At 56.7% G+C, this 57,671-nt stretch carries 45 protein-coding genes, 7 tRNA genes and 1 riboswitch (1 of these 53 running past the window's edge); of the genes, 39 read left to right on the forward strand and 13 right to left on the reverse strand.

The window, feature by feature from the left end:
• Window positions 1–10 precede the first annotated feature (10 nt).
• Window positions 11–433: a transposase gene (locus tag B088_RS02230; protein WP_425413755.1), complete on the forward strand. Its 423-nt coding sequence runs from the start codon at window positions 11–13 to the stop codon at window positions 431–433.
• 217 nt (window positions 434–650) lie between these two features.
• Here the strand turns inward: B088_RS02230 and B088_RS02235 are convergent, their stop codons facing one another.
• Genes B088_RS02235 through B088_RS02245 form a run of 3 tightly spaced genes read right to left on the reverse strand, consistent with a single transcriptional unit; the run spans window position 651 to window position 2,379 of the window.
• Window positions 651–1,130, reverse strand: a complete 480-nt coding sequence (locus tag B088_RS02235; RefSeq protein WP_018106784.1) for a DUF4293 domain-containing protein — start codon at window positions 1,128–1,130, stop codon at window positions 651–653.
• Window positions 1,131–1,139: 9 nt separating this feature from the next.
• Window positions 1,140–1,502, reverse strand: a complete 363-nt coding sequence (locus tag B088_RS02240; RefSeq protein WP_018106785.1) for a DNA-directed RNA polymerase subunit omega — start codon at window positions 1,500–1,502, stop codon at window positions 1,140–1,142.
• Window positions 1,503–1,551: 49 nt separating this feature from the next.
• Complete coding sequence (locus B088_RS02245; protein ID WP_018106786.1) at window positions 1,552–2,379, reverse strand: outer membrane protein assembly factor BamD; 828 nt, start codon at window positions 2,377–2,379, stop codon at window positions 1,552–1,554.
• Between the two features lie 306 nt (window positions 2,380–2,685).
• Between B088_RS02245 and B088_RS02250 the strand changes: the two genes are divergently transcribed.
• The 10 genes from B088_RS02250 (at window position 2,686) to B088_RS02295 (ending at window position 12,509) form a co-directional block, all read left to right on the forward strand.
• Window positions 2,686–2,768: transfer RNA gene (locus B088_RS02250), tRNA-Tyr, on the forward strand.
• Between the two features lie 209 nt (window positions 2,769–2,977).
• A complete protein-coding gene (gene rho, locus B088_RS02255; RefSeq protein ID WP_018106787.1) occupies window positions 2,978–4,795 on the forward strand; it encodes a transcription termination factor Rho in 1,818 nt (605 codons plus the stop codon).
• A gap of 5 nt (window positions 4,796–4,800) precedes the next feature.
• Entirely contained in the window at window positions 4,801–5,499 is a 699-nt protein-coding gene (locus B088_RS02260) for a M15 family metallopeptidase (RefSeq protein WP_018106788.1), read from the forward strand.
• A 4-nt stretch (window positions 5,500–5,503) separates the two neighbouring features.
• Window positions 5,504–6,220 (forward strand): SAM-dependent methyltransferase, encoded by a 717-nt coding sequence (locus B088_RS02265; RefSeq protein ID WP_018106789.1) that lies wholly within the window; start codon window positions 5,504–5,506, stop codon window positions 6,218–6,220.
• Window position 6,221: 1 nt separating this feature from the next.
• Window positions 6,222–6,842 carry an L-threonylcarbamoyladenylate synthase gene (locus B088_RS02270; protein WP_018106790.1) on the forward strand — a complete coding sequence of 207 codons (621 nt, stop codon included), beginning with the start codon at window positions 6,222–6,224 and terminating at the stop codon, window positions 6,840–6,842.
• 174 nt (window positions 6,843–7,016) lie between these two features.
• A tRNA-Leu gene (locus B088_RS02275) sits at window positions 7,017–7,098 on the forward strand.
• A gap of 295 nt (window positions 7,099–7,393) precedes the next feature.
• Window positions 7,394–9,043: a (E)-4-hydroxy-3-methylbut-2-enyl-diphosphate synthase gene (gene ispG / locus B088_RS02280; RefSeq protein WP_038973847.1), complete on the forward strand. Its 1,650-nt coding sequence runs from the start codon at window positions 7,394–7,396 to the stop codon at window positions 9,041–9,043.
• Window positions 9,044–9,069: 26 nt separating this feature from the next.
• On the forward strand, window positions 9,070–9,660 hold the full coding sequence (locus B088_RS02285) for a thymidine kinase (protein ID WP_026170438.1): 591 nt from the start codon (window positions 9,070–9,072) through the stop codon (window positions 9,658–9,660).
• Window positions 9,657–10,577, forward strand: coding sequence for an O-fucosyltransferase family protein (locus tag B088_RS02290; protein WP_018106793.1), 921 nt, complete (start codon window positions 9,657–9,659; stop codon window positions 10,575–10,577). Before B088_RS02285 ends, B088_RS02290 begins: the two co-directional genes overlap by 4 nt.
• A gap of 9 nt (window positions 10,578–10,586) precedes the next feature.
• On the forward strand, window positions 10,587–12,509 hold the full coding sequence (locus B088_RS02295; protein ID WP_018106794.1) for an ABC-F family ATP-binding cassette domain-containing protein: 1,923 nt from the start codon (window positions 10,587–10,589) through the stop codon (window positions 12,507–12,509).
• On the opposite strand, the gene B088_RS02300 is transcribed toward B088_RS02295, so the two are convergent.
• From B088_RS02300 to B088_RS02320, 5 genes are all read right to left on the reverse strand, one after another.
• Window positions 12,510–13,355: an MBL fold metallo-hydrolase gene (locus tag B088_RS02300; RefSeq protein ID WP_018106795.1), complete on the reverse strand. Its 846-nt coding sequence runs from the start codon at window positions 13,353–13,355 to the stop codon at window positions 12,510–12,512.
• Window positions 13,356–13,361: 6 nt separating this feature from the next.
• On the reverse strand, window positions 13,362–14,426 hold the full coding sequence (locus tag B088_RS02305; protein ID WP_018106796.1) for an asparaginase: 1,065 nt from the start codon (window positions 14,424–14,426) through the stop codon (window positions 13,362–13,364).
• Window positions 14,427–14,470: 44 nt separating this feature from the next.
• Window positions 14,471–14,932 carry a gliding motility lipoprotein GldH family protein gene (locus B088_RS02310; RefSeq protein ID WP_018106797.1) on the reverse strand — a complete coding sequence of 154 codons (462 nt, stop codon included), beginning with the start codon at window positions 14,930–14,932 and terminating at the stop codon, window positions 14,471–14,473.
• Window positions 14,933–14,951: 19 nt separating this feature from the next.
• A complete protein-coding gene (locus B088_RS02315) occupies window positions 14,952–16,073 on the reverse strand; it encodes a PSP1 domain-containing protein (protein WP_018106798.1) in 1,122 nt (373 codons plus the stop codon).
• Between the two features lie 312 nt (window positions 16,074–16,385).
• Window positions 16,386–17,591, reverse strand: coding sequence for a metallophosphoesterase family protein (locus B088_RS02320; RefSeq protein ID WP_018106799.1), 1,206 nt, complete (start codon window positions 17,589–17,591; stop codon window positions 16,386–16,388).
• 185 nt (window positions 17,592–17,776) lie between these two features.
• Between B088_RS02320 and B088_RS02325 the strand changes: the two genes are divergently transcribed.
• Window positions 17,777–19,915, forward strand: a complete 2,139-nt coding sequence (locus tag B088_RS02325; RefSeq protein ID WP_026170441.1) for a peptidylprolyl isomerase — start codon at window positions 17,777–17,779, stop codon at window positions 19,913–19,915.
• Between the two features lie 142 nt (window positions 19,916–20,057).
• Here the strand turns inward: B088_RS02325 and B088_RS02330 are convergent.
• Window positions 20,058–20,131, reverse strand: a tRNA-Arg gene (locus tag B088_RS02330).
• Between the two features lie 134 nt (window positions 20,132–20,265).
• Window positions 20,266–20,336: transfer RNA gene (locus B088_RS02335), tRNA-Gln, on the reverse strand.
• A 114-nt stretch (window positions 20,337–20,450) separates the two neighbouring features.
• Here B088_RS02335 and B088_RS02340 point away from each other — a divergent pair.
• The 17 genes from B088_RS02340 (at window position 20,451) to B088_RS02420 (ending at window position 43,483) form a co-directional block, all read left to right on the forward strand.
• Window positions 20,451–20,523: transfer RNA gene (locus B088_RS02340), tRNA-Lys, on the forward strand.
• 196 nt (window positions 20,524–20,719) lie between these two features.
• Complete coding sequence (locus B088_RS02345; protein ID WP_018106801.1) at window positions 20,720–23,827, forward strand: glycoside hydrolase family 2; 3,108 nt, start codon at window positions 20,720–20,722, stop codon at window positions 23,825–23,827.
• Window positions 23,828–23,950: 123 nt separating this feature from the next.
• Window positions 23,951–26,641, forward strand: coding sequence for a calcium-translocating P-type ATPase, PMCA-type (locus B088_RS02350; protein WP_026170442.1), 2,691 nt, complete (start codon window positions 23,951–23,953; stop codon window positions 26,639–26,641).
• A 587-nt stretch (window positions 26,642–27,228) separates the two neighbouring features.
• On the forward strand, window positions 27,229–28,260 hold the full coding sequence (locus B088_RS02355; RefSeq protein WP_018106803.1) for a YitT family protein: 1,032 nt from the start codon (window positions 27,229–27,231) through the stop codon (window positions 28,258–28,260).
• 6 nt (window positions 28,261–28,266) lie between these two features.
• Window positions 28,267–29,316 carry a hypothetical protein gene (locus tag B088_RS02360; RefSeq protein ID WP_018106804.1) on the forward strand — a complete coding sequence of 350 codons (1,050 nt, stop codon included), beginning with the start codon at window positions 28,267–28,269 and terminating at the stop codon, window positions 29,314–29,316.
• A gap of 93 nt (window positions 29,317–29,409) precedes the next feature.
• Window positions 29,410–30,831 (forward strand): TerB N-terminal domain-containing protein, encoded by a 1,422-nt coding sequence (locus tag B088_RS02365; RefSeq protein WP_025081869.1) that lies wholly within the window; start codon window positions 29,410–29,412, stop codon window positions 30,829–30,831.
• 160 nt (window positions 30,832–30,991) lie between these two features.
• Window positions 30,992–31,603 carry a cytochrome c nitrite reductase small subunit gene (gene nrfH, locus B088_RS02370; protein WP_018106805.1) on the forward strand — a complete coding sequence of 204 codons (612 nt, stop codon included), beginning with the start codon at window positions 30,992–30,994 and terminating at the stop codon, window positions 31,601–31,603.
• Window positions 31,604–31,636: 33 nt separating this feature from the next.
• The gene (gene nrfA / locus B088_RS02375; protein WP_018106806.1) at window positions 31,637–33,142 is read left to right on the forward strand and encodes an ammonia-forming cytochrome c nitrite reductase; all 1,506 of its coding nucleotides are present in this window, start codon (window positions 31,637–31,639) and stop codon (window positions 33,140–33,142) included.
• A 100-nt stretch (window positions 33,143–33,242) separates the two neighbouring features.
• Window positions 33,243–34,517, forward strand: coding sequence for a cytochrome c biogenesis ResB family protein (locus B088_RS02380; protein WP_018106807.1), 1,275 nt, complete (start codon window positions 33,243–33,245; stop codon window positions 34,515–34,517).
• Complete coding sequence (locus tag B088_RS02385) at window positions 34,517–35,329, forward strand: cytochrome c biogenesis protein (RefSeq protein WP_018106808.1); 813 nt, start codon at window positions 34,517–34,519, stop codon at window positions 35,327–35,329. The genes B088_RS02380 and B088_RS02385 overlap by 1 nt, the downstream gene beginning before the upstream one ends.
• Window positions 35,330–35,529: 200 nt before the next feature.
• A complete protein-coding gene (locus B088_RS02390) occupies window positions 35,530–36,000 on the forward strand; it encodes an Hsp20/alpha crystallin family protein (RefSeq protein WP_018106809.1) in 471 nt (156 codons plus the stop codon).
• A gap of 165 nt (window positions 36,001–36,165) precedes the next feature.
• Window positions 36,166–36,894 (forward strand): cell division ATP-binding protein FtsE, encoded by a 729-nt coding sequence (locus B088_RS02395; RefSeq protein ID WP_018106810.1) that lies wholly within the window; start codon window positions 36,166–36,168, stop codon window positions 36,892–36,894.
• Entirely contained in the window at window positions 36,891–38,240 is a 1,350-nt protein-coding gene (locus B088_RS02400) for an aspartate kinase (RefSeq protein ID WP_018106811.1), read from the forward strand. Before B088_RS02395 ends, B088_RS02400 begins: the two co-directional genes overlap by 4 nt.
• A complete protein-coding gene (gene menA, locus B088_RS02405; RefSeq protein WP_018106812.1) occupies window positions 38,233–39,117 on the forward strand; it encodes a 1,4-dihydroxy-2-naphthoate octaprenyltransferase in 885 nt (294 codons plus the stop codon). The genes B088_RS02400 and menA overlap by 8 nt, the downstream gene beginning before the upstream one ends.
• Window positions 39,118–39,267: 150 nt before the next feature.
• The gene (locus B088_RS08250; RefSeq protein WP_018106813.1) at window positions 39,268–39,783 is read left to right on the forward strand and encodes a copper resistance protein NlpE N-terminal domain-containing protein; all 516 of its coding nucleotides are present in this window, start codon (window positions 39,268–39,270) and stop codon (window positions 39,781–39,783) included.
• Window positions 39,784–40,016: 233 nt separating this feature from the next.
• A complete protein-coding gene (locus B088_RS02415; protein WP_025081873.1) occupies window positions 40,017–41,003 on the forward strand; it encodes a GSCFA domain-containing protein in 987 nt (328 codons plus the stop codon).
• Window positions 41,000–43,483 (forward strand): bifunctional UDP-N-acetylmuramoyl-tripeptide:D-alanyl-D-alanine ligase/alanine racemase, encoded by a 2,484-nt coding sequence (locus B088_RS02420; protein ID WP_025081874.1) that lies wholly within the window; start codon window positions 41,000–41,002, stop codon window positions 43,481–43,483. The genes B088_RS02415 and B088_RS02420 overlap by 4 nt, the downstream gene beginning before the upstream one ends.
• 83 nt (window positions 43,484–43,566) lie before the next feature.
• On the opposite strand, the gene B088_RS02425 is transcribed toward B088_RS02420, so the two are convergent.
• From B088_RS02425 to typA, 3 genes are all read right to left on the reverse strand, one after another.
• A tRNA-Leu gene (locus B088_RS02425) sits at window positions 43,567–43,653 on the reverse strand.
• A gap of 12 nt (window positions 43,654–43,665) precedes the next feature.
• A tRNA-Gly gene (locus tag B088_RS02430) sits at window positions 43,666–43,738 on the reverse strand.
• Between the two features lie 68 nt (window positions 43,739–43,806).
• On the reverse strand, window positions 43,807–45,609 hold the full coding sequence (gene typA / locus B088_RS02435) for a translational GTPase TypA (protein ID WP_018106816.1): 1,803 nt from the start codon (window positions 45,607–45,609) through the stop codon (window positions 43,807–43,809).
• Between the two features lie 228 nt (window positions 45,610–45,837).
• Here typA and B088_RS02440 point away from each other — a divergent pair, with 228 nt between their 5' ends.
• The 10 genes from B088_RS02440 to B088_RS08265 form a co-directional block, all read left to right on the forward strand.
• Entirely contained in the window at window positions 45,838–47,220 is a 1,383-nt protein-coding gene (locus tag B088_RS02440; protein ID WP_018106817.1) for a tetratricopeptide repeat protein, read from the forward strand.
• A gap of 328 nt (window positions 47,221–47,548) precedes the next feature.
• Entirely contained in the window at window positions 47,549–48,475 is a 927-nt protein-coding gene (locus B088_RS08255) for a GLPGLI family protein (RefSeq protein ID WP_050560110.1), read from the forward strand.
• Complete coding sequence (locus B088_RS02450) at window positions 48,436–51,141, forward strand: TonB-dependent receptor (protein ID WP_155802256.1); 2,706 nt, start codon at window positions 48,436–48,438, stop codon at window positions 51,139–51,141. The genes B088_RS08255 and B088_RS02450 overlap by 40 nt, the downstream gene beginning before the upstream one ends.
• Before the next feature lie 201 nt (window positions 51,142–51,342).
• Window positions 51,343–51,547: riboswitch (cobalamin riboswitch) on the forward strand.
• Window positions 51,548–51,794: 247 nt separating this feature from the next.
• Entirely contained in the window at window positions 51,795–53,165 is a 1,371-nt protein-coding gene (locus B088_RS02455; protein WP_018106820.1) for an alpha/beta hydrolase family protein, read from the forward strand.
• Between the two features lie 72 nt (window positions 53,166–53,237).
• The gene (locus tag B088_RS02460; protein ID WP_025081876.1) at window positions 53,238–53,855 is read left to right on the forward strand and encodes a riboflavin synthase; all 618 of its coding nucleotides are present in this window, start codon (window positions 53,238–53,240) and stop codon (window positions 53,853–53,855) included.
• 9 nt (window positions 53,856–53,864) lie between these two features.
• Complete coding sequence (locus B088_RS02465) at window positions 53,865–54,422, forward strand: nitroreductase family protein (protein ID WP_018106822.1); 558 nt, start codon at window positions 53,865–53,867, stop codon at window positions 54,420–54,422.
• Window positions 54,423–54,448: 26 nt separating this feature from the next.
• Window positions 54,449–55,810 (forward strand): histidine--tRNA ligase, encoded by a 1,362-nt coding sequence (hisS, locus tag B088_RS02470; protein WP_018106823.1) that lies wholly within the window; start codon window positions 54,449–54,451, stop codon window positions 55,808–55,810.
• A 4-nt stretch (window positions 55,811–55,814) separates the two neighbouring features.
• The gene (locus B088_RS08260; RefSeq protein ID WP_018106824.1) at window positions 55,815–56,249 is read left to right on the forward strand and encodes a single-stranded DNA-binding protein; all 435 of its coding nucleotides are present in this window, start codon (window positions 55,815–55,817) and stop codon (window positions 56,247–56,249) included.
• Window positions 56,250–56,280: 31 nt separating this feature from the next.
• A complete protein-coding gene (gene gldE / locus B088_RS02480) occupies window positions 56,281–57,660 on the forward strand; it encodes a gliding motility-associated protein GldE (protein WP_018106825.1) in 1,380 nt (459 codons plus the stop codon).
• Window positions 57,657–57,671, forward strand: the 5' end (the start) of a protein-coding gene (locus tag B088_RS08265) for a 4'-phosphopantetheinyl transferase family protein (RefSeq protein WP_018106826.1). It continues 573 nt past the right edge of the window; the window shows 15 of its 588 coding nt (coding positions 1–15); it begins with the start codon at window positions 57,657–57,659; its stop codon lies beyond the right edge, outside the window. The genes gldE and B088_RS08265 overlap by 4 nt, the downstream gene beginning before the upstream one ends.

The raw sequence follows: 57,671 nt of genomic DNA on the forward strand, positions 1-57,671 counted from the left end.
CAAGCAACTCCTGCACCGCTCGAGGGGTCTCCTTTTCAAGCGCAAAACGGAGTGGACCGACGACCAAAAGGAGCGCGCGAAGATACTCTTCAAGCAATTCCCNGAGATCGAAGAAGCCTACAAATACTGCCTGAGGATCCGGAAGTGGTACGAGCCGATACGACCGCGGTACAGCGATCGGAAGTACAAGATAAAGGAGACAGATCTTATGCTCATCACCAAAGAAGGGATGGAGAGCGAGGTGGAGGAGATACGCAACATCGCCAACTTCCTCCGGTCAAATTCCACCCACATTCTGAGGTACTTCTACCGCAGGGAGAGCAACGCCAAGGCGGAGGCTCTCAACCAAAACCTCCAGCGCTTCATCAGCGTCAACTACGGAGCTAGAAACACCGACTTCTTTCTCTACCGCATCGCCCTCCATTTCTCCTAAATCCCTCACATCAACAATGGTAATCTCTCACCCCTCCCATCCCAGCACATCAAAATGCGAATTAGCCTCTATTTTGCTCCCACCCCAGTCTAAGAAGAGATTGGAGTGATACTTGTCTCCTTCTATACCACCTGAGGAGCAGAAGAAAGACGAGGGGTATGCCGAAGTCTCTATTCTATCGGCACACCCCTCTGAAGCTTGTTATGAATGGGAAGTACTACTTTCTGTCTCGTAGACGATACATAGACCGGATGGTCATCTCATCTATGGCAATAGCCCTGTAGGCGAAGACGTCCAGCGTAATAGCTATCAGCGGGAGGATAGCAACGAGCCACTTCAGACGCCAGCCGGTATAGTCAGTTCCGAGCGTGGAGATGAAACTGTAGGTGGTGATCCCTGCCAGTACCATCAGTCCAATGGTCAGCAGGATATTGAATACGGTGAGACGCATCTGGAGTGTTCTCTTCTTATAGAGGAAGATAGTCACCAGGCTTACCAGGATCACAATAAAATTAAGGATCATCAGTGGCCACTCAAAGGTCACCAAGCCGGCATCACTGCCCAGCGAAGTAAAGCCTGTCGTATCTCCCTCGAAGATCATCTCCTGAGTGGTGATGACTACGTAAGGAAAGAAGAGCGGGAAGAGCAGCAACAGTGCTGAGATAAGTAGCCAGAGAGATTGCTTACGCTGTATCATGTCAGGCTATTACTTATCCTCGACTCCGTCCATCGGCTCGTCGTCCATCTTGTCGAGAGGGAGATGCCAGGTCAGCTCACCGTCCTCAAATTCCTTAATCGCCATAAGGAGAGGCTTCGGCTGCTTCTCGAAGTACTTGGAGAGCTCTGCCTGCTCGTTATTGATCTCCTCGACATCCTCACCCTCCTCAGTAGTAAAGGTGGAGAATTCCTTGACCTTATCATCAAACTCCTGCTTCATATCCGCAGCAATCTGATTGGCACGCTTAGCCATGATCAGTATCGAGTCGTAGATATTTCCGGTCGGCTCCACAAACGCATTGATATCACGCGTCACGAGAGTCTGAGGTACAGTTTTGCTCTTGTAGTCCATATCTGATTTCTGAATCCAGTAGTCGTGTTAGTATATTATATATGTGTGCTTACTCTACCTTGTCCTCTATAAGTCGGTAGGCGAAGTCGTAGTATCTGTCGGCATCCTTGCGATGCTTACCCTCCGGAAATTCGTTGACGAAAGCGAAGTACTCATCCCTAAGGGTGCGCACCCGCTCCTGCTTCTTCGACTCGACACTATTCTTAGCTATCTCATACAGTGAGGAGAGCACGTAGAAGTGGATGTCCTCCTTATACTTGCTATAGGGATAGTCCTTGAGCGCATTACGTCCGGTGATGATGGCGGACTCGTAGTTATTGAAGATATAATTCCCGAGATTATAGTAGAGCTCTACATTCAGGAGCTCCTTACGAGCAAGATTTTCCTGTAGGTCAAAGAGGAGCTGCGTCGCCTCCTCAGCCTTCTCGCTCTGTGGATAGAAGTCCAGGAAGAGCTGAAGCTCCTTGATCGCTCTGTAAGTCGGCTCCTGGTCTAGTCGGGGGTCGGGCATCTGCTGAGCGAGTCCGTAACCACTGTAGAAGCGTGCAAGCTCCGTATACTCCCCATTAGGATAAGAAGTGTAGTACTTCTCGAAGACATCAGCTGCCTCTCTATAATTCTTGTCAGCGTAGTAACTCCTCGCCAGCAGGTAGAGGGCATCCTCCCCCTCGCAGGTACCACGGAGGTACGGCACTACAGTCTCGAGGAGCTCCGCAGCCTGCTTGTATTTCTCAATATTATAGTATTTCTTAGCGTAGGAGTATCGCTCTGTCACATCCGTACTCTGCTGTACACGCATATATTCGCCGCAGGAGGAGGCGAAGAGCAGGAGGAGCGCACTGAGCAAGATACAGGTGGGATAATGTTTCCGGATCATTATTCTCTGAGTAATATAACGTGCAAATATACCGCTTTTCTTCGAGATGCATACGCACCGGAGTAACCTTCCTGTCCGGACCCCGGCAGCGAGGCTGAAGAGCGAGGTCTCGAGGCGGAGCGGACACGTACAAAACTAATACCGGTATTAGAGATACGTCTTATAATAGGGACAGCTTGGCGCCCCCTATCGTTACTGCCTGACGACCGCCACTGTCGTATTGTGCAATAGGAACCTTTTATCTACCTTTGCACCAAGTAGGGAGGGATCTAGTTGTGGTACGCTGTCACCACCTCCATCTATCAAGCGCAGATACCAAAGTGGCCAAATGGGGCTGACTGTAAATCAGCTGGTTTTCACCTTCGGTGGTTCGAATCCGCCTCTGCGCACTTCATTCATCATTACCCTTTACCCCATCCTCAGGTTCACGTCTTCTACCTAATGACGTGCCACACTGAGCGACTGGCGGATCGATGCTTCTAACCCCCGATCGGGGGTGTCGCTATGGGACAAGACCTCAGGACTACAAGTGAGATCCCCGACCATCGTATCCGAGTAAGCCGATGGGTCTAAAGTAAATTCATCCAAACAACATATCATGTACACCATCACTGAGCTCTCCAAGCTAAGCAAAGAAGATCTCGAAAAAGTGGCATCCGACCTCAAGGTCAAGACCTCTCCCGGATCAGAGAATAGGGAGATCATCTATGCCATACTCGATGCACAAGCCGTCCATGTAGCCACCAAGACTAAGGGTCAGTCCACCTCACGCTCCTCCGCAACCAAGAGCAATGCCTCCGGAGCCTCTAACAAGCGTGCCACCAACAGCCGCAGGAAGAGCAAGGAGGACGAGGAGGCAAAGAAAGAGGACAAGCCGACTACCCAGAAGGGTCGTGGTCGCACCAAGAAGACACAGCCTGCCACCAAGAAGGAGAACACCACTGAAAAGAAGACTCAACCGGCTAAGAAGGAGAGCAAGCCTACACCGGAGTCCTCTGCCAAGAAGAGCGAAGAGACTCAGACCGAGAAGAAAACCGTCTTTGTGAATAAAAACGCTACAGACACGGTACTCGATGACCTGATGGGCATGCTCGCCACCGGTCCTCGTCCTGCCCAGTCCTCCGGCAAGAACAACACACCCGCTGCTCCCAAAGCAGAAACGAGCAAGGAGCCTGCACCCTCCACGCAGCGTCCCTCATCGCCTGCAGAGCCCAAAAGACAAGAGGACAAAACTCCCCAAGAGACACCAAAAGCACCTCGTCCCTCCGTCCCCGGTTCTTACGACTTTGGGGATGCCCTCACCGCCACCGGAGTGCTGGAGGTGCTACCTGACGGCTATGGCTTCATCCGCTCCGCAGATTACAATTACCTCTCCTCTCCGGACGATGTCTACGTGGCACAGAGCCAGATCAAGAACTATGGTCTCAAGACCGGCGACGTGGTAGAGGCGGTCATCTCAGCCCCTAAGAGCCAGGATAAGTTCTTCCCCATGAAGAAGCTTATCCGCCTCAATGGCTGTGAGCCCAAGGAGGTACGCGACAGGGTCCCCTTTGACCACCTACTCCCGGTCTTCCCGACAGAGAAGTTCAAGCTCGAGGTCCCCAGCTCGTCCCACGTCTACGACCGGACAGCGACCCGTATCTTTGACCTCTTCTCCCCGATCGGCAAGGGTCAGCGCGGTCTGATCGTCGCTCAGCCCAAGACCGGTAAGACGATGCTGCTCAAGGATGTGGCCAATGCCATTGCCTACAACCACCCCGAGGTCTATATGATCGTTCTCCTGATCGATGAGCGACCGGAGGAGGTGACCGATATGCGTCGCAATGTGGATGCAGAGGTGATTGCCTCCACCTTCGACGAGCCGGCTGAGGAGCATGTCAAGATCTCCGAGCTGGTACTCCAGAAGGCGAAGCGCTTGGTGGAGTGCGGACACGATGTGGTGATCCTCCTCGACTCCATCACCCGCCTCGCACGCGCCTACAATACAGTACAGCCTGCTTCCGGAAAAGTACTCTCCGGTGGTGTCGATGCCAATGCGCTCCAGAAGCCTAAGCGCTTCTTCGGTGCTGCTCGCAACATCGAGCACGGCGGCTCGCTGACGATCCTTGCCACCGCACTGATCGATACGGGATCCAAGATGGACGAGGTGATCTTTGAGGAATTCAAGGGCACCGGCAATATGGAGCTGCAGCTCGATCGTAGGCTCTCCGACAAGCGTCTCTTCCCCGCCATTGATCTCAATGCCTCCGGCACTCGTCGCGACGACCTACTCCAGAGCGAGGATACGCGCCGCCGCATGTGGATCCTCCGCCGCCAGCTCTCCGATATGAATACTCAGGAGGCGATGGAGTTTGTCCTGAAGCAGATCCGTGGCACGGTGGACAACGTCGAATTCCTCGCATCGATGAATAGCTGATTGCGATGAGACTGATCCGTCGGCGACTGCTATCGCTCATCACTCTGGGACTAGCACTCTGTGTCACAGAAGGGCTGGCACAGACCTCTATTGATGTCAAGATGCGCGCCTACGGACTGGTAGACGTTACCGAGGTGGACTCCACCATTATGGTAGACCTCATGTACTCTCGGAGCGACAACTTCATGCAGGCAGATGTCTACGGAGACTTCTCCACCGCCTATCTGACCCCCGACTTTGCGGCCAAGATCGCGAGGGCACAGCAGATGCTGCGGGAGGAGAGAGGAGACCGCTACTCGATCATCATCTACGATGCAGCTCGACCCCTATCAGTCCAGCAGCGGATGTGGAATCTGGTCAAGGACACGCCGAGTAAGGTCTACGTCGCACCGGTGAGCGAGCGGGGCGGTGGACGGCACAACTACGGCGTCGCCGTTGACATGAGCCTCTACGACAGGGAGTCCGGTCAGCCACTTGACATGGGCAGCCCCGTCGACCACTTCGGCATACGTGCCCATATCAATAATGAGGCGGCTCTGGTCAAGCAGGGACTCATCACGAGGGAGGCGATGAAGAATAGGCAATACCTCTTCCATCTGATGGATCGCGTGGGTCTGAGACCGATCCGGAAGGAGTGGTGGCACTTCCAGGAGCGCAACTCGATCCGCGAGGTGCGGGAGCAAAACCGACTCTTAGACTTCTAACGAAATGAAGGGGAAGCTATACCTCATACCGGTCTCGCTGGGCGACAGTCCTGTCTCCCGCTACGCACCAAGCCAGAATGTCGAGTTGGTCAATAGGCTGAGCCACTTCGTGGTGGAGAGTGCCCGAACGGCGAGACGCTGCATCCGCACACTCTGCCCGGAGAAAGACCTCGGCGACCTGCTCCTACTCGAGGTGGATAAGCACAAGGGGTACAGCTATCCGAGGGAGCAGGTGATGACGCTCCTCAGAGAGGGCGTGGACGTGGGCTTTATGAGCGAAGCCGGCTGTCCCTGCGTCGCAGACCCTGGGAGCATCGTCGTCGCCGACTGCCACAAGGGCGGCTTTGATGTCGTCCCGCTGGTTGGTCCGTCGTCTATCATCCTGTCGCTGATGGCATCAGGCTTCAGCGGTCAGAGTTTCGCATTCCACGGCTACCTCCCTTACGATGACAGGGAGAGGCGTCAGGCTCTGAGCGAAGCCGCTGCTCGTGTCCGCCGACTCGACGAGACGCAGATATTTATCGAAGCACCCTACCGAAATGATCGGCTGCTGAGAGAGCTAGTAGAGTTTCTGCCGAAGGATCTCTCCCTCTGCATGGCGGTAGATCTCACTACGGAGAGTGAGGAGATCCATCGGATGACCATCTCCGAGTGGCGACAAGCCCTCACAAGAGAATCCAGCTGGCACAAGAGACCGGCAATCTTCCTAATCGGACAATGATATGTTACTGAAATACTACACCAATGGCACCCCCTCGCCCGTCCTGCTGAAGCAACTCTCGCAGTCTCTGCAGGCGGACAAGCTGCTGATCATCCCGACCGACACCGCCTACAGCATCTGCTGCAATGCCCTCAGCATATCGGCTCTCGGGCAGCTCGCCGAGATTAAGGGCGTCGATCCGGAGCAGAGCCACTTCACGATCATGTGTCAGGACCTCTCGCAGGCAAGCGAGTACGCCAGGCTGGACAACGAGATGTTCCGGATGATGAAGCAGAATACCCCAGGACCCTTCACCTTCATCCTCCCCACGAGCAGCGCCCTACCCCGTATCTATAAGGGCCGTAAGGAGGTGGGCATCCGCATTCCCCGACACGAGCTGGTCCTCTCCCTGATACGCTACAGTGGCTCCCCGCTCACCGGATTCTCCCTCCCGGAGCTGCCGCAGCAGCTGGAGGACATCGCCTACGACTTCAATCCCGAGCTGATCAACGAGCTCTGGGGCGACAAGGTAGAGCATGTGGTGGACGGCGGCATCGGCAGTCTGCAGGAGTCGGCAATCATCGACTGCACCTCGGAGCCCTACACCATTGTGCGTGAGGGACCAGAGGAGCTGAAGCTCTAAGACATTAGTACAGAGACGGATGCTTCGCAAGAATAAAATTATTTAGTTTCCAAGCTTGCCCGTTACGAGAAAAATAGTATCTTTGCAGGCGAAAAGAAGAAAGGAGGATGACTCTTTGGGAAAAGCGTCCCTCCTGCGAGTAGCAAAAAGACGTTGGGGAGCCACGGACAATTAGCGGCTGTGGCGTAATTGGTAGCCGCGCCAGACTTAGGATCTGGTGGAGAAATCCGTAAGGGTTCGAGTCCCTTCAGCCGCACTCGTTTAGGTAAGATTGATGATTAGTTTTCATAGATTGTAAGTTTTGGTTTTTGACGCTCTAAGCTTTATTTGCTTAGGGCGTATTTTTTTGCCCCTGTGTTACAGCGCATTTCTATTACCGGTATTAGTCGAAACTGTTAGCGGTATTAGTTTTCCCTATTACCGCTAATAGTTTTCCCTAAACCCGATATTAGGAAACAGCGACTGCGGCAGACTTTTGATGCGGTTGCCGACCTGACCATGCCCTGCCCCTGCGGTAAATGTGGTACCTTTGCGTAAAACAAGCTGACGCCATGACAGAGAAACGAATCAAATACCATAGACGACCCACCACGGCGGTGCACGTAGGCGACCAACTCATCATCGGAGGGGGGCACCCCATCGTGATCCAGTCGATGGCCAATGTGGATACCAACGACCTCGAGGCGAGTGTAGCGCAGGCGAAGCGGATCGCCGAGGCGGGAGGGAGGCTGGTTCGCTTCACGACACAGGGCGTGAGGGAGGCGAGGGCGATAGGTCAGATACACGACCAGCTCCGGGAGTCCGGCAGCCGGATCCCGCTGGCTGCCGATGTGCACTTCAACCCCAAAGCCGCCTACGAGGCTGCCAAGCATGTGGAGAAGGTGAGGATCAATCCGGGCAACTTCTACGACCCGGCGCGCGTCTTCGAGCGGGTGGAGTACACCGATGCCGAGTATGCACAGGAGCTGGAGGAGCTGCAGAGCAAGTTTGCCGACTTCCTCGACCACTGCCGATCGCACGGCACGGCGATCCGCATCGGGGTCAATCACGGGTCGCTCTCCGACCGCATCATGTCTCGCTACGGGGACACGGCGCCGGGGATGGTGGAGAGCTGCATGGAGTTCCTCGAGGTGTGCCGGCGGAAGAGCTTTGATGACGTCGTGATCTCGCTCAAGTCCTCCAATACCGTGCTGATGACGGAGGCGGTGCGCCTGCTGGTGAGCGAGATGGAGAGGAGGGACATGCACTACCCGCTCCACCTCGGTGTGACCGAGGCGGGAGATGCCGAGGATGGTCGCATCAAGAGCGCCGTCGGCATCGGTGCGCTGCTGAGCGAGGGGCTGGGCGACACCATCCGCGTGTCACTGAGCGAGCCTCCGGAGCAGGAGATCAAGCCGGCAAGGATCTTAGTCGAGTGCGTGGAGCAGTCCGCCGGGGCGGAGGCAATTTCTCTTGACTCCTTATCCGTCACCCCCCACCCCGTGAGACTTTCGAGCACGCCCTTAGTCGTAGGGGAGGTCGACACCTATGACAGGGACTGCTGTCCCGACTTGGTAGGCTCTGATCCCCGCTTAGTGACGGTCACCGACAGGGAAGCACTCCGCGGGGAGATCCCCGACCTCCCAGAGGGGGGACACCTGATCATTCGGATCACCCACCCCGATGCTCCCGCTATGCTGAGGGCACTGGATCAGGTGATGACCACACCATATATAATAGGTATCTCAGCCGAGGGCCGGGCGGACGAGGCGGCGGTCAGGCTTGGCTATGCAGTGGGCTCAGCCCTTCTGCGAGGTCAGGGAGAGGGACTCTTCGTCTCAGGTACAGACCTGAGCAGCCGAGAGGCGGTGCGGCTTGCCTTTGGACTCCTACAGGCAAGCAGGAGGAGGATCTCAAGGACCGAATTCATCTCCTGCCCCGGCTGTGGGCGGACGCTCTTTGACCTACAGGAGACGGTCGCGAGGGTAAAGGCTGCCACCTCGCACCTCAAGGGACTCAAGATAGGCGTCATGGGCTGTATCGTGAATGGCCCCGGGGAGATGGCGGACGCAGACTACGGCTACGTCGGGTCGACACCCGGACGGGTCGACCTCTACCACGGCAAGGAGCGGGTGAGGCGCGGGATCCCGCAGGACGAGGCGGTGGATCACCTGGTCGACCTCATCAAGGAGTGTGGCGACTGGAAGGAAAGGGAAGCGTGATGGACGAGGAGGAGCTGGACGAGCGGATGCACGAGGGTCTCTACGAGCGACCCAACAATGGCTTTCCCGCCCGGGGAAGCATCGAGGTGATCGTGGGGTCGATGTTTTCAGGCAAGACGGAGGAGCTGATGCGTCGTCTCCGCAGGGCGGTGATCGCACGCCAGCGGGTACAGGTATTCAAGCCCCTGATCGACACTCGCTACTCTCAGGGGGACGTGGTCAGCCACGATCGCAATACGCTCGAGGCTACCGCCGTGGCGCGCCCGGAGACGATCCTTCTCCTCAGCTCGGATGCCCAGGTGGTGGGGATCGATGAGGGGCAGTTTTTTGACACTTCCTTGGTAGACATCTGCCTGCAGATGGCCGACAACGGCATCAGGGTGGTTGTGTCGGGACTGGATATGGACTACGAGCGGAAGCCCTTTGGCTGCATGCCGCGACTGATGGCGGTCGCCGACCGGGTCCTCAAGGTGCACGCCATCTGTGTCTCCTGTGGCGCCCCGGCCCTCTACTCCTACCGCCTCGTCTCGGACCAAGAGCAGGTACTCGTAGGGGCCAAGGCGGAGTACGAGCCCCTCTGTCGCAATTGTTATCTCAAGCGTCTCAAGCAGCTATGACTACATCCACACAGACTGACCAAGAGAGAGCGGATCGGCTCATCCCTGACCCATCGGGAAAGATTACGCTTGTGCCGACAGGCGGGCTGGGGGAGCGGCTTCGCGCCGTGGCCTCCACCATTGCCCTGGCGCGGAAGCACTGCCGACCATTAGAGATCATCTGGTTTGAGACCGATGACTTTATGGCTCCGTCCAATCGGCTCTTTACCCTCGACCCTCAGATGAGGAGGGAGGAGATCACGATCCGGGAGGCGAAGTGGACCGACTGGATCAGCAACCGCTACCCCGACAAGGGGAATGTCTGGCTTTCGGCGCCCTATATGATGGTCTCCTTCGACAGCGTACTGACGAACGACAAGATCAAGGAGCTACAGGCGCATTCGCCGGAGCAGCTGGAGCTGATATTCCGCCGGAGACACCACAGGCTATTCATCGAGACGAGTATGGAGCTGACTCGCGCACGAGATATGTATAGCCCCCTGCTGCCCAATATCGAGGTGATCAACGTCCGCAACTCTCGCCTCTCCTCGTGGCACAACAATATCGTCGGGATCCACATAGACCGCGACTCGGCAGTCTCGATGCAGGACAGCCCGATCGAGCTCTTCATCAAGCGGATGCACGAGATCGTAGTCGCTGATCCAGGCACCTCCTTCTTCGTCACCACCACATCGCACAACGAGCGGGAGCGGCTTCAAACCCTCTACAGCTCCAGGATCATCTCCCCCTCCTCCATGTCGGACGGGACGTCGGTAGACGGGCTGATCGAGATCTACGGGGACCTGCTGGCGCTCTCCCAGACCACTAAGATCCTCACCACGCCGAATAGCGCCTACAGCGCCGTTGCCTCCACCATGGGACACATACGATCAGAGGCGCTGAGCATCTACTCGTCACCCACGATCATCACCACCTAACTTCACACCATGCTGACTCTAAGTCACGTCGGCGTCTCCTTTGGCGCCACCGTACTCTTCTCAGACATCAATCTTCAGGTCAATGCCGGGGAGCGGATAGCACTCGCCGGGCGCAACGGCGCCGGTAAGACCACCCTTCTCAACATCATCGCCGGACTTAACGCTCCGACGGAGGGGTCTGTCGCCTTAGCCAAGGGGGCAGAGATTGGTTACCTGCCGCAATACATGATGCTCAATGATGAGCGAACCGTCCGCGAGGAGGCCCGTAAGGCTTTCTCCAAGGAGCTGGAGCTTAAGGCGACGGTGGACCGGCTGACTGAGGAGGTGGCTACCCGCACCGACTACGACACGGAGGAGTATATGGAGCTGATCCAGCAGCTCGCCAATGCGACGGAGCTGCTCTCTATCTACGACACGTCGCGGATGGAGGCGGAGATCGAGAAGACACTGAAGGGACTGGGCTTTGAGCAGAAAGACTTCGATCGGCCGACGCGGGAGTTCTCCGGAGGGTGGCGTATGAGGATAGAGCTGGCGAAGATCCTGCTCGGGAGGCCCGATCTGTTGCTACTCGACGAGCCGACCAACCACCTCGATATGGAGTCGATCGTCTGGCTGGAGGACTTCCTGACCACCTCACCCGCCGCCGTGATCATGGTCTCGCACGACCGGCGATTTCTTGACAACGCCACCACCCGCACCGTGGAGATCTCGATGGGGAAGGCGTATGACTTTAAGGTCAATTACTCCCACTACGAGGAGCTGCGGGAGGAGCGCTTCGAGCAGCAGAAGAGAGCCTACGAGAATCAGCAGAAGATGATCAAGGACACCGAGGACTTCATCGAGCGCTTTAGGTACAAGCCGACGAAGTCGACCCAGGTGCAGTCCCGGATCAAGGCGCTGGAGAAGATCGACCCGATAGAGATCGACGAGATCGACCGCAAGACGATCCACTTCCGCTTCCCCATGAGCATCCCGTCCGGTGCCTACCCCCTTGTCACTAAGGAGATGAGGGTCACCTACGACGGCAAGAGGTACGTCCTCGATGGCATTGACTTGACGATCGAGCGGGGCGATAAGATCGCCCTCGTCGGGCGAAACGGCTCGGGCAAGACCACCTTCGTGAGGGCTGTACTGGGAGAGATCCCGAGCGAGGGATCGGTCAAGATCGGCCATCAGGTGATCACCTCCTACTTTGCCCAAAACGAATCCTCCATGCTTGACCCTGAGAAGACGATCCACGACACCATCGACGATGTGGCCGTGGGGGATATCCGCTCACGGATCAACGACATACTGGGAGCATTCATGTTTGGGGGCGAGACCGCCGACAAGAAGGTGAAGGTGCTGAGTGGTGGAGAGAAGGGGCGTCTCGCGATGATCAAGCTCCTTCTCTCCCCCTCCAACTTCCTCATCCTCGATGAGCCTACCAACCACCTCGACATGGCTTCCAAGGGAGTGCTGAAGGAGGCGATAGCCAATTACGACGGCACGGTGCTGATCGTGAGCCACGACCGTGACTTCCTGGAGGGGCTGGTGGACAAGGTGATCGAATTTGAGGACGGGAAGGTCCTCAATCACCTCGGTGGTATGGAGGAGTACCTGCGGAAGCTCCACGACCGCAATGCGGAGATCAATCAGTCGATCGAGAAAGAGACTGACGGGGAAAAGAAGACCACTAAGGGAGGGGGACGCGAAGACTATGAGCAGCAGCGGGAGCAGCAGCGACAGATCTCGCGCTTAGAGAAAGCCCTCGCCAAGGCAGAGGAGACGGTCGATCGGCTCGAGACAGAGAAGGCTTCCTTGGAGGATCAGCTGACGATACAGGCCACTCCGGACCTGCTCAATCAGTACGAGGAGGTAGACTATAAGCTGAAGAAAGCGATGAAGGAGTGGGAGAAGTGCGCTGAGGAGCTAGCAGCCTACAGCGAGTGATCAGCTCAGCTTGTAGAGCGGTGAGATCACCCGACGCTGCAGCACCTCCAGATGTAGGTCGCGATCGGGCTGCACTCCGATCTCCAGAAGGGCATTACTCATAGACTCTCTCGCCACAGTCGGGTTGTTATTCTGCCCACTGAGGTGACAGAGAGCGAGGAAGCGCAGGTCGGGGCGGTAGTTTCGCGTCACCGTACAGGCCGCTTCGCGATTGCTGAGATGCCCATTGCCACCGAGGATCCTTCTCTTAAGCATCATCGGATAGGGACCGGTGCGTAGCATCTCCTCATCGTAGTTACTCTCGATCACGAGATAATTTGCCTCCCTGATGGCTGCCTCCACCTCTGCAGTCACCTCACCCACATCGGTCATCAGCGTGAAGCAGCCACTTGGCCCGGTGATCCGGTACCCGACATTCTGCGTTGCGTCGTGCGGCACCTCAAAGGAGGTGATCTCCATGGCACCCAACGTGAGCGGCTCGCCCAGCTCCATGAGAGCCAAGTGGTTCATCAGTCCACCATGCAGGTAGGTGGCGTGGTGAAGTGCCTTATAGACCAGTGGGGAGGCATAGACCGGTATGGAGAAGTCCACGGCAAAGGACTCTAATCCCCGGATATGATCAGCATGGTCGTGGGTAATGAAGATGGCGGCGAGCTGCTTGGGATCGATCGCCAGCTCCTTAAAGCTCTTCTTGAGCGTGCGGATCCCGAGACCGGCATCGATCATAATCGTCGTGCCGCCACAGGAGAGGAGAGAGGCATTGCCACAGCTACCGCTGCTGAGGCTCCGGAAGTAAAAGGCCTCGGGATCTCTAGTCGAGTCGGGAAAGAGGGAGGATGCAAACATGTACTATCAGACAGTCATCTCTCCCCTGAGATTGACCCCCATCAGCCGCTTCACCTCATCTGAGGACTTACCGCTACCTAGCAGGTGCATAAGCTTAGCCAGAGCCGCCTCCACGGTCATATCGTGACCGCTCAGCACGCCGGCACTCAGCAGGGTGACCCCTGTCGCATAGCGCTCCATCTTCACCTTTCCCACAAAACACTGCGAGATATTGACGATGATGATCCCCTGGGACGTGGTTTCCCTAAGGATCTCAAGGAAATGCTTCGATGCCGGGGCATTGCCACTGCCGAAGGTCCTAAAGACCACGGCCTTGAGCCCCGGAGTCTCAAAGGCAGACGCCACCATACTCTCCGGAAGCCCCGGAAAGAGCGAGAGGACGAGTATATTGGGGTCGAGGTCCAGGTGAAGTCGCAGGTCGCCCTCCCCGTAGTCATTCCGCATCAGCACCTCAGGATGATAGTGGATGTCAATGCCCGCATGTGCGAGACAGGGATAATTGGGGGAGTCAAAAGCCTTGAATTGGTCCGAGCTCACCTTCGTGCAGCGGTTGCCCCTCAGGAGACGATTGTCGAAGTAGATGCACACCTCCCTCAGGAGGGGATTTCCCATCGGATCCTTTGCCGCTGCGATCTCGATCGAGGTGAGCAGATTCTCCTTCCCATCCGTCCGCACCTTACCGATAGGCAGCTGCGACCCGGTCAGGAGGACCGGCTTGCAGAGACCGTCCAGCATAAAGCTGAGCATCGAGGCGGTGTAAGCCATGGTGTCCGTCCCATGGAGTATCACGAAGCCGCTGTACTTGTCATAATTCTCCCGGATGGTCAGCGCCATCTCCCGCCAGTGCGTCGGCCCCATCTCGCTGGAGTCGATCACCTGATCGAAGGAGTAGGTGTCGATATGGAAGGAGAAGTTATTCACCTCCGGCACATGCTCCTCTATGTAGGCAAAGTCTATCGCCTTGAGCGCACCGGTGGCAGGATCCTCGGTCATGCCGATTGTCCCGCCGGTATAGATAAGGAGGACAGCGGTCGAGGGGTCGTAGGGCTTATTATTCGTTGATTTTCTCATGGTGACTATAGAAGTAAAAAAGGTCAAGCGCAAAGATAGCGATATTATCGGCTCGGCGTCACAGTGACCCCCACCTCGATCACTCCTCGGATGACAGAGTCCCTCAGCAGCGGACGAAGACTAAGGGTATAGGTGCCGGACTGCTCCGGGGCAAAGTCCGACAGGATCTCGAAGGGGTACTCCCGGACGACATATCCGGTCGTACTGATCTGTCGTTGCTTGACAGGCATCATCAGCTGTGACTCCCGGTACTGGTGTTCAGGGGTCTCCAGGACGACCCCGAGCGGCACCTGGCGTAGGGTAAAGTCAGGCGACACCCTCACGACACCCTCCACCTGGTAGCGCTCATCAGCTGTGACGGGGAAGGTGTAGAATAGCTCCTCACTCTGTCCCCACCCCATATCCTCCAGAGACTGGTAGTAGGAGTAGACGGGAAGAGTCGACTGACGACACCCCACCGCCATCAGACAGGGGATAAGCAGGAGTAGTCTGCCGAGCTTTTTCATTCTCTTCTTCCTCGCAGTGTCACTTGCGAGAGTCCCGCCGCTGCTGTCTCACCCCCTTGGACCGACCGGACGAGCCACCCTGAGAGCGCCTCCTATTCCGACCATTACGCGACCGCTTAGGACGAGAGGCTTCCCGAGACTTGTCGAAGCGGGAGACACTCTCCTCCGATAGGATGTCACTCACCCGGCTGAGTGGGGAGACCTGCTCCTCCTCGGTGTCAGAGACGAGGGAGACGGGCTGTACGCCGGCACGATTTTGATCGATTACCTCCAGAGCTCGCTCCTTGCTGATCGTCACCACCTCACGCTGCTTCGACGGAGCGCCCCCGGTGGAGATATAGGAGACCTTACCGGCGAGGGTGTCCGCCTTGAGGAACGCATAGACCCCACGCTGACACTCCAGCCGCACATCTCTCGGTGGCAGCGAGCTCTGAGCCTCGGCGTAGGTGTCTCGCTCATAGTTGAGACAGCACTTCAGCTTAGCACACTGACCGGCAAGCTTCTGAGGATTGATGGCAATATCCTGCAGGCGAGCCACATTAGTACTGACGGAGTGGAAGCTGGTCATCCACCCCGAGCAGCAGAGCTGTCGCCCGCAGGGACCTATACCACCGATCCGCCCCGCCTCCTGACGGGCACCGATCTGCCTCATCTCCACACGTATGTGGAATGCCTCCGCCAGCTCTCGGATCAGCTGCCGGAAGTCCACCCTATGGTCTGCGATGTAGTAGAAGATCGCCTTCTGCCCATCTCCCTGATACTCCACGTCCCCGATCTTCATATCCAGCCCGAGCCGCTTTGCGATCTGGCGGCTGCCGATCATCGTCTCGTGCTCCTTCGCCTTGCTCTCCTCATACTTCTGCAGGTCGAGCGGACGTGCTAAGCGATAGATGGTCTTGGGCTGCTCCGGAGGAGTGACCCCGAGCTTACGCATCTGGAGATCCACCAGCCGACCGGTGAGCGAGACCCGCCCGATATCGTGACCGGGAGAGGCCTCGACAGCCACCATGTCACCCTTGGCGAGGGGGAGACGAAGATTATTTAGGAAAAACTCTTTGCGGGTGTTCTTGAATTGTACCTCCACGTACGGATGGTCGTCCAGAGACTCCGGCACGTCGTAGAAGTAATCGTATGTATCCAACTTCCCACTATTGCCCGCAACTGACGGGCACCTGGTGGGAGAGCCATTATCTTGTGTCATATAATACTCGACTTGACTTTGATGGTCTTGCGACTACACAAAGGTAGCAAAATGAGGGGACAGGACTATCGCCACCGCGGGTGCCTGATCTCGCAAAACTAATACCGGTAATAGTCAAAACTAATACCGGTAAGAGATTACACTAATATCGGTAATAGATAACACTAATACCGGTAATAGAATTAACCTGTTGGCAGAGTATGATTTACCGAGTAAAACACTTACAGAGAGCTATCAGATGCTTCGTCGTGCTTAGGGATAACTTTTCCTATCCACACAGAGCGAGTCCAGCAGGACCGCCCCCTCCCGATAGACTCTCACCCGAAGCTCATCGGAGGTGACCAGCATGATGCCATAGTAGCGCGCTCCGCTCTCAGAGGCGACATGTCGCTCCGGATCCTGTACGGAGTAGGTCTTGTGCGCCGTGCTTAGTCCTATGTAGTGAGGTCCGTCGCCATCGGGATCCCGATCGTGGGCAAAGATATGGTCATGTCCTGCCAGCACAAGGTCCACCCCACAGCGACGGAAGAGGGGACCGAGCAGACTGTTATTTAGGAGGTTAAATCGGTTTTTCGTCCCGGAGTAGACCGGGTGATGAGCGCAGACCACTAGGAAGGGCTGATCCTTCCGCTCCATCAGCACCCGCTCCAGCCAGGGACGCTGTGAGCCGAAGGACCAGAAGAGGGAGTTGGAGTCGTAGCAGACCACCCGCATATCGGGGTAGTCGATATAGTAGGCGTGCCCTACCCTCTCCTCGGGACCATTGTCAGGGTAGTCGAGGACATACTCCCAGCGATCATCCACATCGTACATCAGGCCCGCTTCATTCTCATGATCGCCGATCACGGTGATCAGAGGGATGCGCGGTGCCACAGAGGCAAAGGCATCGTAGTACCGTCTCCAGTACTGATCATGAGGGCGCTCAATCAGGTCTCCCACCTGGATCCATGCCGCCGCATCGGGGTGCGCCCTATACAAGCTGTCCATCAGCGGTCGCGTATCATCGCCCCAAGTGTCCTGTACATCTCCGATAAGCACAAAGGTCTGAAGGGTATCCGACGGGATGACGAGCGTGTCCCGATAGGCCTCCACCCCATCACCTGAGGTGATCGTGTAGGGGTACCGCCCCACCTCAAGGGAGGGAATAGTCACACTCTGCACATGCGTCACACCGCCGTGCGTTTTTATCTCATGATGCAAGGCTCCGATCCGGAAGAGGAGACTATCACCGCCGTAGAGGCGGAGGATGTCCCCGCTGCGATCCGATCCGGACACCCAGGAGACGACACGCCCACGCAAGCCATCCTCCCGAGCGACCAGCTGCACCCGCTGCACACTGTCCGACAGGACGTACTCCGGCTCGATAAGGGGAGCGATCCAGTCAGACCAATTGTAACCCACTGTCCCGGTACAAGCGGCTAATAACGAAGCTGAGACGATCCTTATGATCTTACCCATAGGGTCTTATTATTATGTTTATCAGACACGCAAATTTAGTAACACGTCCCAACTTGACCAAGCTGGTAAGCCGGACTTTCGGCACAAAAGCATGGGCGCCTTCCTGTTTTGCATTTGCCTAAGTGTCAAAAACGTGGTACCTTCGCACGATATTAGATCGTACTTGTACGCTTACAACCGAAACAATGGCAACATTAGAGAAACTAAGAAGCAAAGCCGGATGCCTTATCGCCGCAGTAGGTCTCGGCATGGTCGCTTTTATCCTCGGAGACCTGGTCACTGGGGGAAGTGCCCTGTGGAGAGACAGCAAGATGACAGCATTCTCTGTCAATGGCAATAAGGTCCGCATCGAGGACTACCAGCAGCATGTCAATGCGATGAATGAGCAGATGCGTGCGCAGGGTCAGTCCCTCAACTCCGACCAGACGGTACAGCTCAATAATCAGATCTTCGGCACCATCGTCTCCAATATGGTACTCCACGACGAGGCGGGCAAGATCGGTCTGAGCATCACTCCTGCTGAGACCTTTGACCTTATCCAAGGTCAGAATGTCTCGCCCATCATCCGTCAGCAATTTACGGATCCCAATACAGGAGAGTTCAATAGAGCACAGCTTCTTACGTTCCTCAAGCAGCTCAATGCGAAGGAGAATTACAGCCCTGAGCAGCAGTCGCAGATCGACCAGATGCGGAGCATGTGGGCTGAGACGGAGACCCAAGTGAGAGACCTCCGACTCCAGGAGAAGTATCTCGGACTCCTCTCCAAGGCTATCGTAGCGAATAAGCTCGAGGTGGCTCGTGAGACCGAGTACAATAAGACGGTCCAGAACCTCACCTACGTCGGTCGTCGCACGATCGCTCTGCCTGACTCCGCTGTCACGGTAGCTGATGCGGAGATCAAGGACTACTACAATGCGCACAAGGACTACTTCCGCACCGATGCCGGGGCTCACGTGGACGTCATCTACGCCTCCATCGATCCCTCAGAGGCAGACTATAAGGCTGCAGAGGAGGACATCCGGTCTGCGCGCGAGGAGCTGATCGCCGGTAAGGATCCCGCTCTCGTGCTCTCTGACTACAGCGATGTGCCCTACGCTGATACTTACATCACTGCCGAGGACATCAATACCCCCTCGATGCCTACGGAGATCGCAAGCTTCATCACCACAGCGGAAGTGGGCTCTGTCAGTGAGATCGTCCCGCAGGACAAGAACTTCCTCGTCGCTAAGATCATCAGCCGCAAGCAGGCTCCCGAGTCTCTGCTCGTGAGCCACATCGTACTCCCGCCCGCCGGTACACCAAATGCCCCCGAGGTGAACGCTGACAGTCTCCTCACCGCTCTCAAGGCTGCGCCCGAGACCTTTGCCACGGCTGCCCAGACCTACTCCCTCGACCGCAACTCCTCCGCTCAGGGCGGTCAGATCGGCTGGCTCACCGAGGCGATGGCATCCAATTACATCGGTCAGGACTTTGCTCAGGCTGTCTACTCCGCTCAGGTGGGAGTCCCCTTCTCCTTTACCTCCAAGTATGGTGAGCACATCATCCTCGTTTCTGAGGCCAAGCCAGTGGTCGATAAGTTTAAGGTCGCCCTTGCAGCCAAGGAGGTGACCGCCTCCACGGAGACGCAGACACGGATCTACAATAACCTCAGCTCTTTCCTGACTTCAAATAAGGACAAGGATCTGACTCAGGAGGCTCTCAACGCCGGCTACCAGGTACTCCAGGATCAGCTGATCTCCTCCTCTCAGCCCTCCATTGCCCCCGGCATCAGCAACAGCCGCGACATCGTCACCTGGACGATGCAGAATAAGGAGGGGACGATCTCTCCGATCAAGGAGGCCGATGAAAAGTACGTCGTCACCCGCGTCGGAAAGAAGTTTGCCGAGGGCTTCATGCCCATCGAGGTGGTGAAGGATCAGATCTCTGCACTCCTCGCCAATCAGAAGAAGGCAGATCTCCTCTACGACCAGATGATGAGCGCTGACCACTCCTCACTCGAGGCGTACGCAGGTGCGATCGGTGCCTCCGTCGACTCTCTCAGCTTTGTCAAGTACAGCACCACCAGGCTCGAGAGCCTCGGTGTGGAGCCGGGAATCAACTCTGCTGCCGCTGTCGCAGGGCTGAACACCCCGACCCCTGTAAAGGGTCTCAATGGCGTCTACCTCGTCAATGTCCTCTCCCGTGAGGCTGATGCACAGGCGAGCGATGCAGCGACGATCAAGACCTCACTCGAGCGCTCACTGCAGGGTATGATCCGCGCAACGGCTCTCCAGACGGTCATCTCCAAGGCTAAGATCTCTGACAACAGATACAACTTCTTCTAAGCCTTAGACCAAGTCCTTAAATAGAAAGAGCGCCCCCCCTACAAAGGGAGGTCGCTCTTCTTTTTCTACCCAAGCAATTACCAGGCGGCTCAATACAACAGAAGCCACGCCTGGAGCGTGATCCCGGCGTGGCTATGAGGGGTGACTGAGTTGGGATTCGAACCCAAGACCCACAGCTTAGAAGGCTGTTGCTCTATCCAACTGAGCTACTCAGCCAGAGAGTGACCCCGTCACTCATTGACCGTGCAAAGGTACGACATTTAGCTCAAAAGTCTAAGCCTATGGTCCGCAAACTGCAACAATATAAGAGAGCACCTCAGGCTGACCGAAGTGCTCTCCTGGATAAAGAGTTGGAGTACGGGGATTCGAACCTCGACAGACAGAACCAAAACCTGTAGTGCTACCATTACACCATACTCCAGTCTGATATTGCCGCAAAGGTACTGAAAAAGGGGCAAGGCGGCAAGGTGAAAATCTTGGCACCCGGGCAATTTTTTGCTACCTTTGCGGGGTCTACGGGTGTTTTTCATCCGCCGGTTCGCTAGCTCAGTTGGTAGAGCACAACACTTTTAATGTTGGGGTCTCGGGTTCGAACCCCGAGCGAGCCACCGGTAAGGAGAGAGAGTCGATATGGTGTCGGTTCTCTCTCCTTCTCCTTTTATGTAACGGCATTCCTATGCATACAAATTGGTGGGATGTGATTAACCAAAAATGTCAGTTAATAGAGCTATATTTGCTCTCCGAGGACCTTTGGAAAAGGTCTGTCGGGATAGACTACTGAGTACCACCTTAAGATACAACCTTATGAAGTCAAAGATATTAGGTCTCGCCATGAGTGCCCTCTTCACTATAGGGGCGGGGGCACAGACCTTCATGGAGTGGCAGGATCCGGCTGTCAACGAGATTAATCGCCTACCGATGCGGGCACGCTTCTTCCCCTACGCCACTGAGCAAGAGGCAAGGGTGGATGACCCGCTGCGCTCCAGTCGTACCCTGTCGCTCGAGGGCGAGTGGAAGTTTGCCGCCACCAGAGATGTCAAGGGATACCCCACCGACTTTATGAAGCCTGGCTTTGACGACAGCGCCTGGCGCACGATACCTATCCCGGGACTGTGGGAGAAAAACGGCGTCTGCGATCCGATGTACCTCAATGTCGGATATCCCTGGCGCGGACACTTCAAGAATCAACCTCTCGCCAAGGAGCCGGTACCCTATAAGGACAATATCGTCGGCTCCTACCGTCGAGAGATCGTCGTACCGGCGGACTGGAGCGGGGAGGATATCACGCTCTACATCGGGGCGGTCAGCTCCTGCGCCTATGTCTGGGTCAATGGCGACTTCGTGGGCTATACGGAGGATGGGAGACTGGAGGCGGAGTTTGACGTCACCCCATTCATCAAGCCGGGTGAGACGAATACGATCGCCTTCCGCGTCTTCCGCTGGTGCGATGGGACTTACCTGGAGGATCAGGATATGTTTCGCCACACCGGATTTCACCGTGACGTTTACCTCTACGCCCGTCCCAAGTCACACCTGGCCGATATTACGATCACGCAGGACTTAATCAATGACTACAAGGACGGGCTGCTGGCTCTCCGACTCAAGTCTACCGGCTCACCCCGGTATGAGCTTACCCTCACTGATGCCCTCGGACAGATGGTCTGGGAGCGCTCGCTACCGGGCTTCAATGTCAACACCATCCGAGCCATTATCCCCGGTGTCGCTCCCTGGACCGCCGAGACCCCCAATCTCTACAAGCTCGAGATCAAGAGCTTCGTCGACGGGAAGCTCTCCGAGGTGTCCCGCTTCGATATCGGTTTCCGCAACATCAGGATCGAGGACACTTTGCTCAAGGTTAATGGCAAGCCGGTCCTCATCAAGGGTGCCAATCGCCACGACACCGACCCCAATACCGGATGCATCGTGTCGCGCGAGCGAATGCTAGAGGACGTGAAGCTGGCGAAGCAATTTAATATGAATGCCATCCGCACCTGTCACTATCCCAATGATCCCTACTTCTACAAGCTCTGTGACGTCTACGGTCTCTATGTCTGTGCCGAGGCGAACATTGAGTCTCACGGTATGGGCTACGGAGCGGAGTCGCTCGCCAAGCAGCCGGAGTGGGCGGTTCCCCATGTGGAGCGAAACGTCCGGCAGGTGGCCTCGAGAGGCATTCACCCGTCGATCATCATTTGGTCGATGGCCAATGAGGCTGGGGATGGAGAAAACTTCGCTGCCGCCCGCTCGGCAATCAAGAAGCTCGACACCACCCGACCCATCATGCTCGAGCGTGCTATTGACGGTCCCAATACCGACATCTACGGCAACATGTACCGCCGCCCTAGTGAGCTCCTCGCCTATGCGAATGGCAACCCTTCCAAGCCTTTCATTCTTGCGGAGTACGCTCACGCCATGGGAAATAGCCAGGGCTGCATGACCGACTACATGGAGCTCTTCCACACCTATCCGGTTCTGCAGGGTGGCTTCATCTGGGACTTTGTTGACCAAGCGCAGTATATGGAGAAGCCTGACGGCACCACCGTCAGAGGCTACGGCGGCGACTGGAACGACTACGACCCGAGCGACAATAACTTCTGCGATAACGGACTCTTCGACTGCACCCGCATGCCTAAGCCCAATGCGGTGGAGGCAAAGTACGCCTACCAGCCGGTCCTCACCACCATGGAAGGACAGCTCTCTGACGGACGCGTGACGCTGCTGATCAAGAACGACAACGACTTCCGTCCGCTCGACTATCTGTCCCTGAGCTATGCCGTCACTGTCGACGGACAGGAGGTGCACTCACGCTCCATGGTCTGCCCCGTCGTCCAGCCCGGTGAGACCGAGCGGCTGGAGATCAAGCTCCCTGCGATCGATGCCACCGGAAAGGATGTCTTCCTCAATGTCGAGTATCGCACACTGGAGGATCAGCCGCTCATCCCGGCCGACCACCTCGTAGCACGCAACCAGCTCACGCTCGCCGAGCATACCGAGCGGATGCTGCCACTTGGTCAGTACGGCTATGTGACGCTGGAAGAAATGTCAGAGCAGACGATCTACTTCTTAGTCAATCACGACTGCGTCGTCTCCTTCGACAAGACAAGCGGCTTCCTTACCGGCTACAGCATGGGCGACAGTCAGTACATGGCAGAGGGGTCGGCACTGAAGCCCTCCTTCTATCGAGCCCCGACCGACAACGATGAGGGCGCCGGTCTCCAGCGGAAGTGGCAGGCGTGGAGAGATCCGGAGATGAAGCTCACCTCGCTCAGCTACGAGGTGATCAATGCACGCGGTCATGTGGTCGCCAAGTATGATCTGCCCGGTGTCCGGTGTGACCTGACGATGGAGTACACGATCGATGTGGACGGAAAGGTCTACATCTCTCAGAAGCTCGATCCCCGAAGCAACGACAAGGATATGCCGGAGCTCTTCCGCTTCGGTCTGCAGATGGAGATGCCTGTCTCCTACAGCCAGATCCACTACTACGGTAGAGGTCCTATCGAGACCTACCCCGACCGTAAGTCGAATGCATTCATCGGCTGGTACGACCTCGCTGTCAGCGATGCTTACTTCTCCTACGACCGTCCTCAGGAGAGCGGTCTCCACAGCGATCTCCGCTACTGGTCTGTCATCAATGAACAGGGCGAGGGACTGGGCTTTGTGTCGGGTAAAAGCTTCTACGCCTCCGCCCTGCCCTACAGCGTTGCTCAGCTGGAGGACTTCCCCGAGAAGGCGCAGCGCCACTCGGAGCAACTGACCCCAAGTAAGGACAGGGTCTTCCTCCACATCGACGCCGAGCATCTCGGCCTCGGAGGCGTCGACTCCTGGGGATCCATCCCACCGGAGCGGTGGCGACTCCCATACGGCAGCTACAGCCAGGAGATCTGTTTCTTCCCTGTAGCCAGACGCTGACAATTGTTTCCAAAGAGGAGCTCCTTCCTATCTGAGGGGGCTCCTCTTTTTTTATACTAAAAATAGTGTAAGCTGAGAGGTTTGGGTACCTTTGCTGAGCATTCATCCATCACTAAGGATATTATGAGCGAGAAGATATACTACGGCATGACCACAGACGAGGTGGCGAAGGATCTCGATACCTCGACCGAGCAAGGTCTCTCCCCGGAGGAGGTACAGCAGAGACTGGAGAAGTACGGACACAATAAGCTGAGGGAGAAGAAGCGGACCCCGATATGGAAGATCTTCCTGAGCCAATTCAAGGACACGCTTGTCCTGGTCCTGATCCTCGCAGCCATCGTCACAGCAGTGATCGCCATTGTCGACAAGACGAATAACTTCACCGACAGCTTCATCATCCTCGCCATCCTGATCGTCAATGCGGTCATCGGCACGATCCAGGAGCACAAGGCGATGGTCTCCCTCGACTCGCTCAATCGCATGAGTGCTCCCCATAGCAAGGTGATCCGTGGGGGCAACATCACCGAGATCAGCTCCGAGGAGATCGTCCCGGGAGACGTGGTAGTGCTCGATGTGGGCGACATCGTCCCCGCCGACATACGGCTGACCGACTGCGTCAATCTCAAGATCCAGGAGGCGGCTCTCACCGGAGAGTCGGTCTCGAGTGACAAGAGCGCCGACCCGCTGCAGGCTGACCCCGACCTACCGATCGGCGACCGCACCAATATCGCCTTCTCCACCGGTCTTGTCACCTATGGTCGCGGCAAGGGTATCGTCGTGGCGACCGGTATGGCGACCGAGGTGGGACACATCGCTGAGATGCTCTCCGAGACCGAGCAGCAGGAGATGCCACTCCAGAAGAGGCTAAATCAGCTCGGCAAGGTCCTCGGATTCCTCGCCCTCGGCATCTGCGTCCTGATCTTTATCCTCGGTATCCTCTACGGTCAGCACATCCTCGATATGCTCCTGATGGCTGTCTCCCTCGGTGTGGCTGCCATCCCCGAGGGACTACAGGTGGTGGCGACGCTCGTCCTCGCCATGGGCGTGCAGCGGCTCGTAAAGCACAATGCCATCGTCCGGACGCTACCCTCCGTCGAGACCCTCGGCAGCACCTCTATCATCTGCTCCGATAAGACCGGCACCCTGACGCAGAATAAGATGACCATCACCCACGCCTGGCTGCCCGGTGAGGAGCTGATCGAAATGGATGAGGCGACTAAGGTGCCTGAGGCGACTGAGGAGAGCCTTAGGTTGCTCCTCGAGGTGGGATCGCTCGCCAACGAAGCACACCAGTCCGACGATCCCGATGCGGAGAGCCCCTACAGCGGCGACCCGACGGAGATCGCCTTCCTTGAGCTCGCCAGTCGTCGAGACGGGATGAGCAAAAACGACCTCGAGGCGAAGCACCCACGCCGCGCCGAGGTCCCCTTCGACTCCGAGCGAAAGATGATGTCCACCATCAACGCCATGGAGGGGAAAGAGCTCCGAACCAATGTCAAGGGCGGAACCGACGAGGTACTCTCCCGCTGCAGCCACTACCTCCGCGCAGGTGAGCGTGTACCACTGACCGATGAGGTGGCGGAGGAGATCCGCTCATCCAATGTCCACATGGCCGAGGAGGCGCTCCGAGTACTCACCGTCGCCTATGCAGACATCGACTCACTCCCTGCTGAGGAGAGCTCCGAGGCGGTCGAGAGAGACCTGACCTTCGTCGGTCTCGTGGGGATGATCGACCCGGCTCGACCGGAGGTGATCCCCGCCGTAGCCGAGTGCCGCACAGCCGGCATCAAGCCTGTGATGATCACCGGTGACCACCAGGTGACCGCCTCTGCCATAGCCCGGCAGATCGGGATCCTCGAGGAGGGCGATCGTGTGACCAACGGCACTGAGCTGGAGAAGATGAGCGACGAAGAGCTCTACGACCTCGTCCCCCACTGCGCCGTCTACGCCCGTGTGGCGCCTGAGCATAAGGTGCGTATCGTCAAGGCGTGGCAGAAGCACGGCAAGGTGGTCGCCATGACCGGCGACGGAGTCAATGACGCTCCGGCGCTGAAGAGAGCCGACATCGGCATCGCCATGGGCATCACAGGCACCGAGGTCTCCAAGGACGCCGCCGACGTGGTGCTGACAGACGACAACTTCGCCACGATCGTCAATTCGGTTCGCGAGGGACGTCGCATCTACGACAACATCGTTAAGTCGGTCCAGTTCCTCCTCACCTCCAATATCGGTGAGGTGATGCTGATCCTCATTGCCACTGTCTTCAACCTCGGCAACCCGCTGCTCCCGATCCATCTCCTCTGGGTCAATCTCGTCACCGACAGCCTCCCCGCTCTCGCCATCAGCCTCGACCCCCCGGCGGAGGGGATCATGAAGCGCCCCCCGATCGACAGCGAGAAAGGCTTCTTCACCAGAGGCTTCATCTGGCGAATGTGCTACCAGGGACTGATCATCGGACTGCTGGCACTCACCGGCTACCTGATCGGTAAGAATGACGGAGGGGTCGAGCTGGGTCAGACGATGGCCTTCATCGTCATATGTATGGCTCAGATGCTCAACATCCGCAACCTCCACTCCAGCACACTGCCGAGCTGGCGCACCTCACCCTTCAGGAATATGCCGCTCTTCTGGGCGCTCGTCGTCTCCACGCTGATGATGGCTGCGGTGGTCTTCATCCCCGGCATTAACGACATCTTCCACCTCGAGATGCCCGATCCGAAGCACTTCCTGATGGTCCTTGGGCTGATGTTTGTCCCGATCGTGATTGTCAACCTCTTCAAGCTCCTCGGCATCAATACCATCAAGGGAGAGTAAAGCCTCCCCACATATCTATAAGCGAGGGACTGCCCGCACACCATACGTGCGGGCAGTCCCTCGCTTCGTATGTGTCGAGTTCATCGTCTGGTCATCAAGTGTCACCCGAAGGAAAATCGAAGCCCGAAAAGTCGGTGAGAACGAAAAATGCACACATAACTGAAGATCAGCGGTTAGCAGTCACCCGATTCTATTACCGGTATTAGATGATTCTAATACCGGTAATAGTGTCAACTAATACCGACTATAGTGATGACTAATACCGATATTAGTCTGAGGGTATCTCGATGCAGAGAGATAGAGTCTCACTGCTCTCGGTTGCTTTATCCGGACACCGGGCATATTTTCTCAGTGGAAGGAATGATTTTCGAAGCAAGAAGAGAAATACAGACAAAGGTCGACGTTCAGGAGCTCCATGCAACACAGAGCACTTCATACGGGACCACAGTCGGGAATTCGCACTCCGGAGGACTTCTGTCAGGTGATGGCACGGAGCGATCATTACGGGAGGAAATAGGTACATTTGCGCAGATCTTTTGAGAAAAGACCTTATCTAATCCAAAGAGACCCTTTATTCAGCAACAAAGATGAGTAACACCGTACCACCATCGGGGGAGAGGACCGACAAGTGGCAGCGTGCGCTTGACGCAACGGTCAGCACCCTTAAGACGACCAAGTTTTGGTCCGAGCTGTTTATTATGACGGCAGCGGTATTCATGTGCGCCGTGGCCATTCACTTCTTCCTTTACCCAAGTGGGATCATCACAGGATCGGCGACAGGTGTGGCGATCGTCTTCAATCGACTCATGCCGGGCATCACGACAGGTAACTTCATCCTGATCATCAATGTCCTGCTCCTGATAGTCGCCTTCATCATCCTGGGGCCGGAGTTTGGCGCCAAGACGGTCTACACCTCGATCATCCTCGGTCCATTTGTCGACTTCCTGGCCGACGTGGCACCGATAGAGGGGTCGCTCTTTGCCACCGAAATAGCGGGGACGATGTACTCCGATCTCTGGTCGGATGCGCTCTGGTTTGTCCTCATCATCGGCATAGCGCAGGCGATCCTCTTCTCCGTCAATGCCTCAACCGGGGGACTGGACATCGTGGGGAAGATCATCACGAAGTACACCCACATGCCCATCGGTACATCGGTGGCGATAGTGGGGATACTCTCCTGCTTTACCGCACTCCTCACCAGCTCTCTCGGCAACGTGCTTATGGGCATCTTAGTCACCTGGATCAACGGACTGATCATCGACTACTTCATGAGCAAGATGAGTACGAAGATCCGCGTGATGATCGTCGTCGATGACCCGACGAAGACCAAGGACTACATCCTCCATACGATCAATCGTGGCGTCACGATCCACGAGGTCTATGGTGGCTACACGGGCAAGAAGAAGTATCAGCTGGAGACCGAGCTGGATCAGAAGGACTTCACGAAGCTACGGCAGTACCTCAGCACCACGACGGAGAATACCTTCGTCACCGCCGATCCGGTGAGCGATGTCTATGGTATCTGGCGGGAGAAGCCGCACCTCAAACAGCTGGAGGAGGAGGCTGAGGTAGAGAGCACGGTAACCATCCCCAATAGTCGCCGCATCAAGCCGGAGTAAATCCCAATGCATAAGTTAGTACTGCGACCGCTCTTTGCGCTCCTCGCCCTACTCTCCCTGACTCTGCTCTCGAGGGCGGAGGAGCGGAGGCTGGACCCGATCCACATCGATCTGGAGGCGCGCGGGAGCTACCACCTAGACTATGTCGCCGGCACTCTGGATGAGGGGCGGACAGGATTTAGGGGCGACATCTTCAACTTCATTATGTGGGGTGAGCTGGCTCCAAAGCTGGAGTACAAGGCTCGGGTGCGGCTCAATGGCGTCAATAGTGACTACTCCTTCTTCGACGCCACCGACTGGCTCTACCTCTCCTACAAGCTGACCGACCGTCTCTCGATCCTGGCGGGCAAGTGGACGATCTACGTGGCGGGCTGGGAGCCGGAGCTGGCGCCGATAGACTGCTTCCAGCTGTCGGTCTTCCTCTACCACATCCCCTGCTACGCCTGGGGCGTGACCGGTTTCTACACCCTACCTGGGGAGAAGGACACCCTCGGGGCGCAGCTCTGTGAGAGTCCTTTTCGTCGCGAGTGGCAACAGAAGTCCGGGACGCCGGCAAGTATGTATGCCTACAACTTCTTCTGGGAGGGAAGCCATGGGTGGTACGACCCGCTCTGGTCGGCCAATGTGATCGAGTACCAGCCGGGGAAGTTCATCAATTACCTCTACCTCGGCAATCGATTCAACATCGGCTCCAAGACGGAGCTGGACATTGACCTGGGGAATAGAGCGACCTTTGGACAAAAGCCATTCTTCTTCTCCGATTACTCTCTCACCACTCGGCTGAAGTACTACCCCTCCGACTACCTCAAGCTGATCCTCCGAGCCGGTTACGATACCAATAAGAGCGGTCTCGATGCCGACCACATGGTGACCGATGGAACGGAGATCAGCCAGGTGGGCTGCGGGGTGGAGTACTTCCCCTACGGAGACAACCGTCTGAGGCTGCACGGTAATATCGGATACGCCTTTGGCACCAATACACACCCCGAGGCGGAGGTGCTGGACAGGGAGATGCTCCTTGACGTGGGACTCACTTGGCGGATCCATGCCAAGTAATCGGTGGCGTGTAGTCATTTTTATTATCTTTGTCACACAGTGTGGTGGTAGCGACCTCCACTTACCATAGTAACCACTTAGTGAATCAACAGCATGAATTTCCTAAAGAGACTCTTCGGCGTCGGCAGTGACGACAACGACAGCAAGGACGATGACCGTCGCCGGGAAGAGAGACGCCCCGAGCCCTCTGCCAAGCCCGAACCTAAGCCACAGAGGAGCGAGGCAGAGAGAGAGAGACCTCAGCGCCCCCAGCGCCGCCGTAACAACAATCCCGATGAGCGGCGTAACCAGCCACGACGCAAGCCCTCAGACAATGAGCGGAGACCCAAGCGCAATGACGAGGCCACCGAGGACAACCGTCGCAGAGGCGGATCCGGGGAGAGCGGTCGCCGTCGTCGCCGCCCCGCAGACCGTCGAGGCGAGCGGAGGAACCGCATCGAGGAGAGACCCCGCGCCACCGAGCTCTCAGAGTATGTACTGAGCACAGCAGAGGTGGTGCACGATGAGGAGCGAGATAAGTGGCGCTCACTCGACTTCCGTAAGCTGGACACGGTGACCTCTGAGAGGACTCTGGCACAGGATCACCCCGAGGACCTTGATCTGCCGGAGCCGATGCGTCAGGCGATCCGGGAGTCGCTCGTCTGGGTTTCCTATGACGAGGATTTGCCGGAGATCAGCTTTGACGAAGAAGGCAATAAGCAGATCGGAGGGACTGAGGAGCAGCAGCGGCAGCCCTACTTCCTCGAGCCGAGTACGATCTGGACCAAGGCTCCTATCTCTGAGGGCGACGGCGGACGACTGAAGTACTCCCCCTCCTACCTCGAGCTCACCCCGGAGCAGAGATATGAGTATCTCGACTGGCTCACCCGCAAGGACAAGAGCGGCAAGTGGGGCTACGTCTTCCTCTACTACAATGGTCTGGAACGCCACCTCCTGCTGGGCGATCTCGACCGTGCCGTGGAGGAGATCCTGAAGCTCCGCGAGACCTTCCCCTGGCAGCACAAGCTGATCAACGCCTCCGAGTACGCTGTGATCAACTCTTGCTTTGCCCGTCGCCGCAGAGATCTGCTCCAGAAGCTGATCGATGAGGGTGCCTTCACCGGTATCTCTCTCCTTCAGATGACCATCTCCTACGAGAGTGATGTCAATCTCGGGGCTGAGGACCTGCTCAATATCTTCTACAAGCTCTATCCGGAGGCACGCACCGCTCTCCACCACGACCGCGACCGTCTCAGGACGCACGTGGAGAGTGCGCTGAATAAGCTGACCCTCTACGATGGACTCCCGATCTACCGCTACCCGATCGACGAGGTGAAGACGAAGAACGAGCACCGCTTCCTCAACGACTCCTTCCCGGAGTACCTGCGAGGCTGCGTGATGCCGGACTTCTACTCCCTGGATCCCTTCCGCAACGACGTGGATCTGATCTTCCACACCGCCTTCGACGCCTACAAGGCCGACACCCGCTCAGAGGAAAGCGAGGACGAGGCGATGCCTGAGGATAAGGAGGAGTAAACACCTTTCCCATTAGGTCGATGCAGTCCCTCTGTGATCATTGCGACACAGAGGGACTGCATCGACTTATAGTCTGATGGGACATTGTACCGGAAATCGTTTTTCATATATAAATTTGTAGTAGATTTGTGAAGAAAAGCAATACACGACAGCATAGACTATGAGCCTCAGAGACCGCTGGAGACGCCTCATCAACACCTTGCTTCCTACTCACAAGAGCAGGGTAGCGATCGTTGTACTACTCGGTGTCGTAGCCGGGATCGGCTCCTACCTCGTCTATATGTCTCGCGTCTGGAGCTATGCAGGCGACGACCCGGCGACATGCATCAATTGCCATGTTATGGAACCCTACTATGCCACTTGGATGCACAGCTCGCACGGCATAGAGACCACTTGCAACGACTGCCACGTCCCGCACGACAGCTTTGTGAGGAAGTACTTCTTCAAGGCAACAGACGGGCTCCGGCACTCCTACGTCTTCACTATGAGGGGCGAGCCACAGAGTATGAAGGCAATCCCCGAGAGTCAGAAGGTGATCTACGAGAATTGTATTCGCTGCCACTCGCAGCTCAATCAAGAGTTTGTCAAGACTGGGATGCTCCGCGGTGCGTCTATCACCGACAGGACGGAGATGGCCTGCTGGGACTGTCACCGCGATGTACCTCACGGCGGAGTCAATAGCCTCTCCAATACACCCAATGCTATCGTTCCCTTCCCCAAGAGCCCAGTCCCCGACTGGATCAAGAGAGCGAAAAAGAGTAACCTCGACTAATAAAGCCACCCCACTATCTCATATATCCGCATTATGAACGAGCAGAAACCCAAACGACTAAAAAGCTGGCAAGGCTGGCTCCTCTTCGGAGCCGTCCTCGTGATCGTCTTCTTGCTGGGACTCCTTGCAGCCTCAGTGACAGAGCGACGCGCAGAGATCCGATCGATCTACGCCAATAAGAAGATCGACATCGAGCCTGGCGAGGCAAAGAGCGAGGTCTACGGCATCAATTATCCGCGAGAATACGACACCTGGAGAGAGACCGCAGACACGACCTTCGAGAGCCGACACAATGGGAGCAAGGCGGTGGATGTGCTGGCAGAGCGACCGGAGATGGTCGTCCTGTGGGCAGGATACGCCTTCAGCCGCGACTACTCCACCCCGCGAGGACATATGCACACTATAGAGGATGTCACCAATACTCTGCGAACGGGTACCCCGGGACTTCCGGATGGGGAGGATCTCCAGCCTGCTACATGCTGGACCTGCAAGGGTCCGGATGTGCCGAGGATGATGCAACAGGTGGGGCTGCAGGAGTTTTACCAGAAACGCTGGTCCGACTGGGGGAGCGAGATAGTCAATCCTATCGGCTGCGCCGACTGCCACGATGCGGAGACGATGGAGCTGCACATCAGCCGCCCGGCACTCGTAGAGGCTATGGAGCGCCGCGGGATCGACATCACCAAGGCGTCTCACCAAGAGATGCGCACCCTCGTCTGTGCTCAGTGTCACGTCGAATACTACTTCAAGAAGGACGGCAACTACCTCACCTTCCCCTGGGACAAGGGGATGACCTTTGAGGATGTGGAGGCTTACTACGACGAGCAGGACTACTATGACTACATCCATCCACTGAGCAAGGCGCATATCCTCAAGGCTCAGCACCCGGACTACGAGCTGGCACAGCACGGGATCCATGCTCAGAGAGGAGTCTCCTGCGCAGACTGCCATATGCCGTACATCAGCGAGGGGGGCGTAAAGTTTAGCGACCACCACATCATGAGTCCTCTTGCTCAAATCGACCGTACCTGTCAGACCTGCCACCGAGAGAGCGAGGAGGAGCTACTGAAGAACGTCTACGACCGACAGGAGAAAGCACTCGAGGTACGGAACAGCCTCGAGAGGGAGCTCTCCAGGGCACATATAGAGGCAGCCTTTGCCTGGGAAAAGGGAGCGACGGAGAGTCAGATGGCACCGGTGCTCAAGCTGATCCGGGAGAGCCAATTCCGCTGGGATTATGGGGTGGCAAGCCACGGTGCGTCATTCCACGCCCCACAGGAGGTGACGCGTATCCTGAGCGGTGGACTGGAGAGAGCTCTTCAGGCTCGGGTGAAGCTGGCTCAGGTACTGGCGCAAAATGGTTTCACCGGCGAGGTACCAATGCCTGACATCAGCACGAAGGAGAAGGCACAGAAGTACATTGGTCTTGATATGAATAAGCTTCGGGAGAAGAAGGAGGAGTTTAAGAAAACCATTGTCCCGAAGTGGATCAAAGAGGCCAAAGCTAAGGGCAATATTTACACCGCCTCCAATCAGTGAGTCCCATTGCCACAAGACAATATGGGTATCATCTACACTGATAAGAGATATTCTCCGATGGCTCGGGTGACGTCTCTTGCCCTAAAGGGAAATCGTCGCGATGGGTAAGAAGAATAGCCTCTGGAGTGGGAGATGGGGGTACAGAGAGGGCTGGGTCATCACAGGCGGATTGCTCCTGATCGCACTCCTCTGGCAGGGCATCCTCGGTCCGTTACCGGGAGGGATGATCCCCCACACGACCGTCATCGGAGCTGTCATCGTCCTTGTATTGACAGCGGGGATCTTCACGGGGCTCAGGGAGCGGACAAAGGTGCCGGAGGCAATCCGATACCTCTTTAGCCCGGCAGCCACCATCTGCAGCATCACTCTCTTTATGGGGGTGACCTTATTGGCAGGACTGACGACTCAGGTGCCGCCGGAGATGGCCATCGGGATGGGTGGAGTACTTCATCATATGGGAGCCACCTCCGTAGTACACTCCTATCCATTCATCACCTCATACCTCTACCTGCTACTAGTCCTGCTCTGTGTGACGATGCGCCGTGTGTGGCACTTCCGCCGACCGATCCGTGACGGAGCCTTTGTACTCAATCACCTGGGACTCGCCTACTTCCTCACTTTTGCCCTCCTCAGCTCCAGTGCCATAGAGCGTTACCGGATGACCATTACCGAGGGCGACACCGAGTGGAGGGGACTGATCGATGGGCGTCAGGAACCGGTGGAGCTACCGATAGCGATCGAGCTCAAGGACTTCCGAATGGAGGAGTATCCGCCCAAGCTAATGCTCCTTGACAGCAGAGAGGGGCTGGTAAAGGGGAAAGGCGGCACACCCCTTGAGCTACTTCTCGATCAACCGCTCCCACAGAGTGGTCTGCTCGGTCAGTGGCACGTGACTGTAGATGAGCAACTTCCCCTCGCCGCACCGGTTATGAGTGGCGACACCCTGCGCTATGTCGAGTGGGGCAGCGATGGTGCGACGATGGCGGCACACGTCATTGTCTCACGAGAGGGAGACGAAGCTGTCTCGGGATGGGTCAGCAATGGGAGTTACCTCATCCCCTATCGCGCTCTCACACTCAAAGACAGTCTGACTCTCGTGATGCCGGAGTGCGAGCCGAAGCAGTACTACTCGGACGTCGTCTACTACACACGGGAGGGAAGCACCGGTCAGGCGACGATCTCTGTCAATAGTCCTCTACGACTTGGTGACTGGTACATCTATCAACTCAGCTACGACGAGCGGAAGGGGCGATGGAGCGACTTGACACAGCTGGAGCTAGTAAGAGACCCTTATATGCCGCACATTTACATCGGCTTGGTGATGCTCCTGCTCGGGGCGATCTTACTCATATTCAGTCCGCCCACGGATAAGTAATGGTTCAGATACTCAACCTATTGTCACAGACCCACTGGGATCACTTCGTCTGGTACGGGGTGACTGTGATACTCTTATCCTCCGTGGGAGCCGGTATGGGCTGGATCAGGCATCGACCGCTCGCGATACTGTTCTCCACCGCAGCACTCCTCGTTATGACCTACTTCATTGCCGGAATGTGGGTCAGCTTGGGGCGTCCACCGATGCGGACACAAGGCGAGACGAGGCTGCTCTACTCCTTCTTCGTCCTGATTGCCGGTATCCTCGTCTACAGCCGATGGCGGTATCGGTGGATCCTCTCCTTCAGCACCATACTGGCGACAGTCTTCATCATCATCAATATCGTCAAGCCTCAGATCCACTCCAAGACGATGATGGCGGCACTTGTGAGCCCCTACTTTGTCCCCCATGTAATCTCCTATATGTTTGCCTACGGGATGCTTGGTATCTCGCTGATTATCGGGCTCTACGCCGCGTATAAGAGGTCCGGCGACCATACGGAGCTGCTCAGGGTGATGGACAATCTCGCATACACCGGCATCGGATTTCTCCTGATCGGGCTGATCCTCGGTGCAATCTGGGCAAAAGCAGCGTGGGGGACCTACTGGGGATGGGATCCAAAGGAGACATGGGCAGCGATAACCCTCGCAGCGTACCTGCTCTTCCTCCACCACAGGAAGTTTCACCCGGCAGACCTCAGGACCTCGATCTGGCTGCTTATCCTAAGCTTTCTCTTCCTGCAGATGTGCTGGTATGGAGTCAATTACCTCCCCTCCGCCAAGGGCAGCATCCACACCTACGGGACGACATAAGTGACACATCCGTGACAAAACGGATGCCTCCAAGGGACATCCTGTCTCTGCGTCGGACATTGGGGTCGGACAGCTTTGTCAGCATAATACCCTAATTGTCAGACATCTGCATATGGTACCAAACTTGTCCTATGCTTGGTGTTGATGGCTTCTGAGCCTGAGACTGAATAGGAAAGTAAACCAACCAAAGCATAAGGATTATGACACGTACAGGATTTGATCTCTTCAACGATCTCTTTTTCAACGACAACTTCCTCCGTCCCTACTACAGCACCACGCGCGGAACTTCCAGTCCCGCGACCAACGTGATCGAGGAGGAGGATGCATACAAGCTACAGGTGTCGGCACCCGGCTTCACGAAGGCGGATGTGGATGTGAAGCTTGACCAGGACGGCAACCTCGTGATCTCGCTGGACAAGAAGAGCTGCGACGAAGCGCCCAAGACCGAAAACTCGGATGAGAAGCAGGTGGCTACGTCCGACCAGAAGCCGGTGCACTACCTCCGTCGGGAGTTTTACCACCAGAGCTCGATGCAGCGCTTCTCCCTCCCCGAGGATGCGGACGCTGACAGCATCCGCGCCAAGATGGAGGACGGCATCCTCGAGGTGGTGATCCCTAAGGTCAAGCCTGAGGAGAAGCCGAGCATCGAAAGAGCCATCAACATCGACTAAGCTCAGATTAGAGAAGAACTTGGTAAAACAATGGGACTGCATAGAGAGGACAACTCTCTATGCAGTCCCTTTACTTTTGGTGTGTCGCAAGCCGTTCCCGCAACAGAATGAAAATCGCTACCTTTGCCTAAGATCCTCAGTAGGACTCATACTATACAGCAATCAATGAATATGGCTGAAAACTCTGTACTCGAGTATCGCGACGTCACCATCCGCCGGGCGGAGAATGTCATCATACGCCACACAGACCTTCAGATCAATGCGGGAGACCTCGTGTATCTGATCGGACGCGTGGGATCGGGGAAGTCGACGCTGCTCAAGACCATATATGCGGACGTGCCGATAAGCGATGGGGAGGCACACTTCGGGAAGTTTGACCTGAGGCGTATCAAGAGACGCCAGATCCCCTACCTGAGACGCGAGATGGGGATTATCTTCCAGGACTTTCGGCTTATGCATGACCGCACGATCGAGGATAATCTGAGCTTCGTCCTCCGCGCCACCGGCTGGTCAGACAAGCGAGAGATTAGCCATCGGATCGATGAAGTGCTGACAAAGGTGGGGATGGATCACAAGGGCTACAAGCTCCCTCACGAGCTTTCGGGCGGTGAGCAACAGCGTATGGTCATCGCTCGAGCCCTGCTCAATAAGCCCAAGCTGATCCTCGCCGACGAGCCGACGGGAAACCTCGACCCGGAGACAGGGGATCAGATCTTCCAGCTATTCCGGAAGATCACCGAGGGCGGCACCGCCGTGATCATGAGCACACACAATTACGAGATGATGCGGAAGTATCCCTCCCGGATCCTCAAGATCGAGGACGAGCAGCTACACGAGATGACCGTCCGCACACCTGTGGAGGAGCCTGAGGAGCAAGAGAGTACAGAGAGATGAGAGATTTCTCAGAGCTGATTGTCATGAAATTTGGCGGCACCTCGGTAGGCTCCGCCGATCGCATCAAGTATGTCGCCTCACTGATCGAGGACGATCGCTTCAAGATCGTCGTCCTCAGTGCCATGAGTGGCGTCACAAATACACTGGTCGAGATCAGTGACCACTTCGCCCACTCCAATGTCCAGGGTGCACTCACGCTGATCGACGAGCTGGAGCAGAAGTACTACCACACCATCGATGCACTCTACGAGAGTAAGGAGTCGCAGACTCTGGCAAAGGTCTTTGTAGACGAGAAGATGAGCTTCCTCAGGGGCTTCGAGACGGAGCGCCTCTTCAGCGACTACGAGACGAAGCAGGTGCTCGGTCAGGGCGAGGTCATCTCCGTCCGGATGATGGAGCTTTACCTCAAGGAGCAAGGGAAGAACCCGATCCGACTCAGCGCACTCGACTTCATCTGCACCGACCAGTATGGCGAGCCGGACTTCCCGCGCATACAGGATCGTCTCCTGCAGACGATGGCTGACTACTCGACGGAGACGCTCTTCCTCACGGAGGGGTACATCTGTCTCAATGCCTACTCCGAGATGGACAACCTCAAGCGCGGCGGCAGCGACTACACCGCGACCATCATCGGCTCCGTCCTCGACGCCAAGGAGATCCAGATCTGGACCGACATCGACGGGATGCATAATAACGACCCGCGTGTCGTGGAGCACACCCGACCCGTGAGGACACTCCACTACGACGAGGCGTCAGAGCTGGCCTACTTCGGTGCAAAGATCCTCCACCCCTCCTGCATTATACCTGCGAAAATGGCAAATGTGCCGGTGAAGCTACTCAGCACTATGGATCCTCAGGCAAAAGGGACACTGATCTCCAACCGCATGGACGAGGGAGCACTCAAGGCGATAGCCGCCAAGGACGGCGTCACCGTGCTTAGGATCCGCAGCACGAGACTTCTGCTCTCGTACGGCTTTTTACGTAAGATCTTCGAGGTCTTCGAGGCCAATAGGACCCCCATCGACATGGTCACCACCAGCGAGGTGTCGGTATCCGTCAGCATCACCGACACAGACCGGCTGGAGGACATCCTCGCCAACCTCCGGCGCTTCAGCACCGTCACCCTCGACTCCCCCATGACGATCCTATGTATCGCCGGCGATCTCAATTGGAAGAACGTCGGCTTCGAGTCCCGCGTCATCGAGGCGGTAAAGGACCTGCCGGTACGGATGATCTCCTTCGGGGGGTCGGACCACAACGTCTCAGTGGTTGTGCGAGCAGAGGACAAGGAGCTGGCGATGAATCAGCTCCACAAGCACCTCTTCATGGAGTCGGAGGATGAGTAACCGCCTTGGCACCTGGGTCTACGCCACCCGACCTCACACCTTAGGGGCATCTATTGCACCGATGCTGGTGGTGCTGGGAGCACTGATCGCTGAGGGAGTATTTGACTTCTGGCCCTACCTCTGCGCCCTCCTTGTCGCCCTATCGGCGCAGATCACCAGCAACTTTGCCAACGACTACTTCGATTATAAGGGGGAAAAGGACACAGCAAAGAGAGTTGGATTTCGGCGTGTGCTGGTCACCGGCGAAGTGACCCCACGCGAAATGCTGACCGCCATGCTGATCTCCACAGGGATCACCATCCTCTCCGGCATCGTGGCTGTGCTGCTGACGGGAGCGTGGTGGCTCATCGTCGTGGGGCTGCTGGTGCTGGTCTGTGTCTACGCCTACTCCTACGGCCCCTATCCACTCTCCACTCACGGGCTGGGAGATGTGGCGGTGGTACTCTTCTACGGGATGACCCCGATCCTGGCCACCTACGGAGCCATTGGCGGCACCCCGCCACTCTATCTCCTCCTGATGTCGGTTGGCATAGGGATCTGGGAGGACAATATACTTGTCTGTAATAACTACCGGGACTACGCAGAGGACAGAGAGAGCGGCAAGCAGACGATCATCGTCCGCATGGGGGAGCACTTTGGTCCCACGATGTACCTCCTCAATAGCCTAATGACCGTGATCCTCATAGCCGTCGGGATCCGTCTCGCCACCGAGAGCTGGGGAGTGACTGCGGTAGTGCTGGCGATCATCCCACTCGTGGCTATGCTGACCGTCTGCATCTACCGCTGGCACGGTCCGGACCTCAATAAGCTCCTGAAGTACACCAATATCGTCTCCCTGGTGATCGGCATTCTCCTTCTTATCCTCCAGATACTGTGATATTTGGGGGAAAAGTAAAAGTTCTGGTCGATTCTTATACGTAATTCAAAATCATTGCTTACCTTTGCACAATAATTGGTCCTGTTGCTATCTACCAGCTTCAGAATCAACAAGAGCAGAAATTTATCACTATCATTAAGTAGTAATATCATGAAGAAGATTTTCGCAATCGCATCAATCGCACTGGCACTCGGACTTGGTCTGGCTGCTTGCGATGGTAAGCAGAGCAAGGAGGACGCAGCTATGGCTCAGGCCAAGGCTGACTCTCTCGCTGAGGTAGCCCGTCAGGACTCTATCGCCGCTGTACGTGCCGCTGTTGCTGCACCTTTTGTCGGCACCTACGAGGGTGAGCTGCCCGCAGCAGACGCCTCCGGTCTTCGTACCGTATTTGTTGTAACCCCCGAGGGTGGCTACACCTACGACCAGGCTCTCGTCAGCGATGGTGAGCAGAAGTTCCACGACAATGGTACCTTCACCATCGATGAGAATGGCATCATCGTCCTGATGAGCCAGATCAATGAGGAGACCGCAGCTACTCCCTTCATCCGCATGCAGAAGGATGAGGAGGGCAACCTGATCGTCGTCAATGCCGACGGCACACTCCCCGAGGATGTAAAGGCTTACACTCTCGTCAAGAAGTCTGAGGTCGCTGAGACCATGGAGTAATCCACTGACCTTGGTCAGATAACCAAGCAAAGAGAGGGATGCGTCCGAGTCGGATGTGTCCCTCTCTTTTTGTACTCCTCCGTACCAGACCCGATCTCGGATAATTCTATTACCGGTAATAGTCGCAACTAATACCGGTATTAGACTTCACTAATACCGGTATCAGATTGAGGGCTGTGGAGTGGACTATGCCGACTCTGCTTTTTGCGACCGATTATCGGTACCTTTGGGGTATGATTTTTCGCAAGGTCATCGAGATAAATAAGCCGGACAGGCTCTACGACAGAGGAGATCGCTTCGCACTCTGGGGCTCCTGCTTCTCCACCCGTCTGAGAGATTACCTCACGGGAGCACTCTACGACGTGACCGACTCGCCCTATGGGATCATGTACAACCCTCTCTCTATGGCTCAGGGCATGGAGCGTCTCCTCTCAGACGACGCTCCGCGGGAGGACGAGCTGATCCTGCGGGATGGTCGCTGGCACTCCATGATGCACCATGGGGCTTTCTCTCACAGCAGTAAGGTAGTGGCTCTACAGCAGATGCGGGAGTCATTTGAGAGGTCAAGGGATGCGCTCGTCGGGACTGACCTACTCATACTGACCTTCGGCACCGCTTGGGTCTACGAGCGACAGGGGAAGGTGGTCAACAACTGCCACAAGCTACCGGCTGAGGACTTCACTCGCCGTCGTCTCTCGATTGATGAGATCGTCTCAGTCTGGGGTCGGCTGATACCTACACTGACTGAGCAGGCACCCGGTATTAGGATTCTCCTCACCGTCAGCCCGATCCCTCACTATAGGGACGGGGCGCACGAGAGTCGCCTCAGCAAGGCGATCCTGCTACTGGCTGCCGAGAGGCTCACGGAGCTCTTCCCCGATCGGGTCTCCTACTTCCCCTCGTATGAGATCATGCAGGACGAGCTGAGGGACTACCGATTTTACGACAGAGATATGGCGCATCCCAGTGACCAGGCAGCGGAGTATATCATCAAGCGCTTCCGCGAGTATTACCTCAGAGAGGAGAGCGGACCTGCGCTACAGAAGTGGGAGAAGGTACGCAAGCAGCTCAATCACAGACCGCTGACAGACAGTCGGGAGAGCCTCCGAGCCTACTACGACTCTCTGCTCAGCACCCTCCTCGAGATCCGAGCAGAGCTGCCGAGGGATTATCTCGACAATGAGATACAGCGGATACAAGAGACACTATCACATCTATGACATCAGTAACTATCACCGATATAGCTTCAGCACTGGGAAACCCAACGATCAGGGACGGTCGTATGATCACCACCCTTCTGACCGACTCCAGGGCGCTCACCTTCCCCGAGGGAACGCTTTTCTTTGCCCTTGTCACACAGAAGCAGGATGGACACAAGTACATCAAGCCGCTCTACAGCCGGGGTGTCCGTGCCTTTGTCGTCTCCGATCGGAACTTCCCGACCAACGAGTATCGGGATGCCACATTTATCACGGTACCGGATACCCTCGCCGCCCTGCAGCAGGTGGGCTCGCTCCACCGCCACAGGCTATCGATGCCTGTCGTAGGGATCACGGGGAGTAATGGGAAAACGACCGTCAAGGAGCTGCTCTATCAGATGATCGGAGGGACAAAAAAGGTGTCCCGCTCCCCCCGAAGCTACAACTCCGCCATCGGTGTACCGCTCTCCCTCTGGGGCATCAGCGATGACGCCGATCTCGCTCTCATCGAAGCGGGTATCTCGCGACCGGGTGAGATGGATCGGCTCGAGCGGATCATCCTGCCGACGGTGGGGGTGCTGACCCACCTGGGGACGGCTCACATGGAGAACTTCCCCGATCGGCAGGCGCTGATCAGGGAGAAGCTCAAGCTCTTCCGTCACTGCGACCGGGTCTACGGGTGCCTTGATCTGGATCCTGACTTAGAGGCGGTGCTGAGGGAGGAGAGCTACCCCTTTACCCTTACCGGCTGGAGCCGAAGCCGTCAGGATGCGGTGCTCTTGATCCGAAAGGAGGTGCCTACTCCCGGAGGCGTGGACGTGGACGCAACTCTGAGTGGAAGGGAGGCACACTTCGAGTTACCCTTCCTTGATGACGGGACGATCGAGGACTGCTATCTGGCGCTCTCCATACTGACGGAGCTGGCACCGGAGCGGCTGAAGGATTTCTCCTTTACCCACAGACTGGAGCCGGTCTCCATGCGCCTCGAGACCCTGGAGGGCGAGCACGGCATGACGATCATCAACGACACCTACAATGCCGACATAGACTCCCTCTCCATTGCGCTCTCTGCGCTGCGACGACGTCAGGAGCTGCTGGGCAAGCCGTCAGCCGTCATCCTGTCAGCCTTCCGGGAGAGCAGCCACGACAAGACGGGGCTATACTCCACGATCTCAAGTCTCCTCCGCCACTTTGACCTTTCCGAGACGATACTGATCGGCGATGAGGTGGGAGAGTACCGGACCACCTTTTCTCCCAATGCGAGGTACTACCGCTCGACGGAGGACTTCCTTGCCGACCGGCCGGAGGAGTACCTCGCCGATCACGTGGTGCTGATCAAGGGCGCTCACGAGTGCCACCTCGAGGAGATCGTGAGGAGAATGGTGCGGCGAGTGCACCAGACGATCCTGAGTGTCAATCTGTCTCGACTGGGACACAACCTCGACCTCTACCGGGCGCACCTCCCGAAGGGGATGAGATTCACATGCATGCTTAAGGCCAACGCCTATGGTCTCGGGAGCAACGAGGTGGCACGATACCTTGAGCAGACCGGTGGGGTGGACTACTTCGCCGTAGCGGTCTGCGATGAGGGGAAAGAGCTGCGCCGCCTCGGTATCACCACGCAGATCATGGTGATGAATCCGGAGCCGGGATCGTATGAGCAGATCATGAGCAACCACTTGGAGCCAAACATTTTCAATAAGCACCTTCTCCTCGACTTCATATCAGCAGCAGAGCGGTACGGTGCACACCTTTACCCTATCCACCTGAAGTGGAATACCGGCATGCACAGGACCGGATTTGACGAGGATGAGGTGGAGGAGGTGCTGACCATCCTCTCACGGACCAGCGCGGTACGTGTCGCTTCGATCTTCACCCACCTCTCGGTCGCTGACGAGCCAACTGAGGACGACTACACCTACAAGCAGCTGGCTATGCTGGATCGTGTAGAGGAGCGACTGCGTCGGGCGCTGCCCCACCCCTTCCTCAAGCACGCCCTCAACACCGCCGGCATGACGCGCTTCCCGGGCTATAGGTCTGATATGGTCCGGCTCGGGTGCGGGCTCTATGGACTCTCCCCGCTGCAGGTAGACCCGATGGGACTGGAGCCGGTAGCCTCACTCTCCTCCGTGATCCTCCAGACGCGAGAGCTCCCCGCCGGTGCCACTGTCGGCTACGGGCGGAAGGGACTCCTCACGCGAGACTCGCGCATAGGGGTGATACCGATAGGCTACGCCGACGGACTCCCTCGACAGCTGGGAAATGGTCGGGCACTCTTCCGGACAGAGTCAGGCGCTCTTGTGCCCACAGTCGGTAACGTCTGCATGGATGCGGTGATGATCGATCTCACCGATGCGCCCACCGCCGTCGAGGGAAGCCGTGTCGTGATCTTCGATGACCGGCTCCCCATCACCCGTCTCTCGGATACCTGCGACACGATCCACTACGAGATCCTCTCCCGTCTCTCGAGCCGCATAGCCAGACACTACTTCACCGAGTAACGCCGTGAGTATATAGGAAAAGCGCACGCCGGGCAGTAATTGCCTGACGTGCGCTTTTTTGTGCTTAGAGATGACTCTCTCTGTGCCCGAAGCGGGACTTGAACCCGCACGACCTTATTCGGGTCAAAGGAGTTTAAGTCCTTCGTGTCTACCGATTCCACCATTCGGGCGGCGAATCATTGAGCGGAAAACGAGGCTCGAACTCGCGACCTCAACCTTGGCAAGGTTGCGCTCTACCAACTGAGCTATTTCCGCAAAACCCATCCCCCATCGGTTTAGTGACGCAAAGTTACGATTTTATCGCAACTCCGCAATGTGCCTGCTTACTTCCCGGCCCGTTTACGATCGAGCTCGCTCAGGAGGATCTTCCGCAGTCGGAGACTCTTAGGAGTGATCTCCACCAGCTCGTCTGACTTGATGTACTCCAGCGCATCCTCGAGCGAGAAGACAATAGGTGGTGCAAGCACTACCTTATCGTCACTTCCGGCGGCGCGGACATTGGTCAGCTTCTTTGACTTGCAGACATTGCAGGGGAGGTCGTTATCCTTATTGTGCTCACCCACAACCTGCCCCTCATAGACGTCCTCACCCGGGGCGATGAAGAAGCGCCCGCGATCCTGCAGATTGTTGAGTGCGTAGGCAAAGGCGTTGCCGGTCTCCAGTGAGACGATGGAGCCATTAGTGCGGCCGGGGATATCCCCCTTCCAAGGCTCGAAGGAGAGGAATCGGTGCGAGATGATGGCCTCACCGCTTGAGAGCGTGAGGGCAGCGTTATTGAGTCCAAAGATCCCTCGGGAGGGGATATGGAAGGTGACGCTGACGCGACCGTTATTCGTCTCCATAGCCACCATCTCTCCCTTGCGACGGATGCAGAGGTCCACCAGCTTGCTGGCACACTCCTCGGGAGCCTCGATCTCCAGCTCCTCGATCGGCTCGCACTTCTGTCCATCAATCTCCTTGATCACCACCTGAGGCTGACCGACCTGCAGCTCGTAGCCCTCACGACGCATCTCCTCAATCAGGACGGAGAGGTGGAGGACTCCACGGCCATAAACCATCCAGCTGTCTGCACTATCGGTCTGCTCGACACGGAGAGCGATATTCTTCTCCGTCTCTAGCATCAGCCGATCCTCAATCTTGCGTGAGGTGACAAACTTCCCCTCACGACCGAAGAATGGCGAGTTATTGATAGTAAAGCGCATACTCATCGTCGGCTCATCGACGGCAATCGTCGGGAGCATCTCCGGTGACTCCGGATCCGCAATAGTCTCCCCGATCTCGAAGCCGTCGATGCCGATCACGGCACAGAGGTCGCCGGAGTGCACCTCGTCGACCTTCTGTCGACCGAGACCGCTGAAGATATCCAGCTCCTTGATCCGCTGCTTCTCGATCGTTCCGTCCGACTTCATCAGCGCTATCTCCTGCCCGGCGCGGATCGTACCGCGATGGACACGCCCGATGGCGATACGTCCCACATAGGAGGAGTAACTCAGGGAGGTGATCAGCATCTGGAGCGGTCCCTCATTGATCGGCGGCGCAGGGATATACTTGATCACGCCATCCAGCAGCTCAGTGATATCCTTCGTCGGCTTATGCCAGTCGGTACTCATCCAACCCTGCTTGGCAGAGCCGTAGAAGGTGGGAAACTCGAGCTGCTCCTCGGATGCGTCTAAGTCAAACATCAGGTCAAAGACCTTCTCCTGCACCTCGTCTGGTCGGCAGTTAGGCTTATCGACCTTATTGATCACGAGTATCGGCTTCAGTCCTATGCGAAGGGCTTTCTCTAAGACAAAGCGCGTCTGCGGCATCGGACCCTCAAAGGCATCCACCAGCACGAGACAGCCGTCAGCCATATTAAGGACGCGCTCCACCTCACCCCCGAAGTCTGCGTGCCCGGGTGTATCGATGATATTGATCTTGTAGTCCTTGTACTGGATCGAGACGTTCTTGGAGAAGATCGTGATACCTCGCTCACGCTCCAGGTCGTTGTTGTCCAGTACCTGCTCCAGCTTCTCGCTCGGGTCCCTGAAAAGGTTACCCGCCTGCAGCATACGATCCACGAGAGAGGTCTTACCATGGTCGACGTGAGCGATGATTGCGATATTTCTGATCTTATTTTCTTCCATCTTTTTCGTCCTAAAATGTGCGTGCAAAGTTACACAAAATGAAATGAACCCCACCAGAGCAACCCGGCCCGATTCTCCACCCGGCTCCGCAAGAATGGCAGCCCGCCCTCGGGACTTAAACAAATGGCTTCGAGTATTGCGATAGATCCAACGTTTTGATTACATTTGTAAGACTTAGAGCAGTAGCACCTATTGTGCTGAGATTTCCTCTTCGGTTACCTTTTTATCATGATAGAATTTTTAAAGTCTAATTTTCAGACCGGTGATCTGATTGAGATCACGACGGACTCGGAGACCATCCGGGGTCAGATCGATTTTTTCGGGCCGGACTACATCGTCCTCCGACTAAGTAATAATCAAGTCAAGGGCATAAGCGAGTCAAGCATACGCACATTTGCCTCCGTGAGCAACCCTCCTGCCGAGGCGTCCGAACCCGCACAGCCGGAGGAAGAGAGGGAAGCCCCCTCTGCAGCCACCCCCGACCAGGCTCCACAGATCGAGACTGAGCCTGCCAAGCCATTTACAAAGTACAAGCCGGGCGACCGCGTCCCGCTATCCATCCTCACGGAGAGAGACCCCTCATTACTCAACGACTGGAGCAAGAAGGGACAGACAAAGAAGAGAAATGAAGAAGCGGTGGAGGGCGTGCGTGAGGCCTACGTACAGGCTAAGAGCAACAGCAGGAAAGAGGATCAGGTAGTAGTCTCTCCCACCGGCAAGATCGTTCAGCTCAGACCGTCCTACCAATTTGGCTTCATAGACACCACCGACCAGAAACGCTATTACTTCAATCGCTCCGACCTCCTCGACGACACCCTCAGGGACTTCTCCGGCGACAACATCGAGGTCGCCTTCCTACCGGGATCCAATCACAAGGGACTCTCTGCCAAGGCTATCGTACGCCCTCAGACGATCGACAAGCTGCTGGACATCGTGATGGAGCTGACAAGCCAAGGAGACCTCTTCCGCTCTCGCAATCTGCTCAATATGATCGCCGAGAAGCACCCCAAGAATCAGAGCACCCGCTCTATCCTGGAGGCTCTCGAGAGTGTACTCAGCAAGGGGCGCGACCAGGAGGACTCGGACGAGGACTCACAGGCCTACGACGAGGGAATAGACCATCTGGAGGACAAGGACTTCCAGGCTGCGCTCAAGTCCTTCTACACATCCATAGAGGAGGGGGTCAAGGTAGAGCAGGCCATAAAGCAGTCCATCACAGCCTACGTACGGATGTACACCGCGACGGAAGACCTGGAGACCAGGGAGACAACTCGTCACGCAGCTCTCGACTTCATCAATGAGAAAAAGAGCGACCTGCCGAATAACATTAGTACGCTCTTTGTCCTCGAGAATGCGTACTTCGCACTCGGGGAGTACTCCGCTCACATCGATGTGGTGGAGGAGGTGATCAACTTCTGCGCCAAGAAGAGGGACATTGCGAAGTACCTCTTCTACCTACGCAAGGCGGCTCAGAGCTACTACCGTCTCGGCGACTACGGTCGTGCCTTGGACTCCGCTCAGGAGGGGCTGGAGCGCGAGCCGGAGGACGAGCAGCTGATCAAGCTGAGGGACATGGCTCAGGATGAGCTGAATATACGACTCCGCAAGTAACCCTCCCTCAGATCAAACACGGACGAGCACTCGAGATCAACCTCTCGGGTGCTCTCTCTTATGTCACCGAGGTGGCTCCACAGCGTCACCGCACAGAGAAAAATCTAAACCCGATATTAGTGATCACTAAACTCGGTAATAGAGATCACTAATACCGGGTTTAGTTTTGAGCCGATCCCCTCGCCCACACCCCCGTCACACCAAACCGCAGATCCCCATTTTTTGCATTATTCGATATTTGTGTTACGTTTGAGACATATAACGCCAACCGAATAATCATTGATCGTCTTATCGTCGGGGGCGGGGCTTTACTTTTTATGCATGCAGTATGAAAAAATCCACTCTCATCGCTCTCCTTGCGATTATCCTCTTACCGACATTGCCGGTCGTTGCATCAGCTCAGTCCGGTAATAAGTATGCGAGACTATCCCCTACGAAAGTCATGGATACCCCTAGGCTGGAGGTAATCTATGAGGTGTCCGAGGAGGACCCTTATCAGACACGCCATCAAGTAGAGCTATTCATCCTACAGAATGGTGAAAGAGCGTCACTCTATACACCCTACCTGTCATACAAGGTAGACTCAGTCTGCTATGCCAGATCTTACCGAGTGACGTCTGCAGAGTGGGACGCGATCTCCGACAGTATCGGGGTCACGAGATCTCATCCCATTCTGATCAAGGATCGTACGAAGCGAACCTGGGTGGTGGCTAACTTTGCCTTTGGCACCTACGTCTACGAAGAACCGATGAAGAAGATCGTATGGACACTTGTCAAGGGTGGAGAGAGAGAGATCCTGGGGCAACACTGTCGGAGGGCGGAATGTGACTTTAGGGGACGTCACTGGACCGTGTGGTACGCACCTGATCTCCCGATCAATGACGGGCCCTACAAGCTAGACGGTCTCCCCGGACTGATCCTCGCGGCGGAGAGTGAGCTTGAACAGATACGCATGGAAGCGATCGTCATACGCAGGGCGGGAGCACATCCGATCAACGTACGTGACTACTTTGGCGCCGATAAGACACGATTCATCACTGACCGCAAAGGCTACTACCGGACGATTAGCCGGTCGAAGTGGAACTTCTCCGGCTCGGCTGCAACCATGGGTCTCAAGCTGACCAATCCCGATGGCACCCCGACAGTGCCGAAGTACAACAGGCTTTTCTATGTCCCCTATGAGCTGGACTGGATGGATAAGAAGATGCGCAACGAATGGGATACTCAGAGTCGGAAAGCTCAGCAGCAAGAGTAGTCGCTGCGGGACTACTTGTCCTCCTGTCGATCCTCACTGCGGGCACGCCCCGATCGGCTCTGGCGCAGAGCCGAGGTACCGGGCTATGTGGTCGGGTAGTGGATGCCGATGGTCCCCTGCCTGAGGTGATCGTCACGCTTCTGGAGGGGAAGGAGGGCGATATGGTTGCTTACGCCCTGACGAACAAGGAGGGAAGGTTTTGTCTGGAGCATGAGAGTCTCCCTCACGCCGATAGTCTGACGCTTCGGGTGGCGGCGATGACTTACGAGACCCGGATCCTTCGCCTACCCTCAGATCGGGTGCGGGAGCCGCTGCCACTGCCGGATATCGAGATGAAGGCAGCCCCTATGCTCCTGAGCGAGGTGGTGAGCCGAGCTCCGGCCATCACCGGGCATAGAGACACAATCAACTATAATACCGAGCTCCTCAGGCGTAAGGAGGATCACAGCGTGGAGGATCTCCTGAGACGTCTGCCCGGGATAGAGGTCTCCTCGGACGGGTTGATCAGGTATCTCGGCAGACCGATCACCAGAGTGATGATAGAGGATCTGGATATGCTGGGTGGACAGTACCGCCTCGCCACCCGCAATATATCACCAGATATGGTGGCGCAGATACAGGTCTACGAGCATGACCAGCCGATCAAGGTACGGCGGAATCTAGAGCGTACAGAGAATGCGGCGATCAATCTGAAGCTTAAGGATAAGGTAAAGCTCCGCCCCATCCTCTATGCGGAAGCGAAAGCCGGCACAGGCTGTCGACCCCTTCTCTACGAGGGGCAGGCATTCCGTCTCCGGATAGCTCGAAGTCAGCAAAACCTCGAAGTAGCTAAGGCGGACAATAGCGGGCACAACGGAGGTGAGGACTTTGTACCCATATTACCGGGCGTCTCTGCTGCGCCCGGTCTCGAGATGAGACAACTGGTGTCACAGCCCTCCATGGGTGAGGTGCCACTGCCTCGATCCTACTACGACTACAATGGAGACTTGGCAGCCTCTGCTCACACGATCAGCCGCATACGGCAAGGGAGGGACGAGCTGCTGAGTGCCGGTCTCACACTCTCCGATACCCGACGGGACACCTACGGACAGAGGTCGACGCGCTACACGGTAGGGGGCCAGACTGTCGATATCAACGAGGCGGATCACGCTCTAAAACATGAGAGACAAGCACTCCTGCGGGTGAAGTACGAGCGTAACCTCGACCGACTCTATCTGATGGACGAGCTCACCGGAAGCTGGAGCAGGCAGGATGCGCACCACCTGCTGCAGGGGGGCAGTCCACTACAGATGCTATCCGAGCACGACGAGTGGTACCTCTCCAATAAGCTGATCCACACCCTCCGTCGCAAAGACAACCTCTACACACTCTCCTCCGACATCTATGTGGGAGGTATCCCGAGTGCCCATACCTCCGTCACCCCCGATGACGAGGAGGGTACGGAGCGGGGTCAGCAACTCTCGGGTCTCTCGGTGCGGACTGATCACCGGTATGAACTCCGCATCTCGCTCCCGCATCGATGGTCTCTGGAGATGGGACCTGGGATGGCACTTGATGTCGATCGCCTCTACACGGCATACTCCGAGATGGGAAGAGAGCAGGTCAACGATCTGACCCTGACTCGTCTACGCCCCTATATCCTGCTTAAGTGGAGGCTGGAGCACTCCATGTCAGAGACCGAAGTAGAGACTCCGATCATGGGCGAGTACACTCGACTTGATCGGGCTGAGACAACCGGACTGAGGCAGCTCCGCTGGGTGCCAACACTCTCCGTAAGACACACTCAGCGGTGGTCACCACTCTGGTCCACCACCCTCAGAGGTCGAGTCAAGCGGCAGAGCGGAGAGCTGCTTCGCCACCTCACTGCTCCGGTGATGACCTCTTACAGAAGTATGACCGTCGTGGATGCCACATCCGATCCGGAGCAATGGAGCTATAGCGCCTCTCTCGGGACAAGGTATCGCGATCCCATTGCGGCTCGGTCCGGTCATGCCACGCTTACCTATGTAGGCTCTCGGCAAAATCTCCTCCGCAGTGAGCAGATTGATCCCGACTTCTCCAGTGAGAGCTATATCTCCGGTGTCTCCCTGAGACACTTTATCACGCTCGGATCAGGGCTCTCTCTTGGTCTGGATGACCGACTGGAGTCTGTCCTTAGCCTTGACCTGAGCGCCATAATGGGTCGTAACTCCGTCATCCGCAATAACCACCCGCTCACCCTCTCTTCACAAACCTTTACACTCTCCCCCAGCTACCGCTACACCCCCTCCGAGGGGCTAATGAGTGGGTGGGTCACGCTAAGCTATACAGCATCCCGCTTCCACCTCTCTATGGAGGGCGGACCGACCTCAGCTGCAGAGGAGATCCCTCAGGAGCTGGACATCCGCAGTGGAGTGACACTCAAGCCTGGAGACTGGGAGATCACCGCCACGCTCCTCGGGCGAGGCATCTGGAGTAACCTGCGACCACTCCGTATGGTACCGATAGGGGATCTGTCTCTTCGGTATTCTCGTGGAAGTAGTGCCCCGGAGTATTCGGTCAACTTGCGTAATCTCTTCGACAAGACCGATTACCGGACCGAGAGCTACGCCGGTGCCGACTATGTGGCGAGCTCCTACCGCCTTCGCGGCAGAGAGCTTCTCGCAGGTGTGCGCTGGAGCTTCTGACCCTTCCCTCGACCAAACTCCTTTGAATAAGCACCAAACCACGGTGTGCATTTGATCCCTTTGATTGTGTATTTTGTAGGTACTGAAGTAGGACTCTCATCATTTATTGTCTCAGCACCAAAGGATATCTCTTCACCCCCTGCCCGACACACCAATCTGCGGATCCGCCGGAGAAAAAATGAAGGTGAAGATCAGAAAAAACGTATCTTTGCAATGACGGTGATCCGATGGACACTCGCTCATCGGAATAAGAGGGAAACAGGTGCAAGTCCTGTGCAGACCCGCTGCTGTAAGTCTCCAACCGATCGGCTCGAAGTGATGCCACTGTGGTCCTCCTCGTGGGGAGTATGGGAAGGCGACGAGCCGAGAGACGAGCCAGAAAACCTGCCGTCGCGTGCATTTTGTATCGCTCCCGAGGACTGGGGCGGTGCCACTGTAAGGATGTAGTCCATCTAGATTTTCCATTTTTTGACTCGCTATCAGCGACTATTATCCCAAGTGTGGTTAGATAATTCATACTAAGAGATGACGACCCTCTGCGAAGCGGATCGAGTCCATGCACTCCGGGAGAGACGGTCACCGACATCCGACGGTGGCGGTCTCTCCTTTTTTTGTATCTTTCACCCATATAACAAGTCACTCTATCCATAGCCATGAGAAATTACCTTATCCTCACGCTATCCATCCTTGCGCTCACCTGCCAGGCTCAGATCGCCGATACTTGGCATGGGATCCTGCGGGTCACCCCGACCTACACCCTCCCGCTTGTGCTCCACATCACGGAGGAGGGCGATGGCTACTCCGCCACCTTAGATAGTCCGGAGCAGGGGGCAAAGGGGATCCCGGTGGATCAGATCAGCTACAGCCCCGATAGCCGGACGCTCAGCTGGCAGAGCCGTGCCATCGGTGCCGGCTACAGCGGTCGGCTCGAGGGTGATACTATCCGGGGAGACTTCTCTCAGCAGGGATTTACCACTCGACTGGATCTGATACGAGGGGAGTACCGGAAGAGCAAGCCCAAGGACGACCTCCCCTACCACACCTCCGAGCTCACCATCCCCTCTGGGGAGGTGACCCTTGCCGCCACCCTGACGGAGCCGAGCGAGCAGAAGAGCGCTACCGCAGTAGTCTTGGTGGCGGGCAGCGGACCTAACGACAGGGACGAGAAGCTGGGACCACACACGCCTCTCCGCGACATCGCCGACCACCTCACCCGACAGGGCATTACCGTGCTTAGGTACGACAAGCGAGGCGTGGGCGAGTCTACGGGGACATTCGGTGCCTCTATGCTGAGTGACTTCGTGACAGATGCCAAGTCTGCTCTTGCGTACCTGCGTGGGACGGGAAAGTACTCGAGGGTGGGTCTCATAGGACACAGCGAGGGAGGACTGATCGCTGAGAGGATCGCTGCAGAGAGTCCGGCAGAGGTCGACTTCATCGTGCTGCTTGCCGCCCCCGGCACCTTGGGGGCAGAGATCATCACGTACCAGAATGTGGTGATGATGGCCAGCCTGATCCGCCCCGAGGCGAAGGAGGACTTCGGCAGGATAACGAGCGAGACCTTTAGGGATCTCGCCTACCACTCGAGCACCAGAGCGGAAGACTCTACGCTGATGCGGGGCTACTTCGAGAGGGTTCTGCCGCTGGTCCGCGAGGAGCAGCGCACAGCGACGAGTGCGATGGTGCTCAGCGACAAGTACTTCAGCTCGATGCTTGACGCCACTTCCACACCTTACTATAAGGAGTTTCTCAGGAGCGATCCAGCCGCCCTCCTTCCACGGGTCACCTGCCCGATACTGGCTCTGAACGGAAGCAAGGACATGCAGGTGGAGGCCTCAAGCAACCTTGGTGCGATCAAGCGCCTGGCGACTGCGTCGCAGAGCGTAAGGACTGAGGAGCTCGAGGGACTCAATCACCTTTTCCTCCCCTGCACCACCGGCCTCCCGGGCGAGTACATCCACCTCACGCCCGGCTTCTCGACTGAGGCGCTGGAGCTGATGACGGAGTGGATCAGGGAGAGATAATTGGGCAGGTAATGCCTTTTGGGTAAATTTGCACTATCAGTGACGATTATCAGTAAGTAAGTAATTCTCTATATGTTTTCCGGAATAGTCGAGACAACGGCAAGGGTGCTCCGTATGGATCACCCGCATGGTAGTACCAACGTGGACATCACACTGACCGTTCCCTTCTGGGACGAGCTGGCGATAGACCAGAGCGTAGCGCACAATGGGGTCTGCCTGACCGTCGTCTCGATCCATCCTGAGGAGAAGAGCTACACCGTCACCGCCGTGCAGGAGACCCTGCAGAGGTCTAACCTCGGCGACCTCCGACCCGGCGATCGGGTCAATGTGGAGCGGAGCATGAGGAGCGACGGTCGCCTCGACGGGCATATCGTCCAGGGGCATGTCGATACCACTGCCGAGTGCATCGGGCTGGAGGATGTGGGGGGAAGCACCTACTACACCTTCCGCTACAGCGTCCCTGACGAGATGGCTGCTCGCGGCTACACGACTGTGGAGAAGGGCTCCGTTTGCATCAATGGAGTCAGCCTCACCGTCGTGGACTCCGAGAGAGACACTTTCAAGGTCGCCATCATCCCCTACACTAAGGAGATCACAAACTTTGGGGATCTATCGGAGGGGAAGCGGGTGAATCTCGAGTTTGACATCATCGGCAAGTACCTCGCCAAGCTCATTACCTACCGCCAGTAACGCTCTCCCATGGACCCTGACAGCAACCCTCTCAGCGAGCTGATCCATTCGCGCCAGAGCACTCGCAAGTATCTCGATAAGCCGGTCCCTCGTGAGGCGATCGAGCGCGTACTTGATCTGACTCATCTGGCACCCTCCGCCACCAATTCGCAGCCGTGGCACTTCATCGTTGTCGATGATCCGGAGCTTAAGGTCGCTGTCGCTAAGTGTCTCACTTCACCCTTACTCCCGTCGATGAACACCTTCGCCAAGGAAGCGCCGGCGCTCATCGTCGTGGTCGAGGAGTCAGCTAATGTGGCGGCGAAGGTGGGTAACCTCCTCAAGAAACAGCACTTCTCCCGGATCGACATCGGCATCGCTGTGGGCTACCTTACGCTGGCAGCACGCAGCGAGGGGCTTGACACATGCGTTATAGGCTGGCTCGACAACATGAAGATCCAAGACCTCCTCCGCATACCACGGGAGAAGACAGTCCAGCTGGTGATTTCGCTCGGCTACTCCGACGATCCGATGCGTCCCAAGACCAGGAAGAAGATGGACAAGATCCGCTCCTATAATACGTACTAACCTCATCTCTGTAGCATATCATACTCATGGCTCAGAAACCAAGCATACCCAAGGGCACTCGTGACTTCTCCCCCGAGGAAATGGCGAAGCGAAATTACATACTCGACACCATCATCAGCACCTACCGGCTCTACGGTTATCGCGAGATACAGACACCGGCTATGGAGAACCTCTCCACCCTGCTCGGCAAGTATGGCGATGAGGGGGATCGGCTGATCTTCCGGATCCTTAACTCAGGGGACAGCCTCAAGGACTTCGACCGTCAGGAGTTGCTGACGATCGATCCGGCCGACTTTGCCTCCCGAGCCTGCGACCGAGGGCTGCGGTATGACCTGACGGTCCCCTTTGCTCGGTATGTGGTGCAGCACCGCAATGAGATCACGCTCCCCTTCAAGCGGTATCAGATCCAGCCGGTATGGCGTGCGGATCGTCCCCAGAAGGGTCGGTACCGCGAGTTTTACCAGTGCGATGCCGACGTGATCGGCTCCGACTCTCTCCTGCATGAGGTGGAGCTGACACAGATCATCGACACCGTCTTCACCAAGCTGGGAGTCCGTGTCGTAATCCTGCTCAATAACAGGAAACTCCTCACCGCTCTCAGCGAGCAGCTCGGCATAGAGAACATCATCGACCTGACCGTATCCATCGACAAGCTGGATAAGATCGGCTGGGACGGCGTCGAGGAGGAGCTGCGAAGCAAGGGAATCGGCGAGGAAGCGATTAGTCGCCTAAAGCCGATCCTTGGTCTCTCGGGTAGCAATGAGGAAAAGCTGGAGAAGCTCGCTGACCTCTTCGGAGAGAGCGAAGTGGGACGCAAGGGAGTGGAGGAGCTGACCTATATCCTCGATAAGCTACGCCACTGTAAGCTGCAAAATGAGGTTCGTCTGGATCTCTCCCTGGCTCGCGGTCTGGACTACTACACCGGGACCATCTTCGAGGTGAAGGCGCTCGACACACCGATGGGGAGCATCACCGGTGGAGGTCGGTACGACAATCTCACGGGGGTCTTCGGGCAGAGCGGCATGAGCGGCGTCGGGATCTCCTTCGGCGCAGAGCGGATCTTCGACGTACTGGAGGCACTCGATCTCTATCCCGAGTCGACCCACTCGGGGACTCAGCTGCTCTTCATCAACTTTGGGGAGAAAGCTCTGGACTACATCCTCCCGCTCCTGAGCGATCTGCGTCGTGAGGGGATCACGGCGGAGGTCTACCCGGACGATGCGAAGATGAAGAAGCAAATGTCCTACGCCAATGCGCTCTCGATCCCTTACGTCGCCTTTGTCGGCGATGACGAGATCGAGCAGCACACCATCAGCGTCAAGGATATGGAGTCGGGCGACCAGAAGAGCTACACCGCGGAGGAGCTGATCACCCTCCTCCGATCGTAAGTCCATGGAGGAGAGTGAGACATACTGCAGGGTAGAGCTCCAGGGCAACGTGGGGCATGACCCGCTGATCCGCTACTTAGACGAGAGGACCTGCATGGCCTCCTTCAGCGTGGCGACGGACAGTCTCCTCCCCGACAGCCCGGGGGGTACAGTGACCGACTGGCACGACGTCGTCTGCTACCGGGATCCGGCCCACTACGTAGAGGCCTATATTCGCAAGGGATACATGGTGCGGGTCGTCGGCAGGCTGACCTACAAGAAGTACCGCAGCGGTGAGGATCGGTACAGCCGCAAGGCGACGATCATCGCCGACCGAGTGACACTTATCTCCAAGCCTCAGCCCAGACAGGCATCACCCACAGAGGAGACCGTGAACTCGCCCTACTCCGACTACAGGGAGACGCTCAGTAAGGACGCGGAGTCGAGCCTACCATTCTGAGACACGACCCACTGATAGATAGCTTTGATATTTGGAAGGAATCGAATACATCAGTAGCGGACTACTCCAGGGAGTAGGTCTCATACCGCTGGACCCGGAGGGGATCCTGACGCTCGTCATCACCCTCATCCTGATCGCAGTATGCCTCTTCTACAGCGGCTTCTGCTCCTCCTCTGAGGTAGCCTACTTCGCCCTCACCCCGTCAGACCTGGAGGAGCTCAAGGGCTCTAAGGACGAGAAGGATAAGAAGGTGCTCTACCTACTCGAGCATAGCGAGAATATGCTGAGTACGATACTGATCTCCAATAACTTCGTCAATACGGCGATCGTCATGCTCAGCGACTCTGTGGTCAATCAGACGCTGGACTTCTCCCACGCACAGACACTGGGCTTCATACTACAGGTGGTGGTGATCACCTTCGTCATCCTCTTGGTCGGGGAGATCATCCCTAAGGTCTCCACTCAGATGGACCCGCTACGGGTGGCACGACGTAACGTCACTACGCTCTTTGCCCTCTATGGCGCACTCAAGGGGATCAATAAGGCTCTCGTAAGGATGGGCGAGTCCATCGCCAGCTCACTGACAAAGAATAAGACTGAACTGGATCGGGAGGACCTCAGCAAAGCGATCGAGCTAACCACCGAGGATAGCGATGAGCAGGGCGTGCTCAATGAGATCCTACTCTTCCAGCGCAAGACGGTCTCCGAGGTCATGACTCCGAGGATCGACGTGGCAGCTATAGAGCTCTCTACACCCTATGCGGAGGTGCTGACCTTCGTGGAGGAGTGCGGCTACTCGCGCATACCGGTCTACGACAAGCGGATCGACTCGATCAAGGGGATCCTCTACGCCAAGGACCTCCTCAGACACCTGGGTGAGGCGCCGGACTTCCGCTGGGAGGGACTACTGCGAGAGGTACTCTACACCCCGGAGGATGTCAAGGTAAGTCACATGCTGGAGGTCTTCCGTAAGGAGCGGCGCCACATGGCCATCGTCGTGGATGAGTATGGTGGCACCAGCGGTCTCGTCACGATGGAGGATCTCCTGGAGGAGATCGTCGGAGACATCGAGGACGAGTATGACGAGGACGAGCAGCTCTACCGCGCTCTGCCAGACGGCACCTACATCTTTGACGGCAAGATCAGCATCCTGGACTTCCTCCGGATCGTCAAGGTCGAGGACTACGAGTCGCTCATCAAGGTTTCCGACGAGGCTGAGACACTGGCGGGACTTCTCCTGGAGGTGAAGGGTGACTTCCCGCAGGTCAATGAGGTGATCACGATCGACGGACATCAGTTCAAGGTTCTCTCCGTCACCAATCGACGCATCAGCAAGATCCTATTTATCCCGGGTGAAGAGCACCTCCCCGGGGAGAGTGCGACCGATAGCATCGCAGAGGTCAAGGCATGACAAACTGCTCC

Source organism: Porphyromonas bennonis DSM 23058 = JCM 16335 (genome assembly GCF_000375645.1).
Classification (GTDB): domain Bacteria; phylum Bacteroidota; class Bacteroidia; order Bacteroidales; family Porphyromonadaceae; genus Porphyromonas_A; species Porphyromonas_A bennonis.

Excerpts from the sequence above, each read along its gene's own strand:
- B088_RS02460 (WP_025081876.1), top strand. The coding sequence starts at position 53,238 with ATGTTTTCCGGAATAGTCGAGACAACGGCAAGGGTGCTCCGTATGGAT.
- B088_RS02395 (WP_018106810.1), top strand. The coding sequence starts at position 36,166 with ATGAATATGGCTGAAAACTCTGTACTCGAGTATCGCGACGTCACCATC.
- B088_RS02355 (WP_018106803.1), top strand. The coding sequence starts at position 27,229 with ATGAGTAACACCGTACCACCATCGGGGGAGAGGACCGACAAGTGGCAG.
- B088_RS02360 (WP_018106804.1), top strand. The coding sequence starts at position 28,267 with ATGCATAAGTTAGTACTGCGACCGCTCTTTGCGCTCCTCGCCCTACTC.
- B088_RS02420 (WP_025081874.1), top strand. The coding sequence starts at position 41,000 with ATGACATCAGTAACTATCACCGATATAGCTTCAGCACTGGGAAACCCA.
- B088_RS02295 (WP_018106794.1), top strand. The coding sequence starts at position 10,587 with ATGCTGACTCTAAGTCACGTCGGCGTCTCCTTTGGCGCCACCGTACTC.
- B088_RS02245 (WP_018106786.1), bottom strand. The coding sequence starts at position 2,379 with ATGATCCGGAAACATTATCCCACCTGTATCTTGCTCAGTGCGCTCCTC.
- hisS (WP_018106823.1), top strand. The coding sequence starts at position 54,449 with ATGGCTCAGAAACCAAGCATACCCAAGGGCACTCGTGACTTCTCCCCC.
- B088_RS02440 (WP_018106817.1), top strand. The coding sequence starts at position 45,838 with ATGATAGAATTTTTAAAGTCTAATTTTCAGACCGGTGATCTGATTGAG.
- B088_RS02365 (WP_025081869.1), top strand. The coding sequence starts at position 29,410 with ATGAATTTCCTAAAGAGACTCTTCGGCGTCGGCAGTGACGACAACGAC.
- B088_RS08250 (WP_018106813.1), top strand. The coding sequence starts at position 39,268 with ATGAAGAAGATTTTCGCAATCGCATCAATCGCACTGGCACTCGGACTT.
- B088_RS08260 (WP_018106824.1), top strand. The coding sequence starts at position 55,815 with ATGGAGGAGAGTGAGACATACTGCAGGGTAGAGCTCCAGGGCAACGTG.
- B088_RS02455 (WP_018106820.1), top strand. The coding sequence starts at position 51,795 with ATGAGAAATTACCTTATCCTCACGCTATCCATCCTTGCGCTCACCTGC.
- B088_RS02235 (WP_018106784.1), bottom strand. The coding sequence starts at position 1,130 with ATGATACAGCGTAAGCAATCTCTCTGGCTACTTATCTCAGCACTGTTG.
- B088_RS02450 (WP_155802256.1), top strand. The coding sequence starts at position 48,436 with ATGGGATACTCAGAGTCGGAAAGCTCAGCAGCAAGAGTAGTCGCTGCG.
- nrfH (WP_018106805.1), top strand. The coding sequence starts at position 30,992 with ATGAGCCTCAGAGACCGCTGGAGACGCCTCATCAACACCTTGCTTCCT.
- B088_RS02305 (WP_018106796.1), bottom strand. The coding sequence starts at position 14,426 with ATGAGAAAATCAACGAATAATAAGCCCTACGACCCCTCGACCGCTGTC.
- B088_RS02300 (WP_018106795.1), bottom strand. The coding sequence starts at position 13,355 with ATGTTTGCATCCTCCCTCTTTCCCGACTCGACTAGAGATCCCGAGGCC.
- B088_RS02265 (WP_018106789.1), top strand. The coding sequence starts at position 5,504 with ATGAAGGGGAAGCTATACCTCATACCGGTCTCGCTGGGCGACAGTCCT.
- B088_RS02285 (WP_026170438.1), top strand. The coding sequence starts at position 9,070 with ATGCACGAGGGTCTCTACGAGCGACCCAACAATGGCTTTCCCGCCCGG.
- B088_RS02390 (WP_018106809.1), top strand. The coding sequence starts at position 35,530 with ATGACACGTACAGGATTTGATCTCTTCAACGATCTCTTTTTCAACGAC.
- rho (WP_018106787.1), top strand. The coding sequence starts at position 2,978 with ATGTACACCATCACTGAGCTCTCCAAGCTAAGCAAAGAAGATCTCGAA.
- B088_RS02385 (WP_018106808.1), top strand. The coding sequence starts at position 34,517 with ATGGTTCAGATACTCAACCTATTGTCACAGACCCACTGGGATCACTTC.
- B088_RS02270 (WP_018106790.1), top strand. The coding sequence starts at position 6,222 with ATGTTACTGAAATACTACACCAATGGCACCCCCTCGCCCGTCCTGCTG.
- B088_RS08255 (WP_050560110.1), top strand. The coding sequence starts at position 47,549 with ATGAAAAAATCCACTCTCATCGCTCTCCTTGCGATTATCCTCTTACCG.
- B088_RS02400 (WP_018106811.1), top strand. The coding sequence starts at position 36,891 with ATGAGAGATTTCTCAGAGCTGATTGTCATGAAATTTGGCGGCACCTCG.
- B088_RS02465 (WP_018106822.1), top strand. The coding sequence starts at position 53,865 with ATGGACCCTGACAGCAACCCTCTCAGCGAGCTGATCCATTCGCGCCAG.
- B088_RS02380 (WP_018106807.1), top strand. The coding sequence starts at position 33,243 with ATGGGTAAGAAGAATAGCCTCTGGAGTGGGAGATGGGGGTACAGAGAG.
- B088_RS02350 (WP_026170442.1), top strand. The coding sequence starts at position 23,951 with ATGAGCGAGAAGATATACTACGGCATGACCACAGACGAGGTGGCGAAG.
- B088_RS02320 (WP_018106799.1), bottom strand. The coding sequence starts at position 17,591 with ATGGGTAAGATCATAAGGATCGTCTCAGCTTCGTTATTAGCCGCTTGT.
- B088_RS02345 (WP_018106801.1), top strand. The coding sequence starts at position 20,720 with ATGAAGTCAAAGATATTAGGTCTCGCCATGAGTGCCCTCTTCACTATA.
- B088_RS02260 (WP_018106788.1), top strand. The coding sequence starts at position 4,801 with ATGAGACTGATCCGTCGGCGACTGCTATCGCTCATCACTCTGGGACTA.
- B088_RS02415 (WP_025081873.1), top strand. The coding sequence starts at position 40,017 with ATGATTTTTCGCAAGGTCATCGAGATAAATAAGCCGGACAGGCTCTAC.
- ispG (WP_038973847.1), top strand. The coding sequence starts at position 7,394 with ATGACAGAGAAACGAATCAAATACCATAGACGACCCACCACGGCGGTG.
- menA (WP_018106812.1), top strand. The coding sequence starts at position 38,233 with ATGAGTAACCGCCTTGGCACCTGGGTCTACGCCACCCGACCTCACACC.
- B088_RS02240 (WP_018106785.1), bottom strand. The coding sequence starts at position 1,502 with ATGGACTACAAGAGCAAAACTGTACCTCAGACTCTCGTGACGCGTGAT.
- typA (WP_018106816.1), bottom strand. The coding sequence starts at position 45,609 with ATGGAAGAAAATAAGATCAGAAATATCGCAATCATCGCTCACGTCGAC.
- nrfA (WP_018106806.1), top strand. The coding sequence starts at position 31,637 with ATGAACGAGCAGAAACCCAAACGACTAAAAAGCTGGCAAGGCTGGCTC.
- B088_RS02290 (WP_018106793.1), top strand. The coding sequence starts at position 9,657 with ATGACTACATCCACACAGACTGACCAAGAGAGAGCGGATCGGCTCATC.
- B088_RS02325 (WP_026170441.1), top strand. The coding sequence starts at position 17,777 with ATGGCAACATTAGAGAAACTAAGAAGCAAAGCCGGATGCCTTATCGCC.
- B088_RS02310 (WP_018106797.1), bottom strand. The coding sequence starts at position 14,932 with ATGAAAAAGCTCGGCAGACTACTCCTGCTTATCCCCTGTCTGATGGCG.